This is a genomic window from Bacillus sp. CGMCC 1.16541 (genome assembly GCF_003184905.1).
Lineage (GTDB): Bacteria > Bacillota > Bacilli > Bacillales > Bacillaceae_H > Priestia.
Genome location: NZ_QFRU01000027.1, coordinates 1 through 57,671, shown reverse-complemented (window position 1 = coordinate 57,671; position 57,671 = coordinate 1). Strand labels below are relative to the sequence as shown.

The window sequence follows — 57,671 nt, the reverse complement described above, 5'->3', positions numbered from 1 at the left end:
GTCCCTTCAAGAGCCAACGAAAAAAATGAGTAAGTCAGATCCGAACTCAAAAGCATTTATTACGTTACTTGATGATGCAAAGACAATCGAAAAGAAAATCAAAAGTGCCGTTACCGATTCAGAAGGCATTGTGAAATTTGATAAAGAAAACAAGCCGGGTATTTCAAACTTATTAGGCATTTACTCCATCTTAGAAAATAAATCAATTGAAGAGATTGAAGTGATGTATGAAGGAAAAGGATACGGAGACTTTAAAGCAGATGTTGCGAAAGTCGTAATTAACGCCCTTACTCCTATTCAAGAACGTTACTATGAGCTCCTTGACTCTGAAGAGCTTGATGCCATTTTAGATCAAGGTGCAGAAAAAGCAAATACAGCAGCAAACAATATGCTACGCAAAATGCGCAATGCGATGGGAATTGGTCGCAAGCGTTAACTAAAAAAAACGACTGCAAATGCAGTCGTTTTTTTTAGTTAACTTTTGGTTCTTGTTCAATTTCCCATAGCTTTTCAAAGAAAGGTTGTCCTTTAATTAAGTTTTCACAAAGCTGTTTATGCTTATGCGACCAGCCTTCTTTTGTTTCATCAAATAGCTCTTGCCACACATCTTCAAAATTCATATCTTGTATGTAACTATATCGCTCTGGATTCCACTCCGTGTACCAATAACGAACTTGCGCTGCATTTTTAGATGCATGCAATTGATCAAGAGCCATAAACAATAATTGCTTTAGTTGGCGTTCTTTTCTCGTTAATCCAGTCATCGTCGCAGGTGCAGGCGATAGAATATGATGTTCTTTCTTCAACAATTCTTGCTTGCTAAACTCATACTTCGCCATGTCTTGCTCTTCAATCATTTCATATACAAGTTGCTCTTGTCTTGGAATGAGACGACTTTTACGAATCGGAATATGATAGCCCATTGTATCCACTGCTAAGATGCCATTTCCATCTGTCACAACGAAGCAATATTCCAACTGTATACGCTCGTGGTTCTTACGAATATATGCTTTTTGATACACTTCACCTAACAATGATTGTGGTAATTCCGATAAGTCATTTTCAATGTAGTGAAACAATAATGAGTCTACTTTTAACAATGGGACTTGATCGAGTAATTCCACACAATCATCTTTTCGCCACTCGTGAAAGTGGCAAACATTGTAACCATTTTCTTCACCTTCAAACCAATTAACCCAAACATCATGAAGATACAACATTTTCACCCCTCACTTACACACTGTTTATTAAAAATCAGTATAGGCAAAGATAGGTATTTTTATTCCAAATCATACTATTCAATCTTTATCTTTCATTATTTTTTCTCATTCCAGTCGGATGATAAATACACAAACTACTAATAGCTAGTCCTACAAGTAAAAAGTAACACTCCGGTCTTGATCTAATAAACCAGATATAATCTCTGTACGTATACCCTGCTGGTACTAAATTTAAATACGTAATCAACATTATTCCTCCCACTACCGACAAACCAAAGCCAACGAGGAATAAAAAGAATCTCATCTCTTCTCATCAAATCCATCATTTCGTCTATCCATTCTACTGTTCTCCCTTGTCCAGCTTTTACTACATCATATGAAAAAAGAAAGAAAACATGTCACAGTCAATCTCCTAGATAAATGTGAAAAAAGCAAAAAAAATCCATCACATGAAGGTGATAGATTTTTTAACGGTTTGATTTAGGATTTAATGCATCTTTTAATCCTTCTCCAATAAAGTTAATGGCTAAAATAGTAAATGTAATCGCTAATCCTGGTGGAACCCACATCCACACTTGATTTTGTAATACATTTGATTGTCTTGCTTCTGTTAACATGTTCCCCCATGTTGGTGTATCAGATGGTACACCAAACCCGATAAAACTAATACCAGATTCAAATACAATCATAACCGCCATTAAGAGTGTTGCTTGTACAATAATAGTTGAAAATACGTTAGGTAATAGATGTTTTGTAATTACTTTCACTGGGCTACAGCCAATGGAGATAGCTGCTAAGACATATTCATTTTCTTTTTCGGCTAGAATTTTACTTCGTACAAGACGTGCTACCCCAGCCCAACTTAATGCACTAACAACGAGGATGAGTGTCCATACTCCAGAAATTTTCCCTACAAAAATTGTGTTTAGTACGATAACAAATACCATTAAAGGAAAGTTTAAAACAAAGTCTGTGAAGCGCATAAGAGCTTGATCAACAATTCCTCCGTAGTAACCCGCTAACGCCCCAACAATTGTTCCAATAATAACTACTAAAATCGTACATGCAAACCCTATTAATAATGATGTACGACCACCATAAATGGTTCTAGTGAAAACATCTCGTCCATTTGTATCGGTTCCTAACCAATGTTCAGTGGAAGGAGCTAAACTCATTTTCATGTAATCGATACGAGAAATATCATGTGTCGTGATATAAGGAGCTAAAATCGCTAGCCCTGTAATAATGACCATGAATGTTAAGCTAATCATCGCTAACTTATTGCGAAGGAATTTCTTTCTCGCAATCGCCCAGGGAGAAGGACTCTTCTGGACTTTCGTATTAGGTTCTGGTTGTACATTCTTATTTGTTACGACTTCCATTTCGTTCCCCTCCTAGTCTAGACGAATTCGCGGATCCACTACTCCGTATAATAAGTCAGCTACTAGATTACCTACTAATGTTAACACTGAAAACATCATAGTTAATGTCATCATGACAGAGTAATCACGTGTTGTAACAGACTCAACGAAGAGTTGACCAATTCCTGGATACGTAAAGATTGTTTCTGTAATAACAGCTCCACTAATAATAGTTACAAGGTCAAATCCTAAAAATGTAACAAGTGGAATAATAGAGTTTCGTAAAATATGAACATTGTAAATTTTAGATTCTTTCGTTCCCTTCGCACGAGCTGTGCGAACAAAGTCTTTTCGGCTATTTTCAATAATGTCATTACGTAAAAATTGAGTATATGAAGCGGTTGACATTAATCCAAGAATCAGGGCTGGCATAATAACATGATGCAGCTTACTTTGATAATACGCAAGCGTTCCTGGCTCTAATCCAACTGCAACTGATCCACTAAATGGAAACCAATCAAGTCGAAACGAAAAAAAGTAAATAGCTACAATGCCGGCGATAAAAGATGGTACAGCTAATGCAAAATAGTTGTAACCAGCAATTAAATTATCTCCGATTGTATACGGCTTCTTACCTGCATACATCCCTAATACAAATGCAAACATATAGGTGATGAGTAGTGAGGTAATAGCTAAGAATAACGTATTAGGTATACGTTCTGTAATTACTTCTAGTGTTGGTAGCTTATGTGTTGTTGATTTCCCAAAATCTCCTTGGAACATTCCTGTAACCCAGTTCCAATATTGAACAGGAATCGGATCATTATATCCGAGCTTTTCACGCATCTCTTCAATATATTTTGGATCTGTATTACTCGGATTAATTTCCCCCCCAAAGGGGTCCCCTGGCATCATCTTTGCCAGGGTGAATACTACAAAGGAGATTAGAATCAACAGTGGAATCATTCCAAGTATACGTCTTAGTGAGTATTGAAGCATTGTTGACTCTCCTTATCTACTTAAAAATGTTTCGATTACTCTGTTACAGACCATTTATGAGGATCAAGAATTGCTGTATTTGGATCCATTGTTACACCTTGAAGGCGCTTGTTCACTGCATAAAGGTTCATGTTTTCCCATAACGGAAGACCTGGTAACTCATCGTTAAATAATTTTTGCCATTCAACGTATGTGTTCTTACGGAACTCTTCATCAAATGCTTGCTCACTTAAACCTGCTAAGATTAACTTATCAGATTCTTCGTTCACCCAACGACCGTAGTTCCACTCAGAGTTTGAACCCCATAATCCGTTTGGATCTGGATCAGCACCAGTTCCCCAAGAACCGAAGAATGCTTCTAATGCTTTATCATCGTTGTCTTTCATTTCATTGTATAAGTTAAACTCGATTAAAGAACCAGTTGCCATTTCAGTTTTCACACCGATATCATTCCAAGCTTGGATGATCGCTTTTGCACGACCTTCAAAGTTAGCTGGACCAGCATAGTGACCGAATGAAATTTTAAACTCTTCACCTTTTGGATCTTCTACGAAGCCATCACCATTCACATCTTTATAACCAGCTTCAGCTAATAATGATTTTGCTTTTTCTGGATCATACTTATAAGGGTTTAATTCACTTTCTTCAGCAGCAATCCAGAATACAGAAGGAATTACTGTGTTAAATTCTACTGCTTTTCCACCCATGAATGCTTTAATCATTGATTGACGGTCAATAGCATAAAGTAATGCTTGACGTAATTGTTTGTTTTCGAATTTATCGAAATCTGCTACGTTTTTACCTGTAGCTTGATCGCGATGACCAAAACGTAATCCAATGTAAGAGTATACAGCTGCTTTTCCTTCTAAAAGCTCAACGTTATCTAAGCTTTCAAGTTGTGGTAAGTCAGCTGGACGTACTGAGATTAAATCAATTTCGTTCTTTTGTAGCGCACCTGCTGTTAATGATGGGTCAATTACTTTTACAACTACGCCATCAAGAAGTGGCTTACCTTGCCAGTAATCATCGAAACGCTCTAATTCTACGTACTCTCCATTAACTACCTTTTTAACTTTGAACGCTCCAAGACCTACAGGCTCTTGACGAACTTGTTTAGATTCTTGTAAATCTGCTACAGCAATACCTTCGTAATGCTTTTTAGGCATTGGGTATGACCATAAGTTTTCAAGGTTATTTACACGTACTTCTTTAAACGTAATTTTGATTGTGTAAGGATCTACAACTTCGATACCTGAGATTGAATCTGCTTTTCCTTCTCTATACTCAGTTGCACCTTTAACATGCTCTACGTTTACAAAACGAGGACCAGTGTAGTCTTTATCTGCAAGTACTTCTAATGCGTATTTCCAGTCTTCAACTGTTAGCTCTTCGCCATTATGCCATTTTACGCCTTCTTTGAATTTGAATGTGTAAGTTAATCTATCTTCACTAACTTCCCACTCAGCAAAGTTTGGCTCATACTTTAACTCTTTGTTTACTTTGTAAACGCCTTCTGTGATAAACGATAAGATATCAGCGTCATATGCACTTCCATAAAAACCTGCTTCCATAATACCTTCTGGTGCGCCATCGATTGCGTAAGTTACAACGCCACCTTCTGTCGGTGCATCTGTTTTTGGACCTTCTGTTTTTGGTTCGCTTTCTGTTTTGTTTGTAGGTGCTGAGTTACCGCCTCCGCATGCCGCTAAGAATAGTGACATCACAATAAGCAATGACATTAGACCTAATAGTGATTTTTTCTTCATTGGTTTTCCCCCCTAGTAATCATCAAAATATGTAGCCTTTTTAAGAATTTTCTAACTATAAAGATGGCAAGCTACCCTGTGACCTGGCTTCACCTCCTTTAATTGTGGCTTTACCTGTTTACACTCATCTTTTGCATGAATGCATCTCGGATGAAATGGACAGCCACTCGGTGGATCGACTGGACTTGGAACGTCACCTTCTAAAATGATACGCTTCTTTTTCTTGCGTGGATCAGGTTCCGGTATAGCAGAAATTAATGCTTGTGTATAAGGATGAAGTGGTTCAGCATATAAGCTTTTCTTATCAGCAATTTCTACTAGTCCCCCTAGATACATAACTCCAATACGATCACTCATATGTTTTACAACACTAAGGTCATGGGCAATAAACAAAAACGTAAGCTCAAATTCATCTTGTAACTCTTTTAAAAGGTTGAGTACTTGTGATTGTACAGATACGTCTAGTGCCGATACAGGCTCGTCCGCAATAATAAGTTTTGGACGAAGTGCTAGTGCGCGTGCAATCCCAATACGTTGACGCTGTCCACCTGAAAATTCATGTGGATATTTGTAATACGCATCTTCTGGTAATCCAACTTTCGTTAAAAGCTCCATCACTTCTGGCTTTAATTGTTTAAGTGATTTTCCGGTAAAATTACGAATAGGTTCAGACACAACATCCCCAACCATTTGTGTCGGGTTCAGTGATGCATATGGATCTTGGAAAATCATTTGGAAATCTTGTCTTACTTTCCGTAACGATGTTCCTCTTAATCTCGTAATATCTTGTCCATCAAACACAATTTTACCTTCTGTCGGATCGAGCAGGCGTAAAATGGTACGACCAGTTGTTGATTTTCCACACCCTGACTCACCAACTAATCCTAACGTTTCACCTTTACGTAGTTCAAATGAGACATCATCTACAGCTTTTACATCACCGACCTTACGACGAAAAAAGCCACCGTGAATCGGATAATAGGTTTTTAAATTTTTTACTTCTAGTAAAATATCTTTCTCTTTTACTTCGATACTCATTAGCTTGTTTTCACTCCTTCACGTGGAAAACTGCTTTTATAAAGCAAGCACGCCACATCGTGTCCTTCTGACTCTGGTGCTAGTTGAGGAGTTATTTCTCTACATTCCTTCATCGCATGCACACAACGGTCTGCAAAACGACAGCCCGTAGCAGGCATATTGACAAGTGATGGAACAATTCCTTTAATCGTATTTAATTCTTCCGCTTCCTCGTCTAATTTAGGAATCGAATCAAGTAATGCTTGTGTATAAGGATGTTTTGGATCATGGAATAACGTATCAACGTCAGTATGCTCCACTACTCTTCCTGCATACATGACCACTACTTCATCACACATCTCCGCTACAACACCAAGGTCATGTGTAATCATGATAATAGACATATCATTAATTTCTTGAATTTCTTTTAATAAATCGAGAATTTGCGCTTGAACCGTTACGTCTAGTGCTGTTGTTGGCTCATCGGCAATGAGTAACTTTGGCTGACACGCAATCGCAATTGCGATCATAACACGCTGACGCATACCACCTGATAGCTGATGAGGATATTCATCAACAATTTTCTCAGGCCTTGAAATACCGACACTCTTTAGTAAAGCAACACTTTCTTCTCTTGCCTCCGCTTTTGAGATATTACGATGATTATGCAAAACTTCCGCTAACTGATATCCAATAGTTAAAACTGGATTAAGCGACGTCATTGGCTCTTGGAAAATCATTGAGATGTCTTTTCCACGAACTTTGTTCATTTCATTATCGTTTAATTCACTAAGGTCTTTGCCTTCAAATACAATTTTCCCACTACTAATCTTACTATTTAGTTTCGGTAACAATCGGATGACAGAAAGAGACAACACACTTTTACCGCAACCTGATTCTCCAACAATTCCGACAATTCTTTTCCTTTTTATTTGAAAAGACACATTATCAACAGCGTTGTGCCATTTACCATTAATCGAAAACGAAGTTTCTAGATTCCTCACTTCAAGTAACGGTGTCTCTTGACTATGTTTAGATCCCATCTTCATTACACACCTCTACACATTTTTTGAATTTTTACAAAATATTATATTTGAATAAGATAATATTACAAAAACTTTACAAAATCAATATTTTTTGAAAATTATTTTTTATTTTTCTTTTCAAAATTAGCGAACTCCTTTCGTGAATTAGTGCACAATAGTGTTAGGAGTTTTAACAAATCATCCGAAGAATAGCAGAAAATAGCGAATTTTGGTGTGTTTTGTAAAGTTTTAATCATTGTTCAAGTTGAACGTAGATTTTTGTAAAATAGTATTGCTTGGAATCCTCATTAGTTGCTTCGACGAAAACAACTGTTTTTCTACACAAGACATGACAATGTAGTAGCCAACACTATATCCGAGCATCCGAGGATACCACCGTTGCCCATATAATAAGTCGTCATGACGTCTACTCATATGCTTCAAATCTTCGTTTCCTACAATGTATTTGTTCCAAAACGATTGTGCTTGTTTTTTCGAATAATAGTTCGTCCAAGGAGCCATATACGTTTCTCCGCAATACTCTTTTACAGCATATTCAGCTAGTCCTTCCATTATCATCGTATCTAGTAAAGTTAATTCATTTTCTTTTTTACTGAGTTTTTTCATGCGGCACACATGATTGTATTCATGAGTTAAAACAGAGTAAGCTTCTTCATCTGATGTTTGCATGGACATAAACACAAATAATTTATCTTCAAACGCTACTCCTGATCGTCCATTTAATTCTGTTTGTATTTTCCGGTTGAATAGATTGCTAGGTAAAATAAACACAGGAATGTTAGGACCACTCCATTCTTTTTTTAACACGACGTATTTTTCTTGTAATTTATTCCACATATTTCGTTTGTTGAGTTCTTTTAACACGTCATAAAATTCACTACTTGGTTTACACATTCCGTATCCAAGCAATGTTTCTGCAATTTCATCGGACTTTGTGTCAGGAAAAAAAGGCAATAGCTTTTCGTATAAATCTTCACTGGATCCCCATTTATAAGTTGAAACGATTGACATTTGTCATTCCCTCTTTCAATTGTTCTCGTTTCATCCTATGTGTTTGACTCATTTTTTGCGTTTTAAAATCAAGAAAAAGGGCTAGAGAAGACATCCTTCTCTAGCCCTTTTCATACACTCACTTCATGATTGATATTTTTTAAACACGATTGTTGCGTTGTGGCCACCAAAGCCTAGTGAGTTACTTAATGCCGCATTGACTTCTTGCTTTCTTGCTTCGTTCGGAACATAATCTAAATCACAGTCCTCATCTGGTGTTTCATAGTTAATTGTTGGTGGGATTATCCCTGCTTCGATTGCTTTAACACTAAAAATCGCTTCTACGCCACCCGCTGCGCCTAGTAAGTGACCTGTCATTGATTTTGTTGAACTAATGGCAACTTTGCGAGCATGCTCACCAAATACTTCTTTAATCGCCATTGTTTCATATTTATCATTGTATTCCGTACTTGTTCCATGTGCATTGATATAATCAATATCACTTGGTTGTAAGCCCCCATCCTCAATCGCTTGACGCATCGCACGAACGCCGCCTTCACCACCAGGAGCTGGAGCTGTAATATGATGCGCATCACCTGTTGCTCCGTATCCAACAATTTCTGCATAGATGCGTGCTCCGCGTGCTAATGCATGTTCTAATTCTTCTAGAACAAGAATACCTGCACCTTCACCCATAATGAAGCCATCGCGATTTTTATCAAATGGACGACAAGCTAATGCTGGGTCAGGATTAGTAGATAGCGCTTTATTGGCACAAAAGCCTGCCATTGACATACGAGTAATAGGTGCTTCTGTTCCTCCCGTTACCATCACATCTGCATCACCACGTTGAATGACTTTGAACGCGTCACCAATCGAGTTTGTTCCGGTAGCACATGCCGTTACCGTACAAGAGTTCATGCCTTTCGCACCTAACGCAATAGATACTTGCCCTGTTGCCATATCTGGAATCATCATCGGCACGAAAAATGGACTCACACGACGATATCCTTTTTGCTGGAACGTTTCAAACTGCTGCTCAAATGTTTCCATTCCACCAATACCCGAGCCAATCCAAACCCCAACGCGAGGGGCAATTTCCTCTGTAATATCTAAATTCGCATCTTTTACTGCCATTAATGAAGCAGCAACAGCATATTGAGTAAAACGATCCATTTTACGCGCTTCTTTTTTATCCATAAAATTTTCTACGTTAAAGTCTTTTAATTCAGCTGATACCTTCGCTGAATACTCATCTGGATTGAGTCTTGTAAGTGGACCAATTCCTGATACTCCTGCCACTACATTATTCCAAGACGTTGCTACATCATTTCCAATTGGTGTAACAGCTCCAAGCCCTGTTACTACTACTCGCTTTTTTGTCATTTCATTCATCTCCCTCAATATCATAATCTGTTATAGGAAACGGATTGAAAATCTCTTATTTTCCCCATCTCACTGCAATTGCACCCCATGTTAAGCCTCCACCAAAGCCTACCATGACGACTAGATCATCGTCTTTTATTTTACCATTTTCCACTTCTTCTACAATGGAAAGAGGAATAGATGCTGCTGATGTATTTCCAAATTTATGAACCGTTTTTGACATCTTTTCTTCTGGTAAATCTAATCGATGTCTTGCTGCTTCCATGATGCGAATATTCGCTTGATGCGGAATTAAAAAGTCCACATCATCTTTTGATAAACCGGCTTTTTCAAGCACATTAATTGCTGACTCACCCATTTGACGAACGGCAAACTTAAACACTTCACGACCATTCATCACGATGTGCTCATCTTGATATAAATGTTTTGCTCCAGCACCATCTGAACCAAGCTCGTATGATAAAATCCCTCTTCCTTCTGATACAGGACCAATAACAGCGGCTCCCGCTCCGTCACCAAATAAAACAGCCGTATTACGATCTTCCCAATCAATAATACTAGACAGTTTCTCAACACCAACTACTAATACATGCTTATAATCTCCATTATCGATAAACTGTTTAGCTGTTACAATCCCATACATAAACCCTGCACAAGCAGCACTAATGTCAAATGCTGCTGCCTTTTTTGCTCCTATACTTTCTTGTAATAAACAAGCAACTGACGGAAAAGGATGATCAGGTGTTACTGTTGCAACAATAATTAAATCAATATCTTCTGCACTCATGTTTGCATTTTCTAATGCTTTTAACGCTGCTTTATGTGCCATATGTGAAGATTTTTCATTCTCTTCAGCAATTTGTCTTGCTTCAATCCCTGTTCGTGTTCGAATCCACTCGTCAGACGTATCCACCATTTTTTCAAGATCCGCATTCGTCACAATTTTCTCCGGAACATAACGACCAATCCCAATAATCCCTGTATTCATATAGCATCTCCTTTTATTAAAGAGTTTATATAATTCTAAGTATTTAATCGTCCAATCACCTAAGTACCAGTTCACACACAGCTTTTAAATCCGCCATCAAAGGTCCACCTAAGGATATGCCGCTAACCCCGTAAGGGGGGCGGCATACCCTTAGGTCTGACTCATATGACATGACAGATCTTCCGTCATGTCATATGAGTCAGCTCGATTAATAATTGTTATTATGACTTGGTACTAATTTTACGTCATTTACCCCCTCTTGTCTAGCGAAACTTCTTCCGTGCACCCCTCTTCTCCTTCTGTCAGGCAAACTTTCTATGATGATCTTCATGATTATGGGTGTTTGTCCGATGCAGATACAGACGTTGTTCATATAGTAATAGTGGATCGGTGTAAATGTAGTTAGTTTATAGGAGAGGAGTATTAACGTGAATAAAAACAGAAAAATGGATCCCTTTACAAAAATGATGTTTGGTTCACCAAAACAAGAAGAAACAGAGGGTACACTAAGTGGTACTGATTGGAACCATGTGTTCAATCAAGTTCAAGATATTGCGTCTTCTGTTGATAAAATGAAACCTATGTTTAAAGAATTATCTCCTGTATTAGATTGGTTTAAAGATAAAAAATAACAGCTTGGATACTCCAAGCTGTTTGTTTTTACGCATTGTTTTCTTTTAACGCCTCTTGCTTACCAAGTTCATATGCATCATTCATCACTTTGGTTAATAGCTCCATAACAGGTTGTAAATGTTCCATGCTTAGTTCAACACCTGTATTATCTAAAAGCTCTTTCGCTTCCGGTAAATATTTCATCGCGATTTGCATAAATTGCATTTGTTGTTCATTCATCGTTTCAATCTCCTTTTGTCATATGTATACAAACTACTGATTAGGTAGTTCTCCTGTCGTTTTATACGTTTCAATATGTTTAAAAATCTGTTCTTTATATTCCTCTTTTACAAGCGGACTAAACTTTCCAACTGAAATCACATCATCTTGAAAATCAAATGAAAGATTACCTGACTCTAGAGTGCCATCATTAAACTTTTGAGCCACTAGTTCATAGAGAACATCTACGTGTTGAACTGTACTTGTTAGTACCGTATTTTCACCTAGGTCAGATTGCTCGGTTACATATCCGATTGCATATAATCCCTTTGCTTTTAACTTTTCGATAAGTGGTACGTTAAAGCCATCACCAGCAGGATAGACCACATCGACTCCTTCTGCAATCATCTCATCTAAAAACATATTTGCAGTCTGAATATCGTCCCAGTTTTTAACGAATTTGACTTCAACATTCACATCTGGATTTTCGTGAAGGGCTCCTTCAAAAAAACCGTTTACTTCTGGTTGCCATTCAAACGCTGAAATAACACCGACGTTGTTAGTTTCGGTCATTTTTCCAGCTACCATACCGCCAAAGAAGCCCATCGCATGGCCTTCAAAGTTTAAGCTTGTTACATTTTCTGCTTTTGCATCTCCATTAAAACAAATAAAGTGAATGTCCGGATATACTTTTCCTAGTTCGTTAAAATATTGTGCATATATATCTCCATGGCCAAAGATAAGGTTCACACCTCGTTCATCAAACTCTTTAACCGCTTCTTTCACTACTTCTGCAGACTTCATATTCTCTTTATAGAAAACATCTGTGTTAAACTTTGATTGAATCTTTAACATTCCTGTGTATCCTTTTGTCCCCCAAACTTGATCACTAATTGTATCTGGAACAAGCAACCCTACATTTTTTATGTTTCCTTGCATCGGGGCGTTACAACCTAACAAAAGTAACAGGAGGAGCAAAGACAAACAAAGTAGTTTGTTCAAAATGGCCACTCCTTTATATCTTATATCAACTTTATTTTTTGCTACTTCTTTCATTATTTTAACTTGCCCGTATATAATTGTAAAAGAAAAATTTCCCTTATTATACTCAACTAAGCGTATAACACCCACTCCAGTAAGATGTCATACGCTTAGTTTCATTTATAGACTCATGTAAGAAAACATCGCACGTGTATGGCTCATTTGTTGATACATGCCTTCTTTTATGCTCACTTTTGGTTGAAAGTTTAATAGTTCTTTTGCTTTCACGCTTTCTTTAAATTCATTCACTTTTTCTTCAATACCCTTTATTTTAAGTAAATGAGCGCCTTTTCCCCATTCTCTATCTTGACTGTTTACTAAGTGAACAAGTTCATAGTTAAACGGCACTCGTTGACTAACTTTTAGCGCTTTTACTACATCATCAATATAAAGAAGATGACGAGTATCTTCCTCTACGTTCTGCTTTTGGGTTTTATGAATGATAGTGTGTTGATAACACATTGCTAATGGTTGCCAAGGTCCATAAACGGTTGGCACTCGAACAATCATACACGGAAAGTCTGGTTGTGTACTTTTTTCAATCATTTTTTCGAAATGCAACATTAATTTACCCTCTCGATGATCAGGTTTCGGGATGGTTTCTTCTGTTATTTCTGTTTGTTCATCTCCAAATACTCGTAAGCTGGATAAAAAAACAAGCTTTGTATTCGTCTGTCTGCATGTTGTAATTGTTTGAATGAGTGCTTTATTCGCATCCTGCATTTTCTCACGTAGAAATTCCAAGTGATCAAAGTCACCCCCATCAAAGTACGTAAAATAGACCACTTCTGTATCTGAATCAATTGTCAGTTGCCAATTCTCGTCCTCGATTTGTTCGCTTGTAAAGTTTGCGTTTCTCCCTAAAAAAGCAAGCATCTCTTCTTGCAAAGACGATTCACCTTTATGCGCTTCATGTGTATATCCTTTCACTTCAATTCCTTCATTCAAAAAAGACGTACATAAATGAAAACCAACAAAACGGTTAGAACCAACAACAATAACCTTTGCCATGCAATCCCCCCATTTTCTCCTCATACGAATCATAATAAAGCCCCTAAGATATGTATAATCATAGGAGCTTTTGTTATAACTCTTTTTCACATTGTTCATAAAAATGTGTAAGTGCATGTTGAAATAAATATTTCTTTTCCATTAGGTAAAGTGAAAGGGTGATAGGTGCTTGAAGATTGTTACGGTGAGATTCATAGTTTTTACTGTGAAAGAATGGATAGTGGGTGGCTTCATTTGCTGTTGTCCATATTTTTGTAGGTAATATGGATTGAAAACTGCTAAGAGAGGGGTAAGTGGCAATCACATGGTCTACTTTTTTTCTCTCAACTTCATATGCTTGACTTAGCTCTTTCATCATCTGCCTATAGAAAAGTTTATTCGCTTTTTCATAGCGTACATGGGCATGAAAATCAATACATGGATTTAGAAATGCAACAGACCTAATGGAGTCTTCTCCACTTTCCATTAATTGAAGAGCAATTAATGCCCCCATCCCTTCAGCTAAAATATGAATGCGCTTATTTAAAATTTCTTGCTTCATCATTAAATGATATAGTTGTTTTGCTAATCGACATGCCTTTAACGATCCCCAATGTCTACCATATAAGTTTGAATAAAAAACTGTATAACCTTGGTCTTGTAAATAGGTTACAAGCTGAGATCGTCCTGCATGCTGAATCCACAAACTTGTTGAACTCTCTACAAAATGATCTTTGTCTCCTAATATCAATACCCCAAAACCATTTGGCTTTTCTGGAACATGCACAACACTCCATTGATTATCAAGGCTGAAAAAACGTCGATCAATCATGATGGTTCCTCCGTCTTTATTTACAAATCTAACTCGATATAGTGTATGAAAAAGGCCGTAAATGGAAAGAGAACAATGCCTATTTTCGATTCATTCTTTCCCTTCGTTCTGCACTTCCTCTTGTTTAAGCCTTGTAAGTGTTTCTATTCCTAAATCGGTTAAATTTGATTCATCTTGTTCTAACAATAATTCTAATTCTGTTTTTTCCTCTTCTTTCATAATTATCCCCCCTACTCTTCATGTTCGACTTTAAAAATCAATATCCTTTTAGACAATCTATGAAGTTTCGTTAAAATTTCATTTTCTCGCTTGAAGTTCTTATGGTAAACTAATAACAAACTGCTTGTAGAAACTGAGGTGAAAATAATGCGTTTCTTTTGGACATTTTTTTGGGGCTTCTTATTGATCAACATGTCTGCATACGTTATCTCTTCAATGGCAGGCGGTACATATGATTTTGCACACGCTTCCATCGTTAGTGTCGTTTTCTCACTAGTTATCATTTTACTAGGTGAAGTAGGCGTACCAAATGAGCCTATGCCAGATAATCATCATTAATCATTAAAAAAACAGTGTTGGCTACATGTAGCCAACACTGTTTTTTTATAGTCCATTCATAAATGTGTCAAATGCTTGCTTTCCTTGTTCATCTCTCTTGAAAACACCCGCATGTTCTAAAATCGTTGCAAATACCGTTCCTAACTCATCTTGTAAAATACGTTGTGCTTCTTCCATTGATGAGAATGAATGCTTTTCTTTTAACGTTTTTGCCCACTCAAGATGCTTTACGATTTCTTCTTGATTTTTTACTTCTTCTTCCATGTTTTCTTGCGTTAAACATGTCGCTAATGCTTGCATTTCATCTTTTAAACGACCTGGTAATACAGCAAGCCCCATTACCTCAATTAACCCAATGTTTTCTTTCTTAATATGATGAACTTCTGCATGAGGATGGAAAATGCCATCTGGATGCTGTTCACTTGTACGGTTATTTCGTAACACTAGGTCTAATTCAAATAATTCTCCTCTTCTTCTTGCAATCGGTGTCACTGTATTATGAGGTGTATCGTTTGTAAATGCTAACACACCTACTGTTTCATCACTGTATTGCTGCCAATTCTCAAAAATAAATTGTGCACACTGTACAAGTTCTTCTTGATTCGTACCTTGTAAACGTACAACTGACATTGGCCAGTTCACTCTTCCAACCGTTACTCCTTTAAACTGATCAATTTCATACACTTTTTCAATCTCTGCCTTAGCCATCGGAAACTCGTGATAGCCTCCTTGAAAATGGTCGTGACTTAAGATAGACCCCCCTACAATTGGAAGGTCGGCATTAGAGCCTAAGAAATAATGTGGAAACTGATCTGTAAACTGTAACAGTCTCTTAAACGTTTGTTGAGAAATCTTCATTGGTGTATGTTCACCAGAGAAAATAATCGCATGTTCATGATAATACACGTATGGTGAGAATTGTAAATACCATTGCTCATTGTTCAGTTCAACTGGAATGATGCGATGGTTTTGTCTTGCTGGATGATTCACACGACCTGCATACCCAGCATTCTCTTTACAAAGTAAACATTCAGGATACGTACTTTGCTTCATTGTTTTTGCTGCTGCAATGGCCTTTGGATCTTTTTCCGGCTTTGACAAATTAATCGTAATTTCTAGTTCACCATACGGTGTATCTGATAACCACGCTTCATTTTTCGCAATACGATCTGTTCGAATATAATGCACATCTTTTGAGAATTGATAGAAATCATTTGTTGCTTCTTTTGGACTCTTTTCTTCATATGTCGTATAAAAGCGACGATTCACCTCAGAAGGCAGTGGTACAAAACAACTCATTAACTTCGTATCAAGCAAGTCTCGATATGTGACTGTATTTTCTTCTAAGCGATCATGTTCAGCCGCCCAATCAAGGATCTGTTCTAAGATAGGAACTGCACTGTCGTAAACTGTTGTTTCATCATTAGGATGAATATACTCATCTAGTTGTAGTACTTCTAACACTTTATTACGTACAACATCTACATCCCATTTTGTGATGAGCTGCTTTTGTACGCCGTATTGAATAAGGTCATGAATGTGTTGATAAATCGTTGTTGACATCGTCATCATCCTTTCTCTCTACTTTTGTTACCCTTTAACAGTCTCTGCATCTAACTCTCTCGCACCATCACCCACTTGGACGACGTAGAAGTCTGCTGTTAATTTTGTTTTTTCATAATACGATTTGTTTACTTCTTCAATAAATGTATCTACATACTCGTTCTTTACAATACTAATTGTACAGCCACCAAAGCCCGCACCTGTCATTCTTGAACCGATTACACCGTCTTGAGCCCACGCCGCTTCTACTAATGCATCTAATTCTGTTCCTGTTACTTCGTAGTCATCGCGTAATGAACGATGTGATTCATTCATTAACAGGCCAAAACCTGTTAAATCACCTGCTTGAAGTTTAATAACAGCTTCTTTCGTACGTTCATTTTCATACACAGCATGCTTCGCTCTTTTTTGATGAATGTCATTTTTAATCAAATGTTTAAATTGTTCAAATTGTTGACTCGTTAAATCCCCTAATGAAGAAATGGAAAGCTCTTGTTGTAAGTCTTTTAAAGCTGCATCACACTCACTACGGCGCTCATTGTATTTAGAATCTGCTAACCCTCTACGTTTATTTGTATTCCCAATAATTAAAGACGCATCTTTTAGCTTTAAAGGGCTGTACGTATAATCGAGTGTTTGGCAGTTTAACAGAATTGCAGCATCTTGTTTTCCCATTCCAATCGCAAATTGATCCATAATCCCGCAACTCACACCAATAAACTCATTCTCTGCTTGTTGAGAAGCCTTAACAAGTGAGATAGTATCTAAGTTAAGTTGAAATAACTCATTTACCACAACAGCCGTTGCTAACTCAATTGAAGCAGATGAAGAAAGCCCTGCTCCATTCGGGATGTTTCCATAGAATAGAATATCGAAACCTGTTGAAATGGTTTGTCCACTTTTTCTTAAAACATCAATTACTCCTTTTGGATAGTTAGCCCAATCATGATCGGTCTGATAGGAAAGGTTATCTAGTGAACATTCAACTGTACCGATATCTTCAAAATTTAAAGAATACATCCGTATTAACTGATCTTCTCGCTTTCGCACAACTGCGTACGTTCCAATGCTTAACGCACATGGAAACACATGCCCTCCATTGTAGTCTGTATGCTCACCAATTAAGTTAACGCGACCTGGTGCAAAGAATACTCTCGCTTCTCCTCCAGGAAAGATTTTATTAAAGTCTATTTTTAATTGATCCATCATCTATCAATCACCTATCTTATTTAAAATTGAAAACGTATTCAACTTCATTGTAAAAGGGAAAGGTGCGAGACTCAATGGTAAATACGAAAGGTGATATCGGTATTTTTTTGCTATTAAGTTTTTATATATGTACGTTTGTTAATAGAAAAATAATTGACTTACTTTCTCTATCAAATCCTTTACTTCTCTATTCCCTTTAAGGTATCCTATAAAACAAGAACTAGAAGAAGGAAAACGATTACGTTCATGTATACTACATGTAGATATATTCATACAAGGAGGGTGAAAATTTGCTATCTCACTTTCAAACAAAAGAATACAGTACATACGCATTTCGCTTTTTAGAACCTTCAACAAATCGTGTCGCTCAAGTTTGGTCTGTTGGATGGGACGAAGCTACCTCTACTTTATATAGTTGGGATGGAAACGAACGAAAAGATGGAGGAAAATATATTTTCCAATACACAATCTCAGGATACGGCATGATTGACCTGAACGGAAAATCATATAAATTAGATGCCGGAAAAGCCTTTATCGTTGGAACGACTGGTGATTATCGCTATTATTTACCGAAAGAAAGCGAGCAATGGGAGTTTCTATTCTTAACCCTATATGGAGATGAAGTGGCTGCTTGTTGGGACTATATTCAACGCAAGTATCATTCTGTTATACGATTTCATCCAGAATCTGCACCGATTCGATTGTTAGCTCAAATTTTTAAACGAGCAGGTGAGCGAAAAATCACAGATTCTTTTCAAGCCTCTAGTCTTTCCTACCGTTTTATTATGGAGCTTTATCAATATGTAAAAACGATGGATACCTTTACAGAAGATTGGCCTGAGAGTATCATTAGCTCCATTTTATTTGCGCGCAATCACTACCAAGAAGAAATCGGACCTGATGAAATGGCTCATGCAGCAAACTTATCACGCTATCATTTTAGTCGACTATTTAAAGAAACAACAGGGATGACTCCAATTCAATATTTAACAAAAATGCGGGTTCAAAAAGCAGCCGAACTGCTCCATCAAACAAAATATTCAATTGAAGAGATTGCTGAAAACGTTGGCTATGCCAATGCAAATTACTTAACAAAAGTATTTCGAAAAATGACCGGGTATACCCCAGGACAATACCGAAAAAGCGATGTTTCCATTGAAGACCATATTATGCTTCCAAAATAAAGGCGATTATCAAGTGATTGATAATCGCCTTTATTTCTGCTCAGGAATTTCTAACGTGACCGATCCATTTTCATAAATAAACGTCATTTTTTTACCTGGCATGACCATGTTCTCTAAAATATCACGTGCCGCTTGAAGTGCAATTTCCGTTCGCTTCATCTTTTCTAGCAATTCATCATCTGTATGAGTCGTTTCGATTGTACGAATCTTCTGTAGCGACTCATCAATGAATTCATACACTTCATCATACACAACATCCACTCGTTCTTTCATACTTCGTAATCCTTTTCCCTTCACTCATTTTTTACTATCATAAATCATTCCAAACAGATTGTACACTTTAAAACGAAGAACGATTCAAACTAGGTGTGAAGAGAACAAAAAAATCTCTCACCTTATCCGTCCAACGAACAGATAAAAGGCAAGAGATTTTTATTTGTCTTACATAGAAGCAAATCCAGCTTCAGAGAATAAAGCGTATACAACAATCATAGCCACAACTGCTGCTATCCCCATTGGATACACAAGTTTCCAAGGTGTTAACTCAACAGCTTCTTTGTCCTCTAGTGTATAGTCTGTATCTCTTGGTGCAATTTTACCGATAATTAACATTAACACTGCACATACTACAAATAGAATTCCTAAAATGTGAAGGAAGTGTAGTCCTGTATCCCATACTAATTGAGTTACAGCATACACAGAAATAAATACAGCTAACGAAACTTTTGCAGCAATTGCTGGTACTCGTTTTGTGACATATCCGATAAAGATAATCGTGAAGATTGGAACGTTATAGAAACCGTTCACAATTTGTAAGTACTGGAAGAATCCTTGCGGTACATTGGCAATTAGTGGTGCAACACTCATAGCGAATAGCGCTAAGAAGATTCCTGCTACTTTCCCGTGACGTACTAACACTTTATCTGGTGCTTTTGGTTTGAAATAAGGCTTATAAATATTTAACACAAACAACGTAACACTTGAGTTCAGAGCTGAGTTAAATGATGATAAAATTGCCCCAAATAACACTGCTGCGAAGAATCCAACTAGTGGTGTTGGAAGAACGTGATTTACTAACTTCGGATACGCTTCCATTGGTTGAAGACCAGGTCCGAAGATGTTATAAGCAATAATACCAGGAATGATTAAGAATGCTGGACCTAATAGTTTTAAAAAGGCCGCAATGATTAGACCTTTTTGGCCTTCTTTTAAGTTTTTAGCTGCTAATGCACGTTGAATAATGTGCTGCGCTGTACCCCAGTAGAATAAGTTCACAAGTAACATCCCTGTAAACATTGTACTAAAAGGAACTGGATCTGAATTGCTTCCGATTGAGTTAAGTTTTTCAGGTGTATTTTCTACAATTGTATTGAAACCTGTGATTGGTGAACCATCACCTAATACTGTTAAACCTAAAATTGGAATCATTAATCCACCAATAAGTAAACCAATTCCGTTAATCGTATCTGAAATCGCAACCGCTTTCAATCCACCAAAAATAGCATAAATTGAACCGATAATTCCAATTGTCCAAACAGTAATCCAAATTGCCGCTGTAGAACTTACACCTAATAACTCTGGAACATTAAAAATACCACTTAACGCTGTTGCTCCAGAATATAAAATAGGAGGCAATAAGTTTAATACATATCCGAATAAAAATAATAACGTAACAATCTGTTTTGTTCCTGAATCAAATCGCTCTTCTAAAAAGTCAGGAATGGTTGTAATACCACCCTTTAAATAACGTGGTAACAAGAACAAGGCAACTAATACTAACGCAATAGATGAACCTACTTCCCATCCCATTACTGACATGTTGTATGCATATCCATCTGCATTTAATCCAACTAGTTGTTCCGTTGATAAGTTTGTTAGCATTAAGGATCCTGCAATCACCCATCCTGTTAAACTACGTCCACCTAAAAAATATCCTTCTGACGTTTCAAGATTATCATTACGTGTCAGACGATATGAAATATAGGCTACTAATCCTGTGAATAATAAAAACGATACTACTGTCATGATGTTCATAGCTGTCACACCCTTACATTCATTTAATAATTACTTCTTACACTTAACTAGGAGATGCTTGTATGACTTTTCTTTTCTCCCCCTATTTGAAACATTCAGTTGTTATGATGATGTTTGTGATTCAACTTGTTTTTTTATTAACAAATGTACCGCTGCTTCATCACTTATCGCTCATCCTTACATTATTGTTCATTTATAAGTTGCAACGCTTATCAGTAAAATCATTAGCATTTATGAACCCTATTCATGATTTGTTTTTCTTTCTACTCTATCTTGTTTCCATCTTTAATCATGTTCTGTTTAACCTACATGAATCGGTTGTCCATTCTTCAAAGCTCTTTGTAATCGTTTGCATCATTCCTTTTTATTTGGCCTTTGCTTGGCTAGCAACGTATGCTTACTATCAGTCACAAAAGAACAACAGATGGATGATTAAACTTTGTACCATGACATTTGTTTTATATCCTATTTCTTCTTTAGTATTGAAATGGCTGATTACAGCAAACTTGTTAATTCCGCTAATTTATCTTCTTTTACTGTGGCAAACAAATGAATCTTCTAAAAAACAACTTGTAAGATAGAAAGCGCATCCAATTTCATATACCACTATATTATTTTGTTAGTTTTCATTCTATAAGCGCTTACAATATGAGTCAATAGTAAAAAAACACACCTAATAGGGTACTTTTTTGCTTTTTGTCTTTTTTAGAACATAAAAAAGGAAGTAGTCTTTCACCATCTACTTCCCTTTCTACTAATTGTATCGTGAAGCAATTATACTTTTTGATGGATAAACGTAAATCCTTCAGCCTCTACATCTACAATTACATCGCTATAATCCGTTATCTTTCCAGCAATTAGTTGTCTTGCTAGTTGTGTTTCTAACTGTTTCTGGATAAAACGTTTTAAAGGTCTTGCTCCATACACAGGATCAAAGGCATTTGTAACAATATACTTTTTTGCTCTTTGTGTTAATGATAAGGTAATATGTCGATCAGCTAATCGAATTTGCAGTAACGAAATTAATTTTTCGACAATACCTCCTACTTCATTCACTGTGAGTGGTTTAAACAAGATTGTATCATCAATTCGATTTAAGAACTCCGGTCGAAAATGTTGACGAAGTTGCGTCATCACTTGCTCACGCGCTTCTTCTTTTATATCTCCTTGCTCAGACAATCCTTCTAATAAGAAGTGAGAGCCAATGTTCGATGTCATAATAATGATCGTATTTTTAAAATCGACTACCTTACCTTTTGAATCAGTAATGCGTCCATCATCTAAAATTTGCAATAAAATGTTGAATACTTCTGGATGAGCTTTTTCAATCTCATCTAATAGTACAACTGAATATGGTTTTCGTCTGACGGCTTCTGTTAACTGGCCCCCCTCTTCGTACCCTACGTAGCCAGGAGGTGCACCAATTAAGCGTGATACGGCATGCTTTTCCATGTACTCTGACATATCAATTCTCACAATTTGCTCTTCACTATCAAATAGTGTTTGAGCTAATGTTTTTGCCAATTCAGTTTTTCCTACTCCAGTGGGACCAAGAAAGATAAATGAACCAATTGGACGATTCTGGTCTTTAATTCCCGCTCTCGCTCGGATGACCGCATCTGTTACAAGGGAAACAGCTTCATCTTGTCCAATCACTCTTTCTTTTAAGATGGACTCTAATTTTAATAGCTTTTCACGTTCTCCTTCTACAAGCTTGGAAACAGGAATACCTGTCCATCTCCCAACAATCTCAGCAATTTCTTCTTCTGTTACTTCTTCTCGAATTAAGCGATTATCTGCTGACTTTTGTTCTGTTTGCTGTTCTAGTGCCTTTAGGTCTTTTTCTAAAGTTGGAATACGACCATGTCGAAGTTCTGCTGCTTTATTTAAATCATATTGATTCTCTGCTTCTTCTAAATCACGTCTTGCTTTTTCTAACTGTTCCCTCATATCTTGTACAGATTGAATCGCGCTTTTTTCTTGCTCCCACTTTAACTTCATAGCATTTGCTTTTTCTTGGAGGTTTGAGATGTCTTGTTGAATGATTTGTAATCGTTCTTGACTGACAGGGTCAGAATCTTTACTTAAAGCTGCTTCTTCAATTTGCAGTTGCATGAGCTTTCTTGTCACTTCATCTAACTCTGATGGCATCGAATCAATTTCTGTACGAATTGTTGCACATGCTTCATCAATTAAATCGATTGCTTTATCTGGCAAAAACCGATCTGATATATAACGATCTGACATCGTCGCAGCACCTACTAGAGCACGGTCATGAATATTTACACCGTGATGGATTTCAAAACGCTCTTTCAATCCTCGTAAAATTGACACAGTGTCTTCAACCGTCGGCTCTTCTACTAACACTTGTTGAAAACGACGCTCTAGAGCAGGGTCCTTTTCAATATATTGACGGTGCTCATCTAGCGTAGTCGCTCCGATACAATGAAGTTCTCCTCGTGCTAGCATTGGCTTTAATAAATTTCCTGCGTCCATGGATCCATCTGTACGTCCCGCTCCTACAATGGTATGAAGTTCATCGATAAACAATAGAATGCGTCCGTCGCTCTTTTTTACTTCTTGAAGAACGGCTTTCAATCGTTCTTCAAACTCTCCACGAAATTTCGCACCTGCGATTAAAGCACCCATGTCTAATGAAAAGACCGTTTTATCCTTTAGCCCTTCCGGAACATCTCTTCTGACAATTCGTTGAGCTAGTCCTTCTACAATCGCTGTCTTTCCAACACCTGGTTCTCCAATCAGTACTGGATTATTTTTTGTTTTACGTGACAGAATTCGAATGACACGACGAATTTCGGCATCTCGACCAATTACAGGATCAATCTTTCCTGCTTTCACTTCTGCCACTAAATCACGTCCGTATTTTGTTAAAGCTTCATATGTAACTTCTGGATTTTGACTTGTAATACGCTGGTTCCCCCTTATTTCTTTCACAACTTGTAAAAGCTTATTTCGTGTGATGTTATAACGAGCAAAGAGTTGACCCACATTTGTGCTCTTTTCATCTACAACACTTACTAATACATGTTCAACCGACACATACTCATCATGTAACTGACGAGCTTCTTCTTCTGCTTTAAGAAGCAGTTGTTGAAGCTTGTTTGTAATGTACACTTTTCCTGCTTCAGCTCCAGACCCTGTAACAATTGGCTTTTTTGCCATCATCTCATTCAATCCATGCTCAAAGGAAGAAATGGATACTCCCAACTTTTCTAACATTCTTGGTGCAATTCCATCACTTTGTTCAAGTAGTGCTTTCATAAGATGATCAACGTCAATTTGTTGATGATGTTGTGAAATCGCAATGGATTGTGCTTTTGAGATAGCTTCTTGTAACTTTTGTGTCATTTTATTAATATCCATCATAATCCTCCATCGTTCAAGAGTTTGACTAAATTTGACCTTCATGAATTTATTATACATTTACCTTTTAATCGAAGTAAAGCCATCCACAATTGGATGGCTTTGTACGGTCACACGTAAAGTTAAGGCTTTGGCATATATGTCCAATGACGATCGGCATTGGATGTTTCAGGAAAACGCTGTCCTGCTTTTAATTTTACTTTTTGTGGATTGTTAACGTTGCTTCCTGTTTCACCAATCTCTATATATAGACCATTGTTCGGTGCTTTTTGACCAGGTGTGAAGTGTCGATTTTGTCCCATGTCACTTCCTCCTTCTAGTGAATTCTTTCAATTATACTATTCCCGTCATCGCTCTTTTTCATAATGGATATGTTTGCTACAGTGAAGAGAAAGCGTGTACATTTTAAAATATAATGAATTATCCTTCACACCAACGAAAAAATTTCTTATACTTATGTAGTTAATCATTGAAAGATACTCTAACTAATTGGAGAGGATATACACTATGGAACAATTTTTACTTATACTAAAGTATTTATTCTTAGGGCTTTTCCAAGGATTCACTGAACCAATTCCAATTTCGTCAAGCGGACATTTAGTATTGGCACAACACTTACTAAATTTAGAAATTGAAGGGTTAAGCTTTGAACTACTTGTCAACACAGCTTCATTACTTGCTGTTTTGCTTATTTACCGTGAAGATATCGTTCGTTTAGTTGTAAATGGTCTTCGTTATCTAAAAACAAAAGACACAAATGCAAAGTCTGATTTTCAATTTATTATTTATTTAATCGTTGCAACGATTCCAGCTGGTGTTGTTGGTGTGCTATTCGGTGACTACATAGAAAGTGAGCTTAAAACCGTTAAAGTATTAGGGTTTGCGCTACTCGCAACGGGTTTTGCACTATGGATCATTCGTAACCTTCGTGGTCGTAAAAATGATGCAGCACTTTCCATGAAAGATGCGATCATTATTGGACTTGCTCAATGTATCGCATTGATTCCAGGTATTAGTCGCTCAGGTGCGACGATCGTAGCTGCGATGCTACGCGGAACAAAACAAGAAACCGCGCTACGCTTTTCTTTTCTCTTGTTCATCCCTGTTAGTTTAGGTGGTACTATTCTAGCGATCACAGACTTATTAAACGATAAAAACCTTGCACAACTTGCTGTTCCTTATACAGTGGCATTTTTAGGTTCACTCGTTGCCTCTTATTTCTCATTAAAATGGTTCATGGGTATCATGGCGCGTGGTAACTTAAAATACTTTGCGATTTATTGTTTTATTGTCGGTTCACTTGTTGTTCTATTCTTATAATAAAGAAAATCCAGCGGCTTCGTTTACCGCTGGATTTTCTTTATTCGTGCGCAAACTTTAGTGCTTGTTCAATTGGTGTTTCTCCAGAAAGAACTTCAAAGTTCTTTCCGATTGTTGTTTCTTCTCTTAAGGACTCTACTAGAATTTTTGCTACATCTTCACGTGAAATTGATTTTGATTTATCTTTAATTTGATCATTCACATCAATCTTCCCTGTCGGTGGATCATTTGTTAACGCACCAGGTCGAACAATTGTATATTGAAGGTTAGATTGCTCTAAGTGCGTATCCGCAATTGCTTTTGCACGTAAATAAAGTTGTAAGCCCTCAGGTCCCTGATCAGGCGCATCCGTTCCCATTGAACTTAGCATTACAAACCTTGCGACACCTTGGTTCTTTGCTTCATCGATTATATTTTTAGCTCCTTCTTGATCGACAGCAATTGTTTTATCGTCACCTGTTTTTGAGCCTGATCCTGCAGCGAAAATGATTGCGTCCATTCCTTTTACAGCGCTTGAAAGATCTTTTTCTAGATCACCTAACACTGTTTTAGCACCCTTTGCTTCTAAATCGCTCGCTTGCTTTTCATCACGAATCATTGCAACAGCCTCAAAAGTATCATCCTGTGCTAGTAAAGAAATCACATGCTTTCCTGTCAGTCCATTTGCTCCTACAACGAGTACTTTCATGATAAATCACCTTTCATTTCTTCTAGTCTACTCTTGGTGTTCCCTGAACATCCTTAAATTAAACATGAGGGTGGGACGTAACGAAACGATTCCTTCTCAAAAACGAACAATGACGTTTCTATTTTCGTTAGGTTATAAGAACAAGTTCGTTCCATTTCGCTCCAGCCACTCGCTTTCCGTGGGGAGGAACCTCAGTCTCCTCGTTCCTGCGAGGCCTCAGCCTTTCCTCTATTTCCCGCAGGAGTCGAGTGTCCTACGCTCCATTCCACTATTCTTTTAAACTTGTTTTCCAAATCAAAAAATATCCGAACGACCAAGAGTGTATAACTCAAGATGGTTCGGATATTTTATCTACTGAAACACTTATGTCCCAGCACCGACGTTTAATCGTTTATAGAATAGCTTGTAACAATGCTTTTTGCACATGCATTCGGTTTCCTGCTTGTTGAAATACAGCAGAGTTCGGACCATCAATAATTGCAGCTGTTACCTCTTCCTCACGATGAGCTGGCAGGCAGTGCAAGAATACATAATCGTCTTTTGCATGCTGCACTAACTCTTCATTAATTTGATACGGTGCAAACACCTGAAGACGTTTTGCGGACTCTTCTTCCTGTCCCATACTCGTCCATACATCTGCATATAGCACGTCTGCATCTTTTGCAGCTTCTACAGGATCTTCTGTAATCGTAATCGTTGAATGGTTCTCTTTTGCCACTTCTTTAGCATACTTCACAACAAATTCTTTTGGCTCATAACCTTTTGGACAAGCAATCGTAAAGTCTATTCCTACTTTTGCACAAGCAATCATTAATGAATGAGCTACATTGTTGCCATCTCCAATGTAAGACACTTTTAGTTTTTGAAAAGTCTTTTTATGCTCGTAAATGGTAAGCAAGTCTGCTAATGCTTGGCAAGGATGAAAGTCATCTGTTAATCCATTAATCACTGGAATATCTGCATGTTTTGCCAACTCAACAACTTTCTCGTGTTCAAATGTGCGAATCATAATAACATCAATAAACTGCGAAAGAACTTTTGCTGTGTCAGCGACCGTCTCTCCTCTACCAAGTTGCAAGTCTTTGCTGTTTAAATAAAGAGCATTTCCACCTAATTGCATCATGCCTGCTTCAAATGATACCCTTGTTCTAGTCGATGACTTTTCAAAAATCATTCCCAATGTTTTTCCTTTAAGGGGTGAAAGGATGTCGCCTTTTAGATGCTTTTCTTTTAAGTCAATAGCATCTTCAATGAGTGATAGAATTTCTTCTGTCGAATAATCCATCAAGCTTAGTAAGTCTTTATTTTTTAAGTTCACATTCGTTTTTATATAAGATAATGAACTTGTCATATCGTCACTTCCTTCTCTTTTTCATTTTGACTAATCCATTCTTGCAAAGACGCAATAGAGGTATGTTGTGCATCAAATGCTTTTAAAAACAGTTGAATCGTGTCTTCCTCTGTCATCACAAGCAGTCCGTGTTTCAATGCTTCCATGCGTGCTTCTTTCTCCTCTTGCTGTAAGCTAACAAATAATAACGCTTCTTTTTTACGAACCCAAGATGATACATCTTCTTCTGCTACAACCGTCAATCCTGTTGCTTTAATCGTTGATACTAGATTATTGCTTACGCTATTTCCTTGAATATAAACTTCATGTGCTTCTTTATGAGACATCAAGTACGAATGAAACACTTTTTTCGCTGCTTCTTCTATCGTAGAAGCGATGGCGATCCCTTCTCCTGTCGATTTCATTTCTGGTCCTACTAATGGATCGACACCTGCTAATTTATTTGTCGAGAACACCGGGAATTTCACTGTCACATGCGAAACATCTGACAGTAATCCCTTTTGTTCGTGAATTTCCGTCAATAATTTCCCAAGCAATACTTGAGTTGATAACGAAATAAGTGGAACTTTCGTGACCTTACTCACAACAGGAACGGTACGACTAGCACGTGGATTTACTTCTAACACGTATACGTTATCGTCTTGAATAACATATTGGATGTTCATAATTCCTTTATAGTTCAATTTCTGTGTAATTTTCTTAGCGTAATCAACTATTTTTTGCTTGTGCGTCTCTTTCAATGTTTGAGACGGTAAGTAAGCATAACTATCACCTGAGTGAACACCCGCTTTTTCAACGTGCTCCACAATCGTTGGAACCAACACATTTTGTCCATCGCACACTGCGTCAATTTCCGCTTCTTTTCCTGGCACATACGCATCTAATAAAATGGGATAGTGCGTTTTATGAATAAGCGGCAAGCATTGTATTAGTTCTCCCTTATTTTGTAATGTCATCATCCCTTTTCCACCAATCACATAGGACGGTCGAATTAAAATTGGGAAGCCAAGTTCTGTCGCTTTTTGAATAAGTTCTTCTTTATCATTTGCCATCTCTCCAGGAACGTGAGGAATATGCAGATCTTCTAATAGTTGATAAAAAAGCTCTCGATCTTCAAGCGTATCAATCATGTTATTCGTAACACCTAAGATCGATATCCCCGCTTCTTCAAGTCCTTTCACAAGGTTGATTGCTGTTTGGCCCCCATACTGCAAAATAACATGGTCCACCTTTTCAGCTTCTAACACATTTAATACATCTTCTACTGTAATTGGTTCAAAGAATAAGCGATTTGCCACTTCAAAATCGGTGCTTACTGTTTCTGGATTATTATTAATGAGAATGGTCTCATAACCTTCTTCTTGAAGAGCCCATACACCGTGAACAGAGCTGTAATCAAATTCAACTCCTTGACCAATGCGAATCGGACCTGAACCAATGATCGCTACTTTTTTATTCGTTGTTGGAGTTAGTTCACTTTCTCCATAGTAGCTTGAATAAAAGTAAGCAGTGGATGACTCAAACTCTGCTGCACATGTATCTACCATCTTGTAGCTTGGGATAATGCGAGCTTCTTTTCGCTTTTGTCTTACGTCACATTCTTTTGTATCCCAAATGCTCGCAAGGTAAGAGTCTGTAAATCCTTTTTCTTTTGCTTCTTTTAATAACTCCATACTTACCTTCTGTAAATTAGTGCTCTTTAACTTTGTTTCCAGTTGCAGTAATTGTTGAAAATGCGTTAAGTAAAATGCATCAATTTTTGTCTGTTCATGAATGTCTTTCACGTCAAATCCTCGACGAATGAGCTCAAAGATAATAAACAGTCGTTCATCGTTTTGTTTTCCTAACTCTTCTTTTAGTTTAGAAGTAGATAGGTCTTTTAACTGTTCAAACTCTAAACCATTCAAGTTAAGCTCAAGGGAAGTGAGCGCTTTTTGGAGGCTACGCTCAAAGTTTCGATCAATGGCCATTACTTCTCCTGTTGCTTTCATTTGCGTACCTAACGTGCGATCTGCATAAAAGAATTTATCGAATGGCCATCTCGGAAACTTAACAACCACATAGTCAAGCGAAGGTTCAAAGCTTGCATATGTGTCTCCTGTTACAGGATTTAATACTTCATCTAATGTATAACCGACTGCTAGTTTGGCTGCAATTTTTGCAATTGGATACCCCGTTGCTTTGGATGCAAGTGCTGAAGATCGACTAACACGAGGGTTCACTTCAATTAAATAATATTGTTTGCTATGAGGGTCAAGGGCGAATTGAATGTTACACCCTCCGATAATCCCCAATGCTGAAATAATTTTAATCGAAGCAGAACGTAGCATTTGATACTCTACATCTGTTAAGGTTTGAGACGGTGCAACTACGATTGAATCTCCCGTATGTACACCAACTGGATCAATATTTTCCATATTACAAATCGTAATACATGTGTTTTGCTTATCACGCATCACTTCGTATTCAATCTCTTTATATCCTGCAATGCTCTTTTCAATGAGACATTGGTGAATGGCACTCTCGCGTAAACCAGAAGTCGCTAACTGCTCAAGCTCATTCATTGTGTGAGCAATTCCACCACCTGTTCCCCCTAACGTATAAGCAGGACGCACAATAACAGGGAACCCAATTTTATTCGCAAATGTCAATGCTTCTTCCACTGTCACCACAATCTCACTTTCGGGTACAGGCTCATTTAATTGCTTCATTAATGAACGAAACTCTTCACGACTCTCTCCTTTTTTAATTGAGTCAATTGGTGTTCCTAATAGCTTCACGTCATACTTTTCTAAAATTCCAGTTTCATGTAGTTCTAGCGCTAAATTTAACCCTGTCTGGCCACCTAATGTTGCAAGCAAACCATCTGGCTTTTCTTTTTTAATGACTTCTTCTACGTAATCCACAGTTAATGGTTCAAAATAAATCTCATCTGCAATGTGTTCGTCCGTCATAATTGTAGCTGGATTGTTATTCATAAGAACAACCTTATAGCCTTCTTCTTTTAACGATAAACAAGCTTGTGTCCCAGAATAGTCAAACTCTGCCGCTTGCCCAATTACAATGGGACCTGAACCAATGACAAGTATTGTTTGTAATGTTTGATCTTTAGGCATATATTTTCTCTCTCCCTGCTTCATTCACAAAGTTGATAAATTCGTCGAAGATATAATTGCTTTCACTTGGACCTGGATGTGCTTCAGGATGATATTGCACCGATAACACTGGTAAAGATTCATGCATTAATCCTTCAACAGAGTCATCGTTAACATTTTTAAAACGAACTGTTAATGGTGTCTGTTTTATACTTTCTTCGTCCACAACGTAACTATGATTTTGAGACGTCATATAGACCTTTTTCTTGACGATATCCATAACAGGCTGATTCGCACCTCGGTGTCCAAACGGCAACTTTTTCGTTTTGCCACCAAATGCTAACCCAATTAACTGATGCCCAAAACAAATCCCAAGTGTCGGATACGCGACCATTATTTTTTTCAATGATGGAAGCTGAAAGGATAACTGTGTTGGGTCACCAGGGCCGTTTGATAATACGATACCATCTGGGTTTAATTGATGAATGACAGACTCTGATGTGGAGTAAGGAACCACCGTTACTTTACATTGACGATTTAACAACTCTTTTAGAATCGACTTTTTATAACCGAAATCCATTAAGACAATATGTTTATCACCTTTTCCGTACGTGTTCATCTCTGTTGTTGATACTTGTTTCACCACTAAGTCCATTTCGTCTTCTTGGACCTTTTCGTTTGCCTCATATGAAGAAACGACCGCTGGCATTGTACCTTCTTTTCGTATTCGTTTAACCACTGCTCGTGTATCAATGTGTGTAATTAACGGGATGTTCCATTTCTTTAAATATTGTTTAAAGCTATACATTGCTTCATAATGAAATCCACTTTCACAACACTCATACACAACCACTGCTGAGACATGTGGCTTTTTACTTTCATAATCATGTTCATTAATGCCATAGTTACCAATCAACGGATACGTAAACACAATAATTTGATTTTTGTATGAAGGATCTGTCACGACTTCTTGATACCCTGTCATTCCTGTAAAAAACACAACTTCACCATTTACTTCTTGCTTTGTCGATGTGTCTTCAAGTATTCCTTCGAACTTATCACCGTTTTTTAAATGTAAATATCCTTTCATTCTGCATCCCTCTTCGAATATTTATTTATTTTAAAGAATTTTTATACATTGTTATCCAAAAAATAATCGGTTTTCTTAAACCGTTACGTGTTTGATACTGAACACTTTTTCAATACTATCTAAGGCTTGCTTTAATTCTCCTTCAGTCACCGTTAATGGTGGTAATAGGCGAACAACATGAGGACCAGCTCCTAATGTTAGTAATCCTTCTTCTTTAAGCGACTGAATGATTACCGGTGCGTATTCTCCACACTCGATTCCAACCATTAATCCTTTACCGCGAATATCGATTACACGACTGTCGTCTCCAATACGCTTATTCAACTCGCTTAATAAGTAGTGTCCTTTTCTCTGTACTTCTTCTAAGAAGTTCGGACTAGAAATGATCATAAGCGTTGCTTTGGCTGATGCGAGCGCGACTGGGTTTCCACCAAATGTTGTACCATGACTACCTGCTTGAAATGCTTCTTTCAAATGAGCTTTCCCTATCATTGCACCAATTGGCATCCCGCTTCCTAACCCTTTTGCTGACGTAATGATGTCTGGTGATAATCCGTAATGTTCATATGCAAACATTTTTCCTGTACGACCAATGCCTGTTTGTACTTCGTCTACCATAAAAAGGGCTCCGTACTGATGACATAGCTGTTGAACGGTTTCTAAAAAATGCTTTTCGCCTGGTACAACGCCCCCTTCACCTTGAATCACTTCCACCATCACAGCAGCCACTGTTTCATCAATTTCCGCTTCTAACGCTTTGGAGTCATTGTAAGGGACATAAACAAATTCTTGTAAAAGAGGGCCAAACCCTTCGTGAATTTTTGCTTGCCCTGTCGCAGACATTGTCGCAAATGTGCGACCGTGAAATGATTTTGTAAACGTAATAATTTTATGACGTTTCGTATACTTTCGAGCAAGTTTAATCGCTGCTTCATTTGCTTCTGCTCCGCTGTTGCAAAAGAAAACGGCATCACCGCTTGAATAGTCAACTAACATAGAAGCAACTTCTTCTTGAATATTTAAATGAAATAAATTGGACACATGCCATACTTTATTTAATTGCTCTTCAATAGCTTGTTGAACAAAAGGATTTCGGTGTCCAACATTACAAACGGCAATTCCCGAAATAAAATCTAAATATTGAATTCCATTTTGGTCAATTAGTGTCGAGCCATTCGCTTCTTTAATATGAAGATCCAATCGTTGATACGTCGGAAATAACGAACTCATCGTGTTTGTTCCCACCTTTTTCATGTTTAATTGCCGTTCCAATTACACGGCCATGTTCATCCATAAATGCGTGTTTTCCACTAATAATGTGCACTTCCTTGAGCGTATCAGATAGCGCTTGTGAAGCACCTTGTACTTTTGGAATCATTCCTCCATAAATCGTACCTTGTTCAATTAATGTCGTAATCTCTGATTTTGTTAGCTCTTCGATTACTTCTTCTTCAACTAATACACCTTGCACATCCGTTACAAACAACAGCTTTTCTGCATGAATTGACTGCGCAACAGCACTAGCAGCTAGATCAGCATTTATATTAAACATTTCACCTTGTTTGTTTACTCCAATCGACGATATGACGGGTACATAATGATTTGTCATTAACTGCTTCAACAATTCACTGTTAACATTAACTACTTCGCCGACATAACCCAGCTTTTCAACGTTTATCGCTTTTGTTTCTAACAACATCCCGTCACACCCTGATAATCCCACCGATTGAAGGTCATACTGATGTAACATGTTCACAAGCTTTTTATTTACCTTCCCTGATAAAACCATTGTCACAACCTCTAATACTTCTTTGGACGTTTTGCGCAATCCATCGATAAATTCACTTTCGATTTGAAGTTCTGTAAGCATATGCTGAATATCAGGACCGCCTCCATGAACGATCACAACAGAATGCCCTGCACCAACTAATGATTTTATACTTTGAAAGAAACCACTTGTTAGCTCATTAACAATGCTTCCACCACACTTAATGACAATTGTTTGGCTCATGCGATTCTCTCCTTATGTTCGATAGCTTGCATTTATTTTCACATAGTCGTAGGTTAAGTCACATCCCCAAGCTGTTCCATATTGATCTCCATCATGAAGATGAACAGCCACTTGAATGCTATCTTGTTGTAAATACGCCGTAGCTTCTTCTTCACTAAAAGGTTGTGGTTGACTTCCCTTTACCATGACAATTGAGCCTACTTGCACATCAACATTCATGGGATTAATCGTTACCCCACTATAGCCAATCGCCCCAATGATACGTCCCCAGTTGGCATCTGCTCCATACATCGCGGTTTTTACAAGATTTGAACCAACAATTTGTTTTGCCACAACATTTGCTTCTTCTTTTGTTTTGGCACCTTTTACTTGTACTTCAATCAGCTTTGTGGCCCCTTCACCATCCCTAGCAATTTGTTTTGCTAAGTCTTCACACGTACACTTTAATGCTTCGTAAAAATTTGCCCAATCTGGATGTGATGGCGTTAACGAATGATTTTCCGCCATACCGTTGGCAAGTACAATGACCATGTCATTTGTTGACGTATCACCATCTACTGTAATCTGATTAAACGTTTTATTTGTAATTGAACTTAATGCTTCTTGCAACACGTCTGATTCAATTTGTGCATCGGTTGTGATAAATCCAAGCATCGTTGCCATGTTAGGATGAATCATCCCAGATCCTTTCGCTGCTCCACCAATTGTGACCGTCTTCCCATCAATACTTGTTTCATAACAAGTGGATTTCATGACAGTATCTGTTGTAAGGATAGCTGTTTGAAAATCCTCTGCCCCATGCTCGTTGTTTGAAGGTTGTAACAAAGAAATCCCTTCTTGAATTTTGTTCATGTTCAACAGTTCACCAATTACTCCAGTCGATGCCACGGCAACATGCTGAAGGGGTAAATGAAACTTAGTTGCACAAAGCTCTCTCATCTCATAAGCATCTTTTAATCCTTGTTCACCTGTACAAGCATTGGCACACGCACTATTTACAACAATCGCTTGCAGTTTCTTTTCCGCTGAAATGCTTTCTTTTGTTACGTGCAAAGGTGCTGCTTGAAATGTACTTTGGGTATAAACAGCTGCACAACTCGCTGGTTTCTCACTTAAGATGACACCAACATCTTTTTTAGAATAACGCAAGCCCGCATGAACACCTGCCGCTAAAAACCCTTTCGGTTGTACAATGGTGCCATTCTTTACTTGCTTGATTGTTAGTTGCTTTTTCGTTTTAATCACCATTTTCTCCTCCTGCGTGTCGTTGTCTCATCTCTTCTCTATGGATAAACAGGCAATACATGTAGCCCTGTTTGTTGCTCAAAGTCCATCATGACGTTTGCATTTTGAATCGCTTGACCTGCAGCACCTTTTACTAAATTGTCAATCACAGATACAATTGTCATTCGATTTGTGCGGGCATCTACAGTTAATCCGAGATCACAATAGTTCGATCCACTCACTTCTTTTGTAGATGGAAATGTACCTTGTTTGCGCACTCTGACAAATGGCGAGCTTTGATAACTATTTGTGTAAAGATTATGTAGCTCATCGATTGTGTAAGAGCCTTTTAATGTACAGTAAATCGTAGTCATGATTCCTCTTGTCATCGGTACTAAATGGGTACTAAACGTAATAGGTTGAACATTCTCATTCCATTGCTTCAATACTTGCTCAATTTCAGGAATGTGCTGATGCTCATTTACTTTATAGATTTTCATATTTTCATTGATTTCTGCATAATGACTCACATGTGATAACGCTCGACCTGCTCCCGATAGGCCTGACTTAGCATCAATAATAATAGAATCTTCTTTTACCATTTGCGCTTTCACAACAGGCGCAAGTCCTAGCAGTGTGGCAGTTGGATAACATCCCGGATTTGCAACAAATGTGCTACTTTGTACATTTTCATTGAACCACTCTGTTAATCCGTATACCGATTGCTGTACATACTTTTGTGAAGCAGGTTCTTTTTTATACCATGTTTTGTACAGTTCTTCGCTGTTTAAGCGAAAATCACCTGATAGGTCAATTACTTTCAAACCTTCATTCACAAACTGTGGAACAAGCTTACTCGAGATACCAGATGGTGTTGCTGTAAAAACAAGATCTATATCTTTAGCCATTTGAACAGGATCAATTTGCTCTAATGTATATGTTAAATGTGCTAAATGCGGATACACCTCCGCTAACTCTACATGTTCTTGTGAAGATGAATAGACTGAATAAATATGAAAATACGGGTGATTAGACAACAATCGGATAAGCTCTGCCCCTCCATACCCTGTAGCTCCTACAATCCCAACTTTTAATCTACTCATTATGAAACTCCTTTTTACTAAACTATTTGAAATTATTACTCATTATAATACTGTATAAAAATAAAATCAAATAAATATTTATTAATTTATCTAACTAATTTGACATAACGGAAGTGCTGTTATGTCAAATTAGTTAGACCTAAGCGGATGACACCCCTCTTACGAGGTTGGCGTCATCCGCTTAGGTGAATCTTTGTCGGTATATTCAAGAAGTCTGGATTGCTGTTTGAGAAGTGGTATCGTGTGTAAAAGGCAGGAGACTAAATGGACTTGATGATACGGTAAATTCGGGAAACTCACCATTTTTTTAAAAGGAATCATGTATAATAGATAAATAGTCCTAGTTGCGCTTGATCCATGTATAAACAAGGACACTTATAAGATGTTTGAAACATCGAATACGGTTTAGAAGGTGGTCCCATGATAACGAATAATCCACAATTGTCATTGTCTCAAAATTTGCATGATTTACTGTTAACTTTTCCACAGACTACTTTTTATAAAAAAGGGAGTTATGTATTTCAAGAAGGTGAAGATGCCACAATCCTTTATTTTATAAAGAGCGGTCATATTCAATTGAGCAAAATTACCCCAGATGGACGAGAGCTTACTTTTCAGATTTCAAGTACAAATGACTTGATTGGAGAAGTAACATTATTTTGCGGAACAGCAAAGCATATGCTACAAGCAAGAACAATTGAAGATAGTGAAGTGGTTATGATTGAAAAGCATGTTCTTGAACAAAAATTAGTGGAAAACCCTGCATTATCGATTGAATATATGCAGTGGATGGGGCAAAGAATGCAGCGGTTGCACACAAAATTTCGTGATTTAATTCTTCATGGGAAAAAAGGAGCCTTGTATTCGACATTAATTCGAATGAGCAATAGTTTTGGTATTATGAGGGAAAACGGAATCGAATTGAATATCCTTCTGACAAACCAAGAGTTAGCTAATTTATGTGGGACATCTCGAGAAGTCATTAATCGAATGTTAAGTGATCTTCGTAAACGAAACGTTCTTTCCATTGAAAAAGGACGAGTGACTATTCATGATTTGAATTTTTTAAAAACAGAAATGAATTGCGAAAACTGTCCGACATACTTATGTCAGATGGATTAAACAACCATTTCCTTAAACGGCCAAGTGGTTGATTAACTTTTAATGAGATAACGTCACATCGCTGTCAGGAAAAGGTACTTCACAAATGAGTTTCTACACCTCTCGAGTTTCCCTTCAAAGTTTAAGGATAAAACACAAGTGACAAAAATTGAAAAAAGAACGTGTATATGTAACAATCCTTGCCTCTCTATCCGTGGAGACAAGAATTGTTAAGGGTTGAGCCAAATAGAGGGTGGTTCTTTCTCCCTTTTGACCCCGCCTCGATATCGATATGTCATGTAATGTTCAATGCAATTTTTGCATAGCGAGACATACGCTCTTTGCTCCATGGAGGGTTGAATGTAATATTGACTTCCACATCATTTACGCCTTCCATTGGAGACAATACTCTCTTGACATCTTCTGTAATGGTTCCTGCTAGTGGACAGCCAATAGATGTAAGAGTCATGGTAACAACCGCTGTGCCATCTTCAGTTAATGTTGTTTCATATACAAGCCCTAAATTCACAATGTCAACACCAAGCTCTGGATCAATGACTTCTTCAAGTGCTTCCATTAATTTTTCTTCTTGTTCTTTACTCATAACGTTCCCTCCTTTGTTACCGCCATTATACAGACTAGCTCTCTAAATTGAAATAAAAGGGTCTTAACGGACAGGTTCGTAAATATATGTTAAAGTAAGGATAAAATTTTACAAATGGAAAAGGAGTCTTTATGTCGACAAAACCACATTTAATTGCGCTTGATTTAGATGGTACACTTTTAACGGATAATAAAATCATTTCATCTAGAACAAAAAAAGTCATTGAAAAAGCTAAACAACAAGGGCATATTGTAATGATTGCGACTGGTAGACCTTATCGCTCTAGTTCCATGTATTATACCGAACTTCAACTAAATACTCCCATTGTGAATTTTAATGGAGCACTTGTGCATCACCCTCAACAGCAAGAATGGGGTGTTTATCATAATCCTCTTCAACGTCAAACGGCTCATCATATTGTAGAAGCAATGGATAGCTATAGTGTGAACAATATTTTAGCTGAAGTGATGGATGATATTTACCTCCACTACGAAGACCGAAAACTCATTGACGTGATTAGTTTAGGAAATCCTAAACTTCAAACAGGAGATCTTCGTCATACACTAAGTCATGATCCAACCTCTATCCTCATTCATGCAGATGAAGCACATGTAGATGAAATTCGCTCACATTTATCTTCTGTTCATGCAGAAGTCATTGAACACCGTCGCTGGGGTGCTCCTTGGCATGTTGTTGAAATTGTAAGAAAAGGATTAAATAAAGCAGTTGGTTTAAAACGTGTAGCAGACTATTACAACATTCCAAAAGATCGTGTTATTGCCTTTGGTGATGAAGATAATGACCTAGAAATGATTGAATTTGCTGGTCATGGTATTGCAATGGCTAATGGTATTTCCGCTCTTAAAAGTATTGCGAACGAGATTACACTCTCTAATGAAGAAGATGGTATTGCTTATTATTTGGAAAACACACTGAAATTATAATCATTCCATTTATTTGTCATCTTCTCCATCGCTACTCAATGCAGGTAAATTTTTAGTGAAATGATAACGAAATATGTAACCCATACTATAATCGACACAGCAAATCGTGTCGATTCTTTTTATATTTGAGGAGGAACTAACTATGGGTAGAAGCAATCGATCAAAGCGTTTTGTGAAACAAGGTGCCGACGCAGTTCAATTACATGATGCACGATTTCCTTATCACATGACTTTAGCTGAAGCTGAAGCTGCAAAAGCTCAAAATATCCATTCTTCTCCTCATGGAGGGCAACAATAATGAGAAGATCACTTTTTGAACAAGCAAAAGGAGCAGTCGAACGTTTAAAAGACGCTGTTACTTCGTCTTCTCGAGAACATCGTGAAGAAATGGGTTCGTTTGAACATGCTCATGAACGAAAAGCAGAACAAAAAGATTCTGTTAAAAATCACAATGGACAACTTGATATGTCTAGCGAAATGTTAAAAGCAGCAATGGCTAGTGCATCTCCACAAGAGCAGCAACAATTAAAGCAATTTAATCATTCACTAAATCATGCTTACGGAACATCTAAACATGAGACGAGCATGAGTGAAGCTGCCCATCATAACGGGCAAGGCCAAATGCAAATTGCTGAAGAAATTTTACACTTTGCTGAAAATCAAGCAAATCCTGAAGAGAAAGCACAAGTAGAAGAATTGGCTGAAGAAATTGAGCGTAAATTTTAATAAAAAAATCACGGGGATTCCCGTGATTTTTTTAATCTTTTCGAAAGAAACCAAAGATGCCTGTTGTTTGTACGATATTTGTGAACGCATTTGGATCTACTTCTTTTATAATTTGCTCGAGATCAAACAGTTCATAACGTGTAATAACGATAATCATCATTTCTTTTTCTTCATTTGTAAATGCCCCTTTTGCAGGTACCGTTGTAATTCCTCGAACTAGTTTTGAATGAATAGCTTGTTTTAAATCAGACGCTTTTTTTGTAACAATCATTGCAGTTAGCTTCTCATGTCTCGTATGAATAGCATCAATAACGCGCGTAGAAGCATATAGTGTCACCATTGTATAAAGCGCTTTTTCTCCTCCGTATAACAACCCTGCTGTTGTAATAATAACGGCATTTAATAAAAAGAAATATGTACCCACTGGTTTATCTTTCATGCGTGACAATACCATTGCCACAATGTCTAGTCCTCCGGTCGAAGCACCCCATTTTAAGGTTAAACCTACCCCTACAGCGGCAATAACTCCACCAAATACTGCATTTAATAAAATATCTTGAGACATATGATAAATTGGGATCAGCTCTAAGAAAATAGTGGTGACAGCTACACTAACAAAGCTATAGATCGTAAAAGACTTCCCAACCTTTTTCCAACCTAAAATTGTGACAGGAATGTTTAAGAGGAATAATAAAATCCCCGTCGAAATAGATAAGGAAGTATACTCTGTAAGTGTTGTTGAAATTAACTGCGCAATTCCAGTAAATCCGCTCGCATATACATTGGCTGGAATTAAAAACAAGTTTAACGCAATCGCATTTAATAATGCACCAAAGATGACAACCGCAAATTTCTTCACTTCTAACCAAATAATCAACAAATGCACCTCCTGCTTTTAACATCTATGTCATTTAGTATGTTCGTTTTAATTCAATAAAAAAAGAACAGGTACAGAAAAATTGTGTTTTTTTTAAACTACTTATAAACTAATCATATCCACATGTAAATGTAATAGGAAGGTGTTTGTATGTCAATTAAAATTTTAACTGATAGTGCTAGCGATTTACCGTTAGAATTTTTCCATAAACAAAATGTCTCATGTATCCCTTTACGAGTTCATTTAAATGATAAAGAGTACCTAGATTTAGAAACGATTCAACCAAAAGAAGTGTACAATGCGATTCGAAATGGCGCGATGCCTAAAACATCTCAAGCATCTCCAACTACCCTTTATGAAGCATTTGAAGAAGTTGCAAAGTCTGGAGACTCATGTATTTACATTGCTTTCTCATCGGAATTATCAGGCACGTACCAAACGGCTATGTTAATGAGAGAAGATTTACTAGCTGAATACCCTGATTTTCAGTTTTCAATCATCGACACGAAATGTGCATCTCTCGGTCAAGGACTTGTGGTTCACTACGCAACACAACTACTTACAAAAGCGCTAGAATTTGAAGAAACGTGTGAACAAATTAAAAAATACGCTGCAAATATGCAACATATCTTTACAGTTGATGATCTTGATTTTCTCGCACAAGGTGGCCGGGTTAGTAAAGCATCTGCATTTGTAGGAGGATTACTAAACATTAAGCCTTTACTACATGTAGAAAACGGAAAATTAGTTCCGATTGAAAAAATACGTGGACGTAAAAAAGTATTAAAGCGTATGGTTGAGCTGATGGAAGAGCGAGGTTCACATTTTAAAGACCAGACAATTGGCATTAGTCATGGTGATGATGAAGAAACAGCTTTACAACTAAAACACATGATTCAAGAAACATTTGGTTGTACCTCTTTTATTATTAATCCAATTGGCGCAGCCGTTGGTTCACACGCTGGACCAGGAACAATTGCGTTATTTTTCCTTGAAGACATTATCGCATAATCACTTACAACAAGGGCAACATATGGATACACTATTTTAAAAAAGGAGTGTATTCACGTGTCAAAAACAAGTGATAACGATAAAAAAGCAAAAGATAACCAAGCTAAACATGAACAAAAAAACATGCAAGAACAAAAGAGCCGTCAAGCCGGACAGCATTCATATTCTAAAGAAGTAGACCATTTATAAAAAAGGTTCGTTGCTTTTCGATTTATTTTAGTAACGATAGCAACAACGTTTATAAAAAACGATAAAATAATAAGATCTATAAAAACCCTGCCTTTTATTTTCCATCAACATAAATGGATAAAGAGGCAGGGCTTTTTACTTATTTCTTATTCAAAATCGGAATTAGTCGCGTTTAAAGTATGTCCATCCTTCTTCTTGGTACACTTTTCCTTCTTTCATTAACTTACCAAGTGCTCGTTTGAAAGCTGCTTTACTCATGTTAAAGCGTGAGCGAATATCTTCTGGATAACTTTTATCCCAAAACGGCATCGCTCCACCACGACTTTCCATGTAGTCGTAAAGCTCTTGGGCATCCGTGTCCATGCTGTCTTGTTTACGTGGGATAAGTGACAAATTGATTGTTCCATCTTCTTTCACATCAATGACACGTGCAGTTACTAGTGCACCTAGATTCGGTTCTTCTTTTCGTTGTGACTCATGAATAAATCCTAAGTAGCCTTCTTCTGTAATGAACGAAGAACCTACTCGTAATACACGATAAATACGGCCTTCAATTTCACGATTAAACAACTCTCTAGGCGCATCGACTTTAAGAGTTTTCATAACTTCTTCTGTTGCGATTTTCCCGTACATTTTCCCACTATTTGTTACTTTCATTGTACAATACAGCTTATCGCCCTTTTTTGGCCACAAGCTTTTAAGAGGTGGTAAATCTGTCTCACCGATAAACAAATCTTTGTTAATTCCCATATAAACAAATACACCAATTTTCGGATCAACATCCACAACCTCTAACCACTCATATGTGCCTTCTTCAATAAACGGAACATGCATTGTAGCCGTTAAACGACCTTGTTGGTCAGTATAGAGAAATACTTCTACTTCTTCTCCTTCTTCTAATTCCTTTGTCACTTCATTCTTATGAAGTAAAATTTCTTCGTTAAAGCCTCCACTTAACATATAGCCAATCTGTGTTTGGCGAACGACTTTTAACCGTTCTTTATATCCTGCTTTTATCATTACTATGATCGAATCCTTTCATCTAAGTAACATATTCTTCATTACCTAGTTAAGCTATTTTTATTTTTAATATACCTATTCATCCATTGCCATAGTCTTCATAACCGATCTTTACTACTCTTATTTCTTTATACGAATAACGTACTATGGAATAAAAGCCATAACTTGTATTGTATCAATTTGTTGACTTCTATTCAACATTAGTTGTAGAGTGTTTTAAATTTGTCTATAATGAAAGCAAGAAAATGTTACATATCGGAGGTTTTACAATGGCAAAAGAAAGTTCATTTGATATTGTCTCAAAAGTTGATTTAGAAGAAGTGAAGAATGGCATTACAATCGCGTTAAAAGAAATTAAAACTCGTTATGACTTCAAAGGAAGTAAAAGTGATATTTCGCTTGATAAAGAAGAACTTGTACTTGTTTCAGATGATGAGTTTAAATTGGACCAACTAAAAGATGTATTAGTGTCTAAGCTTATTAAGCGTGGGGTTCCAACGAAAAACATTTCATATGGAAAAGTAGAAAATGCATCAGGTGGTACCGTACGTCAACGTGGCAAACTTGTGCAAGGAATCGACAAAGATAACGCCAAAAAGATAAATACGATGATTAAAAACAGTAAGTTAAAAGTAAAAAGCCAAGTTCAAGATGATCAAGTGCGCGTTTCAGCAAAAAGCCGTGATGACCTTCAAGCTGTCATTGCTGGTGTTCGTGAACTAGACTTACCAATCGATGTTCAATTTATTAACTATCGATAAGGAATTGAGGTTACACCTAGAAAAAGAGACATAACGCTTCTTTCGTTATGTCTCTTTTTCTAGATAACTTAACTTAACCGTTAACAGGGGTTCCACCGTTTACATGCATCATTTGTCCCGTTATATAAGCGGAATCTTCACTTGCTAAGAATACATAACTTGTTGCCACTTCATTTGGTTGACCGGCACGCTTCATCGGAGTATTGGCACCAAACGTCGACACTTTTTCACTTGAAAAGGTTGACGGAATAAGTGGCGTCCAAATAGGACCTGGGGCAACACCATTCACACGAATACCTTGACTTACTAGTGATTTAGAAAGTGAACGTGTAAAAGCAACGATTGCCCCTTTTGTTGATGAATAATCGAGTAATTGTTCATTCCCTTGATACGCCGTAACAGAAGCAGTATTAATAATTGAACTTCCTTGTTTAAGGTGTGGAAGAGCTGCTTTTGTTAAATAGAAAAATGAGAATACATTGGTTTGAAACGTTTTTTGCAACTGCTCTGCTGAAATATGTAAGATACTTTCTTGTGGATGTTGTTCTGCTGCATTGTTCACTAAAATATCAAGTTGCCCAAACTGCTGCATCGTCTTTTTGACGACCTCTTGACAAAATGCTTCGTCACCTATATCTCCTGATAAAAGTAAACACTGTGCTCCTAAGCTCTCTACTTGTTGCTTCGTTTCTTCCGCATCACCATGTTCATCTAAATACGTAAGAACAACGTTTGCCCCTTCTACTGCATAGTGATAAGCAACAGCCCGGCCGATTCCGCTGTCTCCGCCAGTAATAATGGCTACTTTGTTAGCTAGCTTTCCGCTACCCTTATACGTGTTACTCATCGAAGTTGGTTTTGGCGTCATTTCTGATTCTATACCAGGTTGTTTCGTTTGATGTTGAGGTGGAAATGTTTTCGCTTGCTGCTGATTTTGGTTACTCATATGACCCGCTCCTCTATCAGTTAATGTCACCTGTTATTATGGCTTTCCTCTTTACACGTATACCCTTCCCTTACGAACAAAAACAAAAGAACTCCATCTTTCTACAGTATCGTGGAAAGTGGAGTTCTAGACATTACTCTTTTTATGACATCATGCTCTCTTTCTTAATTCGTTTACATGACTGCCTCTCAACAATTTCATGTGGAATACGAATTTGTTTCACAAGATGGTAAGGGCTTTCAATTTTATCGATTAAACTACGAATGGCTTGATAACCAAGTTCAAAAATATTGATGTTAACAGATGTTAAAGCTGGTCTTGCCAGTTCTGAAATCAACACATTATTAAAGCTAATAACCGAAATATCTTCTGGAACAGAGATACCCATTTCATCTAATGTATTCAGTACTCCAAGCGCCATCAAATCATCTGCCACAACAAGAGCTGTTGGTCGGTCTTTTAGTGACATTAACTCATAGACCGCCTCTTTACCACCGCGTTGTAAAAACTCTTCATGTACAACATATTCGTCACGGTATGTTAATCCTGCATTTTGAATCGCTTTGTCGTAGCCTGTTAAACGATCAATCGTTACAACGAGCTGAAGACTTCCACCGATAAATGCAATGTTTTCATGACCTAGGTTAATTAAGTATTCAGTTGCTTCACGACCCGCTCCGAAATTGTCATTATCTACATATGTGATGCAATCATTATCTTTGTAAGGTTTCCCTACTACCACAAAAGGAATATCACGTTCTTGAAGGTACGTTAAAACTTGATCATCAACTTTTGAGTAAAGAAGAATAAGACCGTCTACTCGTCTACCTTGAACCATTTGTACAACTTCTTGAAAGATTTCGTCCTCTGTTTCTCCTGTAGACATGTAAAGCGCTTGCTTTTTTTCATGTGCACCGGTACTAATCCCTCTTAACACTTCTGGGAAAAACGGATTTTGAAACACTTTATCTGCAGAACTTGGCATAACCAGTCCAATTGCTTGCGTTGATTTATTAGCTAAACTTCTTGCAATGATATTAGGATGATACCCTAGCTCCTCCATTGCCGAACGTACACGCTTCTTTGTTTTTTCGCTAATACGTGAACTATTCGCAATGACTCTTGATACAGTCGAAGGTGCAACATTTGCTAAGCTTGCCACATCTTTAATTGTAACACCCATACGTAATCCCCCTTTCCCTACGTTGCCGTTTTAATCATATCACGTTTTTTAAAATGTAAGCTGACTAATTTTACACAATTTTACAAGATGAGAACCTTTATCTCTACTCTTTTATTCAGCTCATTGAAAACGGATACAAAAAAGTGCACTTATGCTTAAATAAGATCCGTGACAAAGCGTCACAGAATGCGAAACATACAATCTATGACACTTTCTTACGGCGTTTACGTGCAAAAAATAAAAACAAACCAAACGATACATATACAAGTACTAATGCGATAATATAAGGCGTGTTTAAGCCTGTTTTATCCGTCACTACGTATACGTTTGCCATTTCACGATCCAATGCGACTTTATATTGTCCATCTACTGGTCGAATGACATCTTCTTCAAGCAACCCTTTTAATTGCTTGTCTTGACCAAATTCATCTTCTGATAAATCAACAACCTGTGTAGATGATGTATTATTAATCGCTACAACAGTCGTCTCATCTTTATATGTTCGTTGATAAAGAGCCATGCCATTCTTCTCATATAGTAAATCAAATGTTCCTCTTGTTAAAGATGGTAATTCTGTTCGTAATTCAGCCAACTTTGTGACGTAATCAATGACTTCTTTATCTGTTCGAAAATCCATTAATCGTCTGTTGTCAGGATCTTCTCCACCATCTAAGGCAATTTCCGTTCCATAATAAACAATCGGAATACCAGGAGAAGTATATAAATATGATAACGCTTGCTTTGTTCGTGCTCCCGGATGCTGTTTGTTTTGCAATGCTTTTCTTGTAAATCGAACGGTATCATGATTGTCAATGAATGTTCCTAATAGATAAGGATTTTCATAGTAAGCTTGGTTGCGCTTCCAAACATCATATGGATTTTGCTGCGATTGATCTACTTTACTAAACGTCGTGGAAACTTGTTCATAAAGTGGAAAATCGACGAACGCATCAATACCTGCTTTATTATATTTAGCGATATAACGTGGATCATTATGCCAAACTTCTCCTAATAGAAAGAAGTCTTCCTTCACACTTTTTACTTCTTTTGAAAACTCCGTCCAAAACTCTTTTGGAACGTGTTTAACCGTATCAAGGCGATAGCCATCAATGTCTGTTTCTTTAATCCACCATTTTGCCACATCAAGTAAATACTTTCTCACTTCAGGATTTTCTTGATTCAAATCCGGAAGACCGTAAATCCAACCATTTTCTACTTCTTCTTGACTATCCCAGTTCGCAATCTCTTTTTGTTCATGAAACCAATCAGCTTTGTCAGGATCATTTAGCCATGGATGATTGTAGCCCACATGATTCACCACAAAATCTAAAATGACCTTCATATCACGCTTATGAGCTTCTTCCACTAATTTCTTTACGTCTTCTTTTGTTCCAAAGTGTTCTTCTACTTCATAAAAATCTTCTGTCCAATAGCCATGATAGCCTTTACCTTCATTTTTAAAAATAGGTGTTAACCAAATAGCTGTAAAGCCCATTTCCTTAATGTAATCAAGTTTTTGTATTACACCTTCAAGGTCTCCACCATGATAAGCTTTTGGATCATCGACATTAACTTCAATGTCATTCTTTTGGTTTCCATTACTAAACCGATCTACCATAATAAAATAAATCATTTCATCTTGCCACGTTCGATCTTCTTTTTCAACGGCCTGCACAGGAAGGCTGTAAAAAAGAAGAAACGGGAGTAGCAACAGAGCCAAAACTCGTTTACCTCTCACCGTATTCTCCTCCTTTAACAAATTATTTACCTCTCCTAGATTATCCCTTCGTACCTCCAGCCGTCAAACCTGAAATGAAATATTTTTGACAAGCTAAGAATAAGAGAGCAATCGGTACTGCAATTAGTACAGAGCCTGCAGCGAAGGCTGTAAACTGGTTACCAAATTGTTTTGAAATCATGTCATAGAGACCAACAGCTAACGTATAGTTTTCTGCTGAACGAAGTAATACTTTCGCTAAGATGAAATCTCCAAATGGTGCTGTGAACGTAAATAATGCGATAACAGCAATGATTGGCTTTGCTAAAGGCATGACGATCTGGAAGAAGATACGTAAGTGACCCGCTCCGTCCATTTTAGCTGACTCATCTAATTCTTTCGGAATCGTATCTAAATATCCTTTCATTAGCCATGTATTCATCGGAATCGCTCCACCTACATAGATTAAAATTAACCCAAGGTGTGTATCGACTAATCTTGTTACAGTTGCTAAGACGAAAATCGCGATTAATGCTGCGAAGTTCGGAATCATTTGTAGAATTAAAAATGTTAGTAACCCATTTTTTCTCCCAATAAAGCGATAACGCGAAAACGAGTACGCTGTTAAGCTAACTAAAATGAGCGAGAAAATCATTGTTAAAATACTAATCTTTAACGAATTTGCGTACCAAATTAGATAGTTACTTTGGCTTGTATCAAACAAAGCTGCATAGTGTTTGAACGTTGCATTTTCTGGAATCATACTTGATCCAGACAAGCTATCCCCAGGATTTAACGAAGAACCTACAATCCAAAGGATAGGGTATAAGATAATAGCAAACATTACGAAAATAACAGCGTATGATAGTGTTAGACGAATGGTTTTTTGTGTTTTTATACTCATAGTTACATCATATCCTCTTCTTGGAATGATTTTGTACGTTTAAATTGCCATAGTGCTACTGTAATAACGATTAATGATAGAATCATCGTAATTGCTGCAGCTTTTCCATATTGCTGAGAAGTCATCGTTAAACTGTAAATCCATGAGATTAGAATGTCGGTACTTCCAGCTGTTTGTCCAGATACTGCAGGTCCACCTGCGTTAAATAAGTAGATTACGTTAAAGTTATTAAAGTTAAACGTATACTGCGTAATTAAAATTGGTGCTGTTGCAAACAACACAAGTGGTAAGGTGATTTTCATAAACTTCTGAATTGCGGTTGCTCCATCCACTGTTGCTGCTTCATATAATTCATCTGGAATCGATTGAAGAACACCTGTTGTCATTGCAAAAATGAATGGGAATCCTAACCATGTTTGAATCATAATGAGTGCAATTCGGCTCCATAATGGTTCTGTCATCCATTTCACACCTTCGATGCCGAAGAATGCTAGAATATCATTGTTAATCGCACCAAACGTTTCATTGAACATCCCGGCAAACACAAGAATGGAAACGAACCCTGGTACTGCCCAAGGTAAAATAAAAACCGTACGAATGATTGCTTTACCTTTTAGATCTTTTTGGTTAATTAAAATCGCTAAGAAAATACCTAATGCTACTTGAAGTGTCGTTGCACCAAACGTCCAGATTAACGTCCAAGCAAATACACTAATAAACGTTTCACGCCAAATTGGCACGGTTGCGATATCAATAAAGTTTTTAAAGCCTACCCAGTCAACTAGCTTTGCTGGAGGTGAATGGTATAAATCATAGTTTGTAAACGCTAATAAAATAACAAACAAAATTGGGAAAATAACAACGAATACGAGAAGAACAAATCCTGGTGAAATCATTAAATATGGGAAACCACTATCTAACACATTGTGATATTGTTCTTTTACTGAACTTAGACGTAATCCTAAGTCTCGTTTTTCACCGTTTTTATAAGCATCGTATAAGTTAAATGCATAAAATCCTAAAGCGAAAACTAATAAAATAACAGATAGAATTCCGTATACTAACAAGAAAATAGAATGATCACGTGGTAACTTTTCACCAAGTGTGACAAGCCCCCATAATCCAATATTCAAGAAGTCTTTAAATACGACAACGAAGGAAATTGTAAGTAGAAGAAATAGCATTCCTTTTAAAATTTGACGATTATATAACTGACCTAACCCAGGGATAATGGATAAGCCTAACGCCACTTTACGATGGTTGCTATTATGCAATGTTTGCTCTGGCTGATTCTCAACATGTTTTAGCTCCATTTTTGGCCTCTCCCTTTCATTCTAAATAAGCAAAACCTTTAATTCATTTGGGTATTTCTATGCAAACGTTTGCGCCACTATTGATGAAAGAGTACCTCTAAGAATGTTAGAGGTACTTCTTCATGTAACTCAGATTATTTTCCGCCGTGGTTCGCTTTAATGTTCTCTTCAATTGTGCCACGAGCTTGATCTAATGCTTTCTTAGAATCAGCTTTACCAGTAATAACTGTTTGGATCGCACTTTGCATCGGAGCCCAAACCTCTGACATTTCAGGGATTGAAGGCATTGGTACTGCATCTTGAGATTGAACAGCTACAGCAGAAGCTAATTCATTATCTTTAATAATTGGATCTTCAAGTAATGCTGTGTTTGGTGGAATTTCTTGTGTTAACTCAAAACGTTTTTTTGCATTTTCATCACTTGTAATGTGATCGATGAACTTTTCAGCCCACTCTTTGTTCGTAGAGAACGATGTTACGTTCCAACCTTTTACACCCATGAATGTTTTGACAGGCTCACCATTTGGTAATTTTGGCATTGGAGCTGCACCAATTTCAATGCCTGCTGCAGTGTAACCTTGGAATGCCCATGGACCATTCATAACAGAAGCAACTTTACCTTCGTTAAATAAACCATCTAATGCACTACCACCGTTTTCACCGATGATACCGTTTGGTAATAACTTGTCTTTGTACCAAGTGTTGATATAATCAACCGCTTCAACGGCTTCAGCACTGTTAATACCTAAGTCAGCTGTATCAAAAGAACCGTCTTTTTCACCGAATACATAACCACCGTAACCGTTTAGGAAACCGTGTGCAAAGTAATAGTTATCAAGTAAAGCTAAGAAACCGTAGTTTCCACCTTTTGTGAAATCTGTTGCAAATGCTTTAAGCTCGTCCATTGTTGCTGGAGCTTCTGGCATTAATGCTTTGTTATAAATGAATACTGGTGTTTCAGTTGCTTTTGGTAAGCCGTAAAGTTTACCATCAAATGTCATAGCATCAACTGATGATTCGCTGAAGCGAGAAGTAGCATCTGAAAGTGTTGTTAACTCTGCAAGTAAACCTTTCGTAACTGCTGGCCCAATGTTATCATGTGGAATTGTTACAACGTCTGGAGCCGTTCCAGCAGGACCATCTAATGCTAACTGCTCTTGAATTTTTGTTGTTTCAACTTCTTTATACTCAATTTTGATACCGTGCTCTTTTTCGAAACTTTTGATTGCGTAGTCTAATGCTGGACCTTTATCTTTATCTTCCCAAACCACTAACTTCTCTGGCTTTTCTCCACCATTACCAGATGCTGGTGATGTGCTTGTCTCTTCATCTTGTGGACCACAAGCTGCTAACATACCAACCGTTAGTGCTGAAGTCATTAATACTGATAACGCTTTCTTCATTATGACCCCTCCGTCAATGTTCGTATTTTCTTTCACTTCTTTTATGTACAAACGTTTGCACGTTCCTTTAAAATAGAACGCTTTCATTTCTAGTGAAAACGTTTGCACTTTCTATAATTCTATTATACCTATAAACTATCGTTTGACAACTACTTTTTTAAAAAATTTTTCTATTAGTCTAATTTTCTATCAACTAAGCGTTTTCAATCGTGATTTCGCTTGACAAAGAAAGGTGATTTTTCTACTCTTTATATAAATTAAGTGAAGTGCAATCGTTTTCACTAAAGGAGCTAAATTATATGTTAAAAGAAGCTATTTATCATCGCCCTAAAAATAACTATGCATACGCTTATGACGAAAAGACGTTACACATTCGTTTGCGAACAAAGAAAAATGACGTCACATCGGTTATCCTCATTTGTGGTGATCCGTATCATTTTGAAAATCAAGCTTGGCAATATTCAGAAGTAACCATGACAAAGAAAGAAACCGATCAACTATTCGATTATTGGTTCGCTTCCGTTCCTCCTACGTTCCGTCGTATGAGATACGGATTTAAATTAAGTAACGAGCAAGAAACACTTATATATGGAGAGAAAGGATTTTTCGATAGTCCTCCTACTGATGATACTGCTTATTATTTCTGTTTCCCTTTTCTAAATGATGCTGATGTGTTTCGGGCACCGAGTTGGGTGAAAGACACTATTTGGTATCAAATCTTCCCTGAGCGATTTGCAAATGGGGATGAATCTATTAATCCTGAAGGAGCTTTAGCATGGGGAAGTACAGAGCCAACACCAACCAATTTCTTCGGTGGGGACTTTGAAGGGGTTATGGAGCACCTTGATTACTTATCTGACTTAGGCATTAACGGTCTCTACTTTACACCTATTTTTAAAGCGTATTCAAATCATAAGTACGACACGATTGACTATCTGGAAATCGACCCTCAATTCGGTGACAAAGAAACGTTTAAACGCCTTGTAGAAGAATGCCACAAGCGCGATATTAAAGTGATGTTAGATGCTGTATTTAATCACAGCGGTTATTACTTCCCGCAATTTCAAGATGTACTAGAAAAAGGAGAAGAGTCACCTTATAAAGACTGGTTTCACATTCGAGAGTTTCCATTAAAAGAAGAACCGATTCCAAACTATGATACCTTCGCATTTGTTCCAAGCATGCCAAAGCTCAATACCGAAAATGAAGAATTGCGTAATTATCTATTAGAAGTTGGAAAGTATTGGGTTGAAGAGTTCAACATTGACGGGTGGCGTCTCGATGTGGCAAACGAAATTGATCATGCATTTTGGCGTGACTTTAGAAAAGCCGTCAAATCTGTAAAAGATGATGTGTACATTTTAGGAGAGATTTGGCATGATTCGATGCCTTGGCTACAAGGAGATCAATTTGATGCGGTCATGAATTATCCATTTACGACAGCTACTTTAAATTATTTTGCCAAAGATAAGATTTCCACATCCGAGTTTGTAGCGGAAATTCAACATGTGCTTTCATCTTATCCTGTAAATATCAATGAAGTTGCATTTAACTTATTGGGTAGTCATGACACACCACGCACTTTAACCATTTGCGATGAATCAATTGAACGAGAAAAATTATTATTTTTATTCCAACTCTCTTTCATCGGAACGCCTTGCATTTATTATGGAGATGAGATTGGCATGACTGGTGGAGCTGATCCAGGTTGTCGAAAGTGTATGATTTGGGATGAAGAAGAACAAAACCAAGAATTACTACGTTTTACAAAACAATTAATTTCCTTGCGAAAACAGCACGCTGCATTTGGTAATCATGGTGATATTACATTTTTAGAAACAGAAAACGGCCTTTTATATACCAAATCAAACGAACAAGAAACCATTTTGTTTGCGTTAAACAATCAACCTGAATCAATTTCTATATCGCTTCCAGAAAACTTACAAAACAAAGTGCTAACAAACTTGCTAACAGGAGAGCAATTCGCTGCAAACTCAACAAATGTTAGCGTCAATTTAGCTGAATTTGGATTTGAAATCTTAAAGATTGAACAAGAATATCAATTATAAAAAGTTTGAGCTGTTTCAGATGAGGCACACACCCCCTCTATTTGAAACAGCTCTTTTTCATCTTTCACTTCGGTGAACGAGTCTTCGATACATATTCGGTGAGATTCCTTCTTTTTTTTTAAAGAGACGCGAAAAATACGTATCATCATGAATGCCTACTTTTTCTGCTACCTCTTTAATTTTCATATTTGTTGTCGCTAATAAAATTTTTGATTGAGAAATGCGATACTGCTGTAGGTAATCCACAGGCCCAATCCCCATTGTTTTTTTCATACTTCTCGCAATGTAATCGGGGTGATAATGCAACTTTAACGCTACTTCTTGAACTGAGATATCTTCTTTAAAATGAGTACGAATATAGGAAATGAATTTATCACATACTCGTTCGGCAGCTGTCGGAATTGCCAAGGCTTCTTTTTGAAGAATAATGAGAATTTCTTGAAACACAATTTGTTGCTGTAATTTATTTTCAACTGAGCCGTATTCATTGAGATGGACTAACTGATCGAGCTTTTGTTCAATAATTGCTCGGTTATCAAACCGGCCATAAGTAGGTAGTTGAAACATAAATTGAGCAGGCTCTGTAAATGTTCCTCCCCTTTTAAACAAGTCCCTCCATCGAAGTGATGCATGTGCTTCAAACGAAAATGACCCTTCTACTAGAAAATGAAACCAAATAACATCTGTACGTTCACCACACCCTTGGTGACCATAATGCTCTAAGTCCGGAGATAGTAAGATATACTCCCCTTCGTTTACTTCGTACTCCACTTCGTTTTCTGTCATATATAATGTTCCTTTTTTTACATATAACAAATCAAACACTGTGTACGTACGCTTAAAATGTTTCTTGCCTTTCAAAAATGTATGCGTACCTCCAGTAATAAAGGTCGGAAAAGGAGGTACTTTAAACACTACCATCATTCCAATTGTCTCCCCTTTCTGTATAAAGCTGTATTCATAAACTTTATTGTGATTTTAGCAGTTTTTCGTCATAACTTGACCGCATCAATAAAGTCGGATTTGTATGGTAGGTATCGTTTTTATCTCTTTTTATTATAACGAAAAACCTTTACTATATTACTAGTTTGTATGTCGGATTTGTTAAAAGGAGAATAATATGAGTAAACTCAAAGAACATAAAAAAATGGCCCTCTTTGCCTTAACGTGGCCCATCTTCATCGAAATTTTTCTCCATATGTTAATGGGAAATGCTGATACCCTCATGCTTAGTCAATACTCTGACAATTCAGTAGCTGCTGTAGGGGTCGCAAATCAGATTCTTTATGTCATTATCGTCATGTTTGGATTTGTAGCCACAGGTAGTTCAATTATCGTCGCTCAGCAATTAGGGGCTAAAAAGCAAAAGGAAGCTTCAGAAGTTGCTGTCATCTCCATTATTGCGAACATTATCTTTGGAGCTATTTTAAGTGTAGGTGTTTATTTTTCGGCTAAGTACTTACTGAGTATGATGGATTTGCCCAATGAATTAATGGGAGAAGCAACGGTTTACTTACAAGTAGTTGGTGGACTGTCAGTAATTCAAGCGGTCATTATGACAATTGGAGCCATTTTGCGTAGCTATAGTTTTACGAAAGATACGATGTATGTCACGATTGGCATGAATATTTTAAATATTATAGGAAACTATTTTGTAATTTTCGGTCCGTTTGGATTTCCGGTACTAGGAGTAGAAGGCGTTGCTTACTCGACAGCTATTAGTCGTTTTATTGGTTTAATCATCATTGTATTTATTTTACTAAAACGAATTAACGAAAAGCTTCCATTCTCTACTTTTTATAAATTACCAAGTATCCATTTAAAGAATTTATTACGTATTGGCATTCCATCTGCAGGTGAACATTTATCTTACAATACATCTCAAATGGTGATTACCTATTTTATTACCATGATGGGAACAGAAGCATTAACAACAAAAGTGTATGCTCAAAACTTAATGATGTTTATTTTCTTATTTAGTGTCGCAATCAGTCAAGGAACTCAGATTTTAATCGGCCACCTTGTAGGAGCTGGGAAGTTAGACGAAGCGTATGAGCGTTGTTTAAAAAGCTTAAAACTATCGCTACTCATCTCAACACTAATGGCCGTTATTTTCTCATTTTTCTCAGAGTCACTGTTAAGAATCTTTACATCTAATACAGATATTATCGCTGTCGGTAGTATTCTTATTTTACTAACCATTATTCTTGAGCCTGGCAGAGCGTTTAACTTAGTAATCATAAACAGCTTGCGAGCAGCTGGCGATGTTAAGTTCCCTACCTATATAGGAATCTTATCGATGTGGGGAATCGCTGTTACCATTTCGTACTTATTAGGAGTCGTATTTGGTTTAGGATTAGCCGGTGTGTGGATTGCTTTTATCGTTGATGAATGGCTAAGAGGTTTAATTATGCTCTGGCGTTGGCGTTCAAAGGTATGGGAGCAAAAAGCATTTGTTCCAAAAACCGCTTAGCTTCCCTTTTTCATAAAGAGCGATTTGTTCCTTCTTTCACAAAAGAACGGGAACAAATCGCTCTTTTGTTTTCTCTTTGTTCTCCCTCTCCACTCGCTATGATCCACATAACAATTCACGAATCAACAAGTATGTAAGGATTTCTAACATGATTATTGATTTCACCAATACTGACTGGAAGCGCTTACCTTAACTTTTCTTGAAAAATAGGCGTTTTTATTGTAATTCCCACTTGAAATTTCTGAAAATTAATCATATGATATTAAACATAACATATCATGTAATAAAACCTTACATTTAAATCAAGGGGGATGGCAAATGAAAAAGGTTGAAGCGATTATTCGTCCAGAGAAATTTCAAGCATTACGTGAAAAGCTTGAAGAAGTAGGGATTAATGGTTTGACAGTATCGGAAGTTGCAGGGTGTGGACAACAAAAAGGACAACAAGGACTATTCAGAGGAAGAAGTTTTGAGATAAAGCTTGTACCAAAAGTGAAAGTTGAAATGGTGGTAGAAGCAGAACACGTAGACGAAATTATAAGGATTATTCAATCAACATGTGCAACGAATCAGATTGGAGATGGAAAGATTTTTGTTTATCCAGTCGAAGATGCCATTCGTATTCGCACAGGAGAATCTGGATTACAAGCTATTTTGTAAAAGATAACTACCCAATAGAAAGGATGAAAAAAATGAAAAAGAAAATCGGTGCTCTTTTAACGGCAGGTTTATTCAGTGCAACAAGTGCGAATGCAGCTGCTCCAACAGTGGAAACGGTAAGTGCGTCTTTAGATATGATGTGGGTGATGATTGCAGCATTTTTAGTATTCTTCATGCATGCTGGATTTGCAATGGTAGAAACAGGATTCACTCGTTCTAAAAATGCACTAAATATTTTAATGAAAAATATGCTCACTGTTTCAATTGCTTCTGTTCTCTATTTCGTTGTAGGATACGGAATTATGTTCGGTTCTTCAGGTGGAGGATTTATCGGAACGGACGGTTTCCTTTTAAGTGGTCATCAAGATCAAATTGGATTCTTTGTTTTCCAAGTTGTGTTTGCAGCAACTTGTGCAACCATTATCTCTGGAGCAGTCGCTGAACGAATGAAATTATCTAGTTATATCTTTCTAACAGTGGTCATGACTGCATTCATTTATCCAGTGGTTGGTCACTGGATTTGGGGAGGCGGCTGGTTATCTGAACTAGGATTTGTTGATTTTGCTGGTTCAACAGTTGTTCATTTAACAGGTGCATTAGGAGCAGTCGTCGCGGTTAGTTTCTTAGGAGCTCGTATCGGAAAATATAAAAATGGAAAAGTAAATGTCATTCCTGGTCACAACATTCCTCTTGGTGCGTTAGGTGTGTTCATTCTTTGGTTCGGTTGGTTTGGGTTTAACGGTGGTAGTACATTAGCAGCAGACCCTGAGCTTGTTCCAAGTGTCATTGCTACAACGCTTATGTCAGCTTCATGCGGTGTCATCTCATCAGCACTTTATACCCTTATCCGCTATAAACGGATTGATGCAAGCTTAACATTAAACGGAGCTCTTGCTGGGTTAGTCGGTATCACAGCTGGAACAGCAAATGTATCCATTATTGGTGCTTTAATTATCGGATTAATTGCAGGTGTCATTTTAGTAGAAGCTGTTCAATTCTTCGATAGCGTTTTAAAACTAGATGACCCAGTAGGCGCGATTTCAGTTCATGGTGTTGTTGGTATTTGGGGAACATTAGCTGTTGGTCTTTTCGACACAGCAAACGGATTATTCTACGGCGGTGGTGCGAGCTTACTAGGTATTCAAGCAATTGGAATTGGAGCGGTCATGGTATGGACAATGGGAACAGTCGGAATCTTCCTCTTTATCTTAACTCGTTTCTCTTCTATTCGTGTATCTCGTGAAGAAGAAATCTCTGGACTGGACTTTGCTGAACACGGTTCATCTGCATATGAACTTCGTGAAAACTTACTATCACAAGGAAACAGCGATCCATCACCTGAATTCGGCCTAGGTTTAATTGATCGACTCAATAACGTCAGTCAAGTAAGTAAAACAAACGAATCACTCTAAATAAAAAAGCACTGCGTATGTGAAGTGACCCCTAAAAGTTAGACACGGTTATTTCATTATGCTGCTTGCTCAAAATG

General features: G+C 37.3%; 56 protein-coding genes (1 of these 56 running past the window's edge). 17 read left to right on the top strand and 39 right to left on the bottom strand.

From position 1 onward, the window contains the following. Positions 1 to 436: the 3' end of a tryptophan--tRNA ligase gene (gene trpS / locus DIS06_RS17780; RefSeq protein ID WP_110114580.1), read on the top strand. It extends 551 nt beyond the left edge of the window; 436 of the gene's 987 nt are visible here — the last part of the coding sequence; the start codon falls outside the window, past its left edge; the stop codon is at positions 434 to 436. 34 nt (positions 437 to 470) lie between these two features. On the opposite strand, the gene DIS06_RS17775 is transcribed toward trpS, so the two are convergent. The 10 genes from DIS06_RS17775 to DIS06_RS17730 form a co-directional block, all read right to left on the bottom strand. Continuing rightward, the gene (locus DIS06_RS17775; protein WP_110114579.1) at positions 471 to 1,220 is read right to left on the bottom strand and encodes a YjbA family protein; all 750 of its coding nucleotides are present in this window, start codon (positions 1,218 to 1,220) and stop codon (positions 471 to 473) included. Positions 1,221 to 1,305: 85 nt separating this feature from the next. Then, positions 1,306 to 1,524: a YuzI family membrane protein gene (locus tag DIS06_RS21005; RefSeq protein ID WP_110114578.1), complete on the bottom strand. Its 219-nt coding sequence runs from the start codon at positions 1,522 to 1,524 to the stop codon at positions 1,306 to 1,308. A gap of 163 nt (positions 1,525 to 1,687) precedes the next feature. Next, positions 1,688 to 2,602: an oligopeptide ABC transporter permease gene (gene opp4C / locus DIS06_RS17765; RefSeq protein ID WP_110114577.1), complete on the bottom strand. Its 915-nt coding sequence runs from the start codon at positions 2,600 to 2,602 to the stop codon at positions 1,688 to 1,690. 12 nt (positions 2,603 to 2,614) lie between these two features. Continuing rightward, positions 2,615 to 3,580, bottom strand: coding sequence for an oligopeptide ABC transporter permease (opp4B, locus tag DIS06_RS17760; RefSeq protein ID WP_110114576.1), 966 nt, complete (start codon positions 3,578 to 3,580; stop codon positions 2,615 to 2,617). Positions 3,581 to 3,615: 35 nt separating this feature from the next. Beyond that, positions 3,616 to 5,346 (bottom strand): oligopeptide ABC transporter substrate-binding protein, encoded by a 1,731-nt coding sequence (opp4A, locus tag DIS06_RS17755; protein ID WP_110114575.1) that lies wholly within the window; start codon positions 5,344 to 5,346, stop codon positions 3,616 to 3,618. Positions 5,347 to 5,397: 51 nt separating this feature from the next. Further along, positions 5,398 to 6,384 (bottom strand): ABC transporter ATP-binding protein, encoded by a 987-nt coding sequence (locus tag DIS06_RS17750; RefSeq protein ID WP_110114574.1) that lies wholly within the window; start codon positions 6,382 to 6,384, stop codon positions 5,398 to 5,400. Further along, the gene (locus DIS06_RS17745; RefSeq protein WP_481746884.1) at positions 6,384 to 7,412 is read right to left on the bottom strand and encodes an ABC transporter ATP-binding protein; all 1,029 of its coding nucleotides are present in this window, start codon (positions 7,410 to 7,412) and stop codon (positions 6,384 to 6,386) included. Before DIS06_RS17745 ends, DIS06_RS17750 begins: the two co-directional genes overlap by 1 nt. 225 nt (positions 7,413 to 7,637) lie before the next feature. Beyond that, complete coding sequence (locus tag DIS06_RS17740) at positions 7,638 to 8,420, bottom strand: DUF2268 domain-containing putative Zn-dependent protease (protein WP_110114572.1); 783 nt, start codon at positions 8,418 to 8,420, stop codon at positions 7,638 to 7,640. A gap of 123 nt (positions 8,421 to 8,543) precedes the next feature. Next, complete coding sequence (gene fabF / locus DIS06_RS17735) at positions 8,544 to 9,785, bottom strand: beta-ketoacyl-ACP synthase II (RefSeq protein WP_110114571.1); 1,242 nt, start codon at positions 9,783 to 9,785, stop codon at positions 8,544 to 8,546. Between the two features lie 55 nt (positions 9,786 to 9,840). After that, complete coding sequence (locus DIS06_RS17730; protein ID WP_110114570.1) at positions 9,841 to 10,773, bottom strand: beta-ketoacyl-ACP synthase III; 933 nt, start codon at positions 10,771 to 10,773, stop codon at positions 9,841 to 9,843. A gap of 428 nt (positions 10,774 to 11,201) precedes the next feature. Here DIS06_RS17730 and DIS06_RS17725 point away from each other — a divergent pair, with 428 nt between their 5' ends. After that, positions 11,202 to 11,405, top strand: coding sequence for a hypothetical protein (locus DIS06_RS17725; RefSeq protein ID WP_110114569.1), 204 nt, complete (start codon positions 11,202 to 11,204; stop codon positions 11,403 to 11,405). Positions 11,406 to 11,433: 28 nt separating this feature from the next. Here the strand turns inward: DIS06_RS17725 and DIS06_RS17720 are convergent, their stop codons facing one another. The 5 genes from DIS06_RS17720 to DIS06_RS20795 form a co-directional block, all read right to left on the bottom strand. Then, positions 11,434 to 11,625: a ComZ family protein gene (locus tag DIS06_RS17720; protein ID WP_110114568.1), complete on the bottom strand. Its 192-nt coding sequence runs from the start codon at positions 11,623 to 11,625 to the stop codon at positions 11,434 to 11,436. 33 nt (positions 11,626 to 11,658) lie between these two features. Then, on the bottom strand, positions 11,659 to 12,543 hold the full coding sequence (locus DIS06_RS17715; protein ID WP_275425441.1) for a BMP family ABC transporter substrate-binding protein: 885 nt from the start codon (positions 12,541 to 12,543) through the stop codon (positions 11,659 to 11,661). Positions 12,544 to 12,765: 222 nt separating this feature from the next. Then, positions 12,766 to 13,656 carry an NAD-dependent epimerase/dehydratase family protein gene (locus DIS06_RS17710; protein ID WP_110114566.1) on the bottom strand — a complete coding sequence of 297 codons (891 nt, stop codon included), beginning with the start codon at positions 13,654 to 13,656 and terminating at the stop codon, positions 12,766 to 12,768. A gap of 73 nt (positions 13,657 to 13,729) precedes the next feature. Beyond that, the gene (locus DIS06_RS17705) at positions 13,730 to 14,467 is read right to left on the bottom strand and encodes an alpha/beta fold hydrolase (RefSeq protein WP_110114565.1); all 738 of its coding nucleotides are present in this window, start codon (positions 14,465 to 14,467) and stop codon (positions 13,730 to 13,732) included. Positions 14,468 to 14,557: 90 nt separating this feature from the next. Then, entirely contained in the window at positions 14,558 to 14,686 is a 129-nt protein-coding gene (locus DIS06_RS20795) for a hypothetical protein (RefSeq protein WP_275425440.1), read from the bottom strand. Between the two features lie 147 nt (positions 14,687 to 14,833). Between DIS06_RS20795 and DIS06_RS17700 the strand changes: the two genes are divergently transcribed. After that, positions 14,834 to 15,025, top strand: coding sequence for a YjzD family protein (locus DIS06_RS17700; RefSeq protein ID WP_110114564.1), 192 nt, complete (start codon positions 14,834 to 14,836; stop codon positions 15,023 to 15,025). A 45-nt stretch (positions 15,026 to 15,070) separates the two neighbouring features. Here DIS06_RS17700 and galT read toward each other — a convergent pair whose 3' ends face one another. Both galT and DIS06_RS17690 read right to left on the bottom strand, forming a co-directional pair. Beyond that, the gene (galT, locus tag DIS06_RS17695; RefSeq protein WP_110114563.1) at positions 15,071 to 16,588 is read right to left on the bottom strand and encodes a UDP-glucose--hexose-1-phosphate uridylyltransferase; all 1,518 of its coding nucleotides are present in this window, start codon (positions 16,586 to 16,588) and stop codon (positions 15,071 to 15,073) included. 27 nt (positions 16,589 to 16,615) lie between these two features. Then, positions 16,616 to 17,797, bottom strand: coding sequence for a galactokinase (locus tag DIS06_RS17690; RefSeq protein ID WP_110114562.1), 1,182 nt, complete (start codon positions 17,795 to 17,797; stop codon positions 16,616 to 16,618). Between the two features lie 290 nt (positions 17,798 to 18,087). Between DIS06_RS17690 and DIS06_RS17685 the strand changes: the two genes are divergently transcribed. After that, positions 18,088 to 18,981, top strand: a complete 894-nt coding sequence (locus DIS06_RS17685; protein ID WP_110114561.1) for an AraC family transcriptional regulator — start codon at positions 18,088 to 18,090, stop codon at positions 18,979 to 18,981. A 30-nt stretch (positions 18,982 to 19,011) separates the two neighbouring features. On the opposite strand, the gene DIS06_RS17680 is transcribed toward DIS06_RS17685, so the two are convergent. Next, positions 19,012 to 19,254, bottom strand: coding sequence for a hypothetical protein (locus DIS06_RS17680; RefSeq protein ID WP_110114560.1), 243 nt, complete (start codon positions 19,252 to 19,254; stop codon positions 19,012 to 19,014). A 168-nt stretch (positions 19,255 to 19,422) separates the two neighbouring features. Next, positions 19,423 to 21,015, bottom strand: a complete 1,593-nt coding sequence (locus DIS06_RS17675) for a solute:sodium symporter family transporter (RefSeq protein ID WP_110114559.1) — start codon at positions 21,013 to 21,015, stop codon at positions 19,423 to 19,425. A gap of 62 nt (positions 21,016 to 21,077) precedes the next feature. On the opposite strand from DIS06_RS17675, the gene DIS06_RS17670 reads away from it, so the two are divergent. Continuing rightward, positions 21,078 to 21,596 (top strand): hypothetical protein, encoded by a 519-nt coding sequence (locus DIS06_RS17670; RefSeq protein ID WP_110114558.1) that lies wholly within the window; start codon positions 21,078 to 21,080, stop codon positions 21,594 to 21,596. Positions 21,597 to 21,789: 193 nt separating this feature from the next. Here DIS06_RS17670 and clpB read toward each other — a convergent pair whose 3' ends face one another. Next, a complete protein-coding gene (gene clpB / locus DIS06_RS17665; protein WP_110114557.1) occupies positions 21,790 to 24,399 on the bottom strand; it encodes an ATP-dependent chaperone ClpB in 2,610 nt (869 codons plus the stop codon). Positions 24,400 to 24,521: 122 nt separating this feature from the next. Continuing rightward, positions 24,522 to 24,701, bottom strand: a complete 180-nt coding sequence (locus DIS06_RS17660) for a YjzC family protein (RefSeq protein WP_110114556.1) — start codon at positions 24,699 to 24,701, stop codon at positions 24,522 to 24,524. Positions 24,702 to 24,906: 205 nt separating this feature from the next. Between DIS06_RS17660 and DIS06_RS17655 the strand changes: the two genes are divergently transcribed. Beyond that, on the top strand, positions 24,907 to 25,719 hold the full coding sequence (locus DIS06_RS17655) for an undecaprenyl-diphosphate phosphatase (RefSeq protein WP_110114555.1): 813 nt from the start codon (positions 24,907 to 24,909) through the stop codon (positions 25,717 to 25,719). Between the two features lie 40 nt (positions 25,720 to 25,759). On the opposite strand, the gene DIS06_RS17650 is transcribed toward DIS06_RS17655, so the two are convergent. From DIS06_RS17650 to argC, 8 genes are all read right to left on the bottom strand, one after another. Then, positions 25,760 to 26,407, bottom strand: a complete 648-nt coding sequence (locus DIS06_RS17650; protein ID WP_110114554.1) for an SDR family oxidoreductase — start codon at positions 26,405 to 26,407, stop codon at positions 25,760 to 25,762. A 391-nt stretch (positions 26,408 to 26,798) separates the two neighbouring features. Beyond that, positions 26,799 to 27,758 carry an ornithine carbamoyltransferase gene (gene argF, locus DIS06_RS17645; RefSeq protein ID WP_110114553.1) on the bottom strand — a complete coding sequence of 320 codons (960 nt, stop codon included), beginning with the start codon at positions 27,756 to 27,758 and terminating at the stop codon, positions 26,799 to 26,801. Beyond that, positions 27,755 to 30,874, bottom strand: a complete 3,120-nt coding sequence (locus tag DIS06_RS17640) for a carbamoyl-phosphate synthase (glutamine-hydrolyzing) large subunit (RefSeq protein ID WP_110114552.1) — start codon at positions 30,872 to 30,874, stop codon at positions 27,755 to 27,757. The genes argF and DIS06_RS17640 overlap by 4 nt, the downstream gene beginning before the upstream one ends. After that, positions 30,867 to 31,943, bottom strand: a complete 1,077-nt coding sequence (locus DIS06_RS17635) for a carbamoyl phosphate synthase small subunit (protein WP_110114551.1) — start codon at positions 31,941 to 31,943, stop codon at positions 30,867 to 30,869. The genes DIS06_RS17640 and DIS06_RS17635 overlap by 8 nt, the downstream gene beginning before the upstream one ends. 75 nt (positions 31,944 to 32,018) lie before the next feature. Further along, entirely contained in the window at positions 32,019 to 33,173 is a 1,155-nt protein-coding gene (locus DIS06_RS17630; RefSeq protein WP_110114550.1) for an acetylornithine transaminase, read from the bottom strand. Further along, complete coding sequence (gene argB, locus DIS06_RS17625; protein ID WP_110114549.1) at positions 33,127 to 33,954, bottom strand: acetylglutamate kinase; 828 nt, start codon at positions 33,952 to 33,954, stop codon at positions 33,127 to 33,129. The genes DIS06_RS17630 and argB overlap by 47 nt, the downstream gene beginning before the upstream one ends. A 12-nt stretch (positions 33,955 to 33,966) precedes the next feature. Next, positions 33,967 to 35,202, bottom strand: a complete 1,236-nt coding sequence (gene argJ / locus DIS06_RS17620) for a bifunctional ornithine acetyltransferase/N-acetylglutamate synthase (RefSeq protein ID WP_110114548.1) — start codon at positions 35,200 to 35,202, stop codon at positions 33,967 to 33,969. A 35-nt stretch (positions 35,203 to 35,237) separates the two neighbouring features. Then, a complete protein-coding gene (gene argC / locus DIS06_RS17615) occupies positions 35,238 to 36,281 on the bottom strand; it encodes an N-acetyl-gamma-glutamyl-phosphate reductase (RefSeq protein WP_110114547.1) in 1,044 nt (347 codons plus the stop codon). A 420-nt stretch (positions 36,282 to 36,701) separates the two neighbouring features. On the opposite strand from argC, the gene DIS06_RS17610 reads away from it, so the two are divergent. Then, positions 36,702 to 37,403, top strand: a complete 702-nt coding sequence (locus DIS06_RS17610; protein WP_110114546.1) for a Crp/Fnr family transcriptional regulator — start codon at positions 36,702 to 36,704, stop codon at positions 37,401 to 37,403. Positions 37,404 to 37,677: 274 nt separating this feature from the next. Here DIS06_RS17610 and DIS06_RS17605 read toward each other — a convergent pair whose 3' ends face one another. Then, entirely contained in the window at positions 37,678 to 37,986 is a 309-nt protein-coding gene (locus DIS06_RS17605; protein WP_110114545.1) for a metal-sulfur cluster assembly factor, read from the bottom strand. Positions 37,987 to 38,117: 131 nt separating this feature from the next. On the opposite strand from DIS06_RS17605, the gene DIS06_RS17600 reads away from it, so the two are divergent. From DIS06_RS17600 to DIS06_RS17595, 3 genes are all read left to right on the top strand, one after another. Next, positions 38,118 to 38,930, top strand: coding sequence for a Cof-type HAD-IIB family hydrolase (locus DIS06_RS17600; protein WP_110114544.1), 813 nt, complete (start codon positions 38,118 to 38,120; stop codon positions 38,928 to 38,930). A 142-nt stretch (positions 38,931 to 39,072) separates the two neighbouring features. Continuing rightward, positions 39,073 to 39,228, top strand: a complete 156-nt coding sequence (locus DIS06_RS20430) for a hypothetical protein (RefSeq protein ID WP_204166817.1) — start codon at positions 39,073 to 39,075, stop codon at positions 39,226 to 39,228. Continuing rightward, complete coding sequence (locus DIS06_RS17595) at positions 39,228 to 39,656, top strand: hypothetical protein (protein ID WP_110114543.1); 429 nt, start codon at positions 39,228 to 39,230, stop codon at positions 39,654 to 39,656. The genes DIS06_RS20430 and DIS06_RS17595 overlap by 1 nt, the downstream gene beginning before the upstream one ends. A 31-nt stretch (positions 39,657 to 39,687) precedes the next feature. On the opposite strand, the gene DIS06_RS17590 is transcribed toward DIS06_RS17595, so the two are convergent. Then, positions 39,688 to 40,530 carry a YitT family protein gene (locus DIS06_RS17590; RefSeq protein ID WP_110114588.1) on the bottom strand — a complete coding sequence of 281 codons (843 nt, stop codon included), beginning with the start codon at positions 40,528 to 40,530 and terminating at the stop codon, positions 39,688 to 39,690. 153 nt (positions 40,531 to 40,683) lie between these two features. Between DIS06_RS17590 and DIS06_RS17585 the strand changes: the two genes are divergently transcribed. Next, positions 40,684 to 41,544, top strand: coding sequence for a DegV family protein (locus DIS06_RS17585; protein ID WP_110114542.1), 861 nt, complete (start codon positions 40,684 to 40,686; stop codon positions 41,542 to 41,544). A 33-nt stretch (positions 41,545 to 41,577) separates the two neighbouring features. Then, on the top strand, positions 41,578 to 41,733 hold the full coding sequence (locus DIS06_RS17580) for a DUF3941 domain-containing protein (protein WP_343287510.1): 156 nt from the start codon (positions 41,578 to 41,580) through the stop codon (positions 41,731 to 41,733). Positions 41,734 to 41,895: 162 nt separating this feature from the next. On the opposite strand, the gene DIS06_RS17575 is transcribed toward DIS06_RS17580, so the two are convergent. Further along, positions 41,896 to 42,753, bottom strand: coding sequence for a CvfB family protein (locus DIS06_RS17575; RefSeq protein ID WP_110114540.1), 858 nt, complete (start codon positions 42,751 to 42,753; stop codon positions 41,896 to 41,898). A gap of 269 nt (positions 42,754 to 43,022) precedes the next feature. On the opposite strand from DIS06_RS17575, the gene DIS06_RS17570 reads away from it, so the two are divergent. Continuing rightward, a complete protein-coding gene (locus DIS06_RS17570; protein ID WP_110114539.1) occupies positions 43,023 to 43,514 on the top strand; it encodes a YajQ family cyclic di-GMP-binding protein in 492 nt (163 codons plus the stop codon). Between the two features lie 73 nt (positions 43,515 to 43,587). On the opposite strand, the gene DIS06_RS17565 is transcribed toward DIS06_RS17570, so the two are convergent. From DIS06_RS17565 to DIS06_RS17540, 6 genes are all read right to left on the bottom strand, one after another. Beyond that, positions 43,588 to 44,460: an SDR family oxidoreductase gene (locus tag DIS06_RS17565; protein WP_110114538.1), complete on the bottom strand. Its 873-nt coding sequence runs from the start codon at positions 44,458 to 44,460 to the stop codon at positions 43,588 to 43,590. Between the two features lie 142 nt (positions 44,461 to 44,602). After that, the gene (locus tag DIS06_RS17560; protein ID WP_110114537.1) at positions 44,603 to 45,643 is read right to left on the bottom strand and encodes a LacI family DNA-binding transcriptional regulator; all 1,041 of its coding nucleotides are present in this window, start codon (positions 45,641 to 45,643) and stop codon (positions 44,603 to 44,605) included. Between the two features lie 202 nt (positions 45,644 to 45,845). Then, positions 45,846 to 47,381: an alpha-amylase family glycosyl hydrolase gene (locus DIS06_RS17555; RefSeq protein ID WP_110114536.1), complete on the bottom strand. Its 1,536-nt coding sequence runs from the start codon at positions 47,379 to 47,381 to the stop codon at positions 45,846 to 45,848. Between the two features lie 40 nt (positions 47,382 to 47,421). Continuing rightward, positions 47,422 to 48,264 (bottom strand): sugar ABC transporter permease, encoded by an 843-nt coding sequence (locus DIS06_RS17550; protein ID WP_110114535.1) that lies wholly within the window; start codon positions 48,262 to 48,264, stop codon positions 47,422 to 47,424. Positions 48,265 to 48,266: 2 nt separating this feature from the next. After that, the gene (locus tag DIS06_RS17545) at positions 48,267 to 49,577 is read right to left on the bottom strand and encodes a carbohydrate ABC transporter permease (protein ID WP_110114534.1); all 1,311 of its coding nucleotides are present in this window, start codon (positions 49,575 to 49,577) and stop codon (positions 48,267 to 48,269) included. A gap of 134 nt (positions 49,578 to 49,711) precedes the next feature. Continuing rightward, positions 49,712 to 50,980 (bottom strand): sugar ABC transporter substrate-binding protein, encoded by a 1,269-nt coding sequence (locus DIS06_RS17540; protein WP_110114587.1) that lies wholly within the window; start codon positions 50,978 to 50,980, stop codon positions 49,712 to 49,714. Between the two features lie 299 nt (positions 50,981 to 51,279). Between DIS06_RS17540 and DIS06_RS17535 the strand changes: the two genes are divergently transcribed. Beyond that, positions 51,280 to 53,049, top strand: coding sequence for an alpha-glycosidase (locus DIS06_RS17535; protein ID WP_110114533.1), 1,770 nt, complete (start codon positions 51,280 to 51,282; stop codon positions 53,047 to 53,049). A 57-nt stretch (positions 53,050 to 53,106) separates the two neighbouring features. Here the strand turns inward: DIS06_RS17535 and DIS06_RS17530 are convergent, their stop codons facing one another. After that, entirely contained in the window at positions 53,107 to 53,973 is an 867-nt protein-coding gene (locus DIS06_RS17530; protein WP_110114532.1) for an AraC family transcriptional regulator, read from the bottom strand. A 196-nt stretch (positions 53,974 to 54,169) separates the two neighbouring features. Here DIS06_RS17530 and DIS06_RS17525 point away from each other — a divergent pair, with 196 nt between their 5' ends. From DIS06_RS17525 to DIS06_RS17515, 3 genes are all read left to right on the top strand, one after another. Then, the gene (locus DIS06_RS17525; RefSeq protein WP_110114531.1) at positions 54,170 to 55,522 is read left to right on the top strand and encodes an MATE family efflux transporter; all 1,353 of its coding nucleotides are present in this window, start codon (positions 54,170 to 54,172) and stop codon (positions 55,520 to 55,522) included. Between the two features lie 318 nt (positions 55,523 to 55,840). Further along, positions 55,841 to 56,182 (top strand): P-II family nitrogen regulator, encoded by a 342-nt coding sequence (locus tag DIS06_RS17520; RefSeq protein ID WP_110114530.1) that lies wholly within the window; start codon positions 55,841 to 55,843, stop codon positions 56,180 to 56,182. Between the two features lie 32 nt (positions 56,183 to 56,214). Further along, on the top strand, positions 56,215 to 57,594 hold the full coding sequence (locus tag DIS06_RS17515; RefSeq protein ID WP_110114529.1) for an ammonium transporter: 1,380 nt from the start codon (positions 56,215 to 56,217) through the stop codon (positions 57,592 to 57,594). Positions 57,595 to 57,671 lie beyond the last annotated feature (77 nt).

Bases quoted from the DNA above. Each gene is read 5' to 3' on its own strand.
- DIS06_RS17775 (WP_110114579.1), bottom strand. From the start codon at position 1,220: ATGTTGTATCTTCATGATGTTTGGGTTAATTGGTTTGAAGGTGAAGAA.
- DIS06_RS21005 (WP_110114578.1), bottom strand. From the start codon at position 1,524: ATGAGATTCTTTTTATTCCTCGTTGGCTTTGGTTTGTCGGTAGTGGGA.
- opp4C (WP_110114577.1), bottom strand. From the start codon at position 2,602: ATGGAAGTCGTAACAAATAAGAATGTACAACCAGAACCTAATACGAAA.
- opp4B (WP_110114576.1), bottom strand. From the start codon at position 3,580: ATGCTTCAATACTCACTAAGACGTATACTTGGAATGATTCCACTGTTG.
- opp4A (WP_110114575.1), bottom strand. From the start codon at position 5,346: ATGAAGAAAAAATCACTATTAGGTCTAATGTCATTGCTTATTGTGATG.
- DIS06_RS17750 (WP_110114574.1), bottom strand. From the start codon at position 6,384: ATGAGTATCGAAGTAAAAGAGAAAGATATTTTACTAGAAGTAAAAAAT.
- DIS06_RS17745 (WP_481746884.1), bottom strand. From the start codon at position 7,412: ATGAAGATGGGATCTAAACATAGTCAAGAGACACCGTTACTTGAAGTG.
- DIS06_RS17740 (WP_110114572.1), bottom strand. From the start codon at position 8,420: ATGTCAATCGTTTCAACTTATAAATGGGGATCCAGTGAAGATTTATAC.
- fabF (WP_110114571.1), bottom strand. From the start codon at position 9,785: ATGACAAAAAAGCGAGTAGTAGTAACAGGGCTTGGAGCTGTTACACCA.
- DIS06_RS17730 (WP_110114570.1), bottom strand. From the start codon at position 10,773: ATGAATACAGGGATTATTGGGATTGGTCGTTATGTTCCGGAGAAAATT.
- DIS06_RS17720 (WP_110114568.1), bottom strand. From the start codon at position 11,625: ATGAATGAACAACAAATGCAATTTATGCAAATCGCGATGAAATATTTA.
- DIS06_RS17715 (WP_275425441.1), bottom strand. From the start codon at position 12,543: ATGCAAGGAAACATAAAAAATGTAGGGTTGCTTGTTCCAGATACAATT.
- DIS06_RS17710 (WP_110114566.1), bottom strand. From the start codon at position 13,656: ATGGCAAAGGTTATTGTTGTTGGTTCTAACCGTTTTGTTGGTTTTCAT.
- DIS06_RS17705 (WP_110114565.1), bottom strand. From the start codon at position 14,467: ATGATTGATCGACGTTTTTTCAGCCTTGATAATCAATGGAGTGTTGTG.
- DIS06_RS20795 (WP_275425440.1), bottom strand. From the start codon at position 14,686: ATGAAAGAAGAGGAAAAAACAGAATTAGAATTATTGTTAGAACAAGAT.
- DIS06_RS17700 (WP_110114564.1), top strand. From the start codon at position 14,834: ATGCGTTTCTTTTGGACATTTTTTTGGGGCTTCTTATTGATCAACATG.
- galT (WP_110114563.1), bottom strand. From the start codon at position 16,588: ATGTCAACAACGATTTATCAACACATTCATGACCTTATTCAATACGGC.
- DIS06_RS17690 (WP_110114562.1), bottom strand. From the start codon at position 17,797: ATGATGGATCAATTAAAAATAGACTTTAATAAAATCTTTCCTGGAGGA.
- DIS06_RS17680 (WP_110114560.1), bottom strand. From the start codon at position 19,254: ATGAAAGAACGAGTGGATGTTGTGTATGATGAAGTGTATGAATTCATT.
- DIS06_RS17675 (WP_110114559.1), bottom strand. From the start codon at position 21,015: ATGAACATCATGACAGTAGTATCGTTTTTATTATTCACAGGATTAGTA.
- DIS06_RS17670 (WP_110114558.1), top strand. From the start codon at position 21,078: ATGACTTTTCTTTTCTCCCCCTATTTGAAACATTCAGTTGTTATGATG.
- clpB (WP_110114557.1), bottom strand. From the start codon at position 24,399: ATGGATATTAATAAAATGACACAAAAGTTACAAGAAGCTATCTCAAAA.
- DIS06_RS17660 (WP_110114556.1), bottom strand. From the start codon at position 24,701: ATGGGACAAAATCGACACTTCACACCTGGTCAAAAAGCACCGAACAAT.
- DIS06_RS17655 (WP_110114555.1), top strand. From the start codon at position 24,907: ATGGAACAATTTTTACTTATACTAAAGTATTTATTCTTAGGGCTTTTC.
- DIS06_RS17650 (WP_110114554.1), bottom strand. From the start codon at position 26,407: ATGAAAGTACTCGTTGTAGGAGCAAATGGACTGACAGGAAAGCATGTG.
- argF (WP_110114553.1), bottom strand. From the start codon at position 27,758: ATGACAAGTTCATTATCTTATATAAAAACGAATGTGAACTTAAAAAAT.
- DIS06_RS17640 (WP_110114552.1), bottom strand. From the start codon at position 30,874: ATGCCTAAAGATCAAACATTACAAACAATACTTGTCATTGGTTCAGGT.
- DIS06_RS17635 (WP_110114551.1), bottom strand. From the start codon at position 31,943: ATGAAAGGATATTTACATTTAAAAAACGGTGATAAGTTCGAAGGAATA.
- DIS06_RS17630 (WP_110114550.1), bottom strand. From the start codon at position 33,173: ATGAGTTCGTTATTTCCGACGTATCAACGATTGGATCTTCATATTAAA.
- argB (WP_110114549.1), bottom strand. From the start codon at position 33,954: ATGAGCCAAACAATTGTCATTAAGTGTGGTGGAAGCATTGTTAATGAG.
- argJ (WP_110114548.1), bottom strand. From the start codon at position 35,202: ATGGTGATTAAAACGAAAAAGCAACTAACAATCAAGCAAGTAAAGAAT.
- argC (WP_110114547.1), bottom strand. From the start codon at position 36,281: ATGAGTAGATTAAAAGTTGGGATTGTAGGAGCTACAGGGTATGGAGGG.
- DIS06_RS17610 (WP_110114546.1), top strand. From the start codon at position 36,702: ATGATAACGAATAATCCACAATTGTCATTGTCTCAAAATTTGCATGAT.
- DIS06_RS17605 (WP_110114545.1), bottom strand. From the start codon at position 37,986: ATGAGTAAAGAACAAGAAGAAAAATTAATGGAAGCACTTGAAGAAGTC.
- DIS06_RS17600 (WP_110114544.1), top strand. From the start codon at position 38,118: ATGTCGACAAAACCACATTTAATTGCGCTTGATTTAGATGGTACACTT.
- DIS06_RS20430 (WP_204166817.1), top strand. From the start codon at position 39,073: ATGGGTAGAAGCAATCGATCAAAGCGTTTTGTGAAACAAGGTGCCGAC.
- DIS06_RS17595 (WP_110114543.1), top strand. From the start codon at position 39,228: ATGAGAAGATCACTTTTTGAACAAGCAAAAGGAGCAGTCGAACGTTTA.
- DIS06_RS17585 (WP_110114542.1), top strand. From the start codon at position 40,684: ATGTCAATTAAAATTTTAACTGATAGTGCTAGCGATTTACCGTTAGAA.
- DIS06_RS17575 (WP_110114540.1), bottom strand. From the start codon at position 42,753: ATGATAAAAGCAGGATATAAAGAACGGTTAAAAGTCGTTCGCCAAACA.
- DIS06_RS17570 (WP_110114539.1), top strand. From the start codon at position 43,023: ATGGCAAAAGAAAGTTCATTTGATATTGTCTCAAAAGTTGATTTAGAA.
- DIS06_RS17565 (WP_110114538.1), bottom strand. From the start codon at position 44,460: ATGAGTAACCAAAATCAGCAGCAAGCGAAAACATTTCCACCTCAACAT.
- DIS06_RS17560 (WP_110114537.1), bottom strand. From the start codon at position 45,643: ATGGGTGTTACAATTAAAGATGTGGCAAGCTTAGCAAATGTTGCACCT.
- DIS06_RS17550 (WP_110114535.1), bottom strand. From the start codon at position 48,264: ATGAGTATAAAAACACAAAAAACCATTCGTCTAACACTATCATACGCT.
- DIS06_RS17545 (WP_110114534.1), bottom strand. From the start codon at position 49,577: ATGGAGCTAAAACATGTTGAGAATCAGCCAGAGCAAACATTGCATAAT.
- DIS06_RS17540 (WP_110114587.1), bottom strand. From the start codon at position 50,980: ATGAAGAAAGCGTTATCAGTATTAATGACTTCAGCACTAACGGTTGGT.
- DIS06_RS17535 (WP_110114533.1), top strand. From the start codon at position 51,280: ATGTTAAAAGAAGCTATTTATCATCGCCCTAAAAATAACTATGCATAC.
- DIS06_RS17530 (WP_110114532.1), bottom strand. From the start codon at position 53,973: ATGATGGTAGTGTTTAAAGTACCTCCTTTTCCGACCTTTATTACTGGA.
- DIS06_RS17525 (WP_110114531.1), top strand. From the start codon at position 54,170: ATGAGTAAACTCAAAGAACATAAAAAAATGGCCCTCTTTGCCTTAACG.
- DIS06_RS17520 (WP_110114530.1), top strand. From the start codon at position 55,841: ATGAAAAAGGTTGAAGCGATTATTCGTCCAGAGAAATTTCAAGCATTA.
- DIS06_RS17515 (WP_110114529.1), top strand. From the start codon at position 56,215: ATGAAAAAGAAAATCGGTGCTCTTTTAACGGCAGGTTTATTCAGTGCA.